Origin of the sequence: Burkholderia sp. Nafp2/4-1b (assembly GCF_003635165.1) — a bacterium.
In the GTDB taxonomy this organism is placed as follows: domain Bacteria; phylum Pseudomonadota; class Gammaproteobacteria; order Burkholderiales; family Burkholderiaceae; genus Burkholderia.
The window spans coordinates 1-57385 of the sequence record NZ_ML058606.1; the positions used below are offsets into that span (position 1 = coordinate 1).

Below are 57385 nucleotides of genomic sequence, written 5' to 3' on the forward strand. Positions count from 1 at the left end.
GCACATGCGCCTGATGAAGGGGCTGCGCGGTGCGGTCGCCGCGTGGTGGGCGCTGACGGGCCTGCTCGTGACGACGTTCGCGTTCCTCGGCGTCAACATGTTCCTGTCCGGGCTGCACAGCTACGGGCAGCTCTGAAACCCGCGCGGCGGCGCCTACCGTGTTCTACCCATGCACTTCGGCGAGCATTACCACTACAGGCTGCACGCGTGCCGCGCCAGAATGTCTGAAGGTGTATCGCCGCATTGCGCGGTGACGTAGGAGGTGCTGCCATGAGACGGGTCTATTTTCTGTTGCCGACGGCGCAATGCGCGCAGTCGATCGTCGGCGAGCTGCTGTCGCTGCGAATCGAGTGGCGACATATTCATTGCCTCGCCAATCACGATGTGATGCGCGACGGGTTGCCGGAGGCCACGCTCGTGCAACGCAGCGACCTGCTGCCGTCGCTGGCGCGCGGCACCGCGGTCGGCTTCGGGACCGGCATGCTGCTCGGGCTGCTCGTGCTGGTGTTCCCGCCCGACGGTTTGCCGATCGGCGGCGGCATCGTCGTGGCGATCACGCTGTTCGGCGCGGCCTTCGGCGCATGGGTGGCGACGATGATCGGCGTCGACGTGCCGAGCACGCGCCTGAAGCGTTTCGAGGACGGCATCGAGCACGGCGAATTGCTGATGATGATCGACGTTCCGACCGACCGCGTTCACGAGATCGAGGACGCGATCAAGCTTCACCATACGGATGCGCATCTGCAGGGCGAAGATCCGACCATCCCGGCATTTCCTTGATCGTTGATCGTTCCTCGACCCGTCGGCCGGCGTGACGCCGGCCGCCATGCGTGGCCGCACGCCATCGCTCGATGGGCAGCGGATCGTGTGCGCACCGCCTGCGTTTCAACTCGCGGCGAGGAGCCGCTTGTAGCGCGCAAGGACGCGCGGCACGTACACGCGCGTCTGCGGCAATGACGGGATGCGATAACCGGCCCGAATCACCGCGTTCTCGCCGGCGTTGTACGCAGCGAGCGTGAGCTCGACGTTTTCCTTGAACAGGTCGAGCAGGAAGCGCAGATACCGCGCGCCGGCCAGCACGTTGTCGCGCGGATCGAACATGTCGCCGGCCGAAAAGCGCCGTGCCGTGTCCGGCATCAATTGCATGAGCCCGAGCGCGCCTTTGTCCGAGACCGCCTTCGGGTTGTATCCCGATTCGACGTCGATCACCGCGCGAAGGAGTTCGGGCGGAACATTGAACGTCCGGCTTGCCTCGGCGATCACGTCCGCGAGCGACGACGCGACCGCCGATTTCTGCGCGGCATGCTTCGCTGCCGATGCGGCCGATGCAGCCGGCCCGGCGGCCGCGACGATCACTTTCAGATTGGCCGAGCCGGGCTCGTTGGTCAGCACGATGGCGCCATTGCTCGCAACCGTGCCGAAGATCTGCGCGTGCGCGGCACACGACCACGCCGAGCCGATTCCCACGCATGCGGCAACGAGCGCTGTTCCCAATCCGGATGAAGGGCGGCGGTGCATCATTCTGGCCTCCTGCATCTGATTGTCGTGGCCGGTTCATCGGCTCGGCAATGGGGCGACCTCCTACACTTCGGTGCCGTAAGACACACACATCGCGGCGCCGCTGCAAAACTGTTACACAAGTAATCGTCGGTAGTGAGCGGTAAGCGGACGAAGTTGACGATTCTTACGCGGAACAATTGGTTTCTGCTCACTGCGACCGTGGTTGCAGAATGAATCGTTTCCCGTGCGGCAGAAACGATCGGATAGTCCCGCCATCCGTAGTCCTACTAATGCGACACACCACGTCGAATCGATTCAACCCTGCAACATTCCCGCCATTTCGGCACGTTTTCACGCGCGCATGTCCGGCGCGGGCGCTCGCGCGCGGTGCTTTGGCGCGATCCTTGCTCGGAAGACGGGCGTGGCCTGTCGCTCGCGAGACTGGGCCGCCGGCCGGACAAGGCAACGAAAAAATAGTCCGGCACCGTGCAAACGAGGCGTCGAGATCCGACGGGTTGCAAGCGCGGAAAACTTGGGGGAAGTCGTGAATACAAAATATCGCGTGATGATTGCAGAGGATCACGATCTGCTGAGAAACGGGCTACGGTCGATGCTTTCCGCACAAGGCGATTACGAAGTCGTCGGCGAAGCGCGGGACGGCAAGGAAGCGTGCCACCTGGCCATGACGCTCGCGCCGGACCTGATCCTGATGGATCTGTCGATGCGCGGGATGAACGGTATCGATGCGAGTGCGATGATCAAGCGGCGGGCACCGACCATCCGGATCGTCGTGCTCACCGTGCATCAGAACGAGGAGTACGTGCGCGAGGCGCTGCGTGCGGGCGTCGACGGCTACGTGCTCAAGGACGTTTCGTTCGACGAATTGCTGCACGCGATGCGCATGGTCATGCAGGGAAAGCGGCACCTGAGCGCGGATGTGTACGGCTACATGGTCGACTCGTTCGTGACCGGCCGCGAAACGCCCGCGCCCAAGAAGGCGTGGGACATCCTGACCGCGCGCGAACGCAGCGTGCTGAAACTGATCGCGGAGGGGCGCACGAACCGACAGGTCGGTCAGTACCTGAGCCTGAGCCCGAAGACGATCGAGAAGTACCGGGCGAGCATGATGCACAAGCTCCATCTCGCGAATCTGACGGAACTGGTGCTCGTCGCGATGAACATGGGTCTGCTGACCACGCTCGCGGCGAAATGCGCGGAACCGAACGTGGGCGACGTGCCGGCCCACCCGGTCGTCGACGGCGTGCAGCCGCCCGACGCCGTCGCGCCGCTGGACGACTATCCCGCGGGCGGCGCGAAGCGCTGAGCGCGGCCGGCGTCAGAGCGGCCAGGTTGCCGACACGCGCGTGCCCGTCGTGGCGGACGACCGGATCGCGAACGTGCCGCCGTGCGACTCGATGCGGTGTTGCATGCCGATCAGCCCGAGCCCGGCCGCGCGCGCGTCGTCCGTCGCAAGCGGATGGCGCTCGTAGCCGACGCCGTTGTCGTCGATCGTCAGCAGCAGCCCGCCCGCATCGTGTTGCAGGCCCAGCACGATTCCGGTGGCCTGCGCATGTTTGACGACGTTGTGCAGCGCCTCCTGCGCGACCCGGAACATGTCCGCCTTCAGATGTTCGGGAATGTCGTCGTCGTCGACGTCGCAATTGAACTCGACCGACAGCTGGCCCGCGTCGCGCTCGATGCGGCGGCACAGCGACGCGAGCGCGGCCGGCAGGCCGAGCCTGTCGAGCATCGGCGGCTTCAGTTCGCCGCAGATCCGGCGCACTTCGCCGATCGTCTCGCGAATCCGCAGCACGGCGACGTCGAGCAGATCCGTCGCGTCGGCGATCTCGCCGCGACGAAGCCGCATCAGCGCGTCCTCATTCATCAGCTTGATGAGCGTCAACGCCTGGCCGAGCCCGTCGTGCAATTCCACGGCGAGCCGATGTCGTTCCTTCTGCTGGCCCATCAGCAGATACGTGTGGCACGCGTGCACGCCTGCATCGTTCGCCGCGGCGCCGCGGCGAACCGGCTCGGGCGTCGGCGGTTCTTCGAACAGCGTGAGCGACAGCGACGTGCCGGGCAGTGCCTGCTGGTGTATGACGAATTGCGCGGGATGACCGCTTCGCCCGCTGAGCATTGCCGTGAACGAACGATGCTGAAGCGCGGCGTGCGTGGACAGTTCGGTCGACAGCTCGGCGTGCGCGTTGTCCGGCGCCAGGTCGAGCAGATGCCGGCCCACGAGTTCGGCGGTCGTATAGCCGAACAGCGCAGCGGCGCTGCGATTGACCGATACGAAGGCGCCGTCGTCGGCGAGAATGGCGAGCGCGGCGCCCCGTGCATCGGTGACGACAGCGGTGCTGCGATCGTCGTGACGAAGCGCGCTGCGCAGCTTGCGCATCGCGTCGATCAGATCGAGCAGCCTGATCCGTGGTCCTTCGGGCTGGCGTTCAGTCATGGTGACTCCCGAGGCGCAGTTATCAGGAAAACGTAAGGTTTCGACCATTCTAGGACGTGAGCGACGCGGGCCGCAACATGGGGATTTCGCGCGTTCGTCATAGGTAAACGCCTGCCGCACGCGTCTGGGTAACGTGCCGGGCGGGCATGTCCTACCGGCCTTTGGGGGGCGTCATCCCATGACGCTCGCGAGCAAATTCATGACACTGCATTCGCGGGGCACGGAATTGTCCGCTGCCTGACTCGTGTCATGGAGGCTGGTATGAAGAGGATCGCCAGATCGACGATGGGCGCATTCGTGGTCGCGGGCGTCGCGCTCGCCGCGGCGCCCGCGTGGTGCGCATCCGATGGCGGCGCGATGGAGAATGCCGGCGGTGCGGCGACCGAAAACGCAGCGGCGAACGCAAGCGCCACGGAGAACGCAGCGCCGGATGCCATCGACAGTCTGATGGGTAAGGACATGCAGAACGGTGTCGAACATCCAGTCGGAAACGCAGCGGACAGCGCCGACGGGAATGCCGACGCGAGCGCCGCCGACAGCGCGATGGGGCACGTGATGGAGCACGCGATGGAGCCGGCCGCCGACCCTGCCGCGGAGCCCGCTGCGGGACCCGCGATGGCGCCCGCCACCGACGTCCCCGCACAGCCCGCACAGCCGGCCCAACCCGCACCGGCCGCGCCCGCCGGCAACGCGGTCGAGAGGGCCGCCACGCCTCCTGTGACCGAGGGCGCGACGCAATCCGCCGGCATGCACATGCATCATGCGGTGATGCCGGGCACAGTGCACACGATGGTCGAGTATGCGATACCGACGGTTCAGCTCGTGCGCGACGACGGCAAGACCGTCTCGCTGGCGAGGGAGGTCGACGACGGCCGGCCGGTGATCCTGACGTTCATCTACACCAGCTGCACGACCATCTGCCCGATGATCAGCCAGACGCTCGAGCAGTTGCAGGGCGAACTCGGCGCCGACCGCGACAAGATCCACATCATGTCGATCTCGATCGATCCGGAGGCGGACACGCCTGAGCGGCTCAGGACCTACGCGGCACGCTTCGGCGCCGGCCCCGAATGGCAGCACTACACCGGGACCGTCGATGCGAGCGTGGCCGCGCAGCGCGCGTTCAACGCGTATCGCGGCGACAAGATGAACCACACGCCGGTCACGTTCGTGCGGGCCGCGCCTGGCCAGCCGTGGCTGCGCATCGACGGTTTCGCGACGCCCACCGAGTTGCTCGCGGCCTATCGCGACGTCGTCGCGTCCGACTAACTAGGTGCCACGTTTCTGCGAGGGAGCGTCGAAAGTGGACAACAAGCATCGTGTGCTGATCGTCGAGGACCAGCATCTGTTGCGGGTCGGCCTGAGTCACCTGGTTTCCGAGCTGCCCGACTACTGCGTCGTCGGCGCGGCGAGCGGCGGGATCGAGGCCGGCCATCTCGCCGAGAAGATACGGCCCGACCTGATCCTGATGGATCTGTCCATGCCGGGCGGCAGCGGCTTCGAAGCGATCGCGACGATCAAGCGCAACGTGCCGCATGCGCGGATCATCGTCCTCACGGTTCATCGCAGCGAGGACGACGTGAACGACGCGTTCGCCGCCGGTGCGGACGGCTACGTGGTCAAGGACTCGCCGTTCGCCGACCTGGTGCGCGAGATGCGCTTCGTGATGCAGGGCAAGTGCGTGGTCAGCCTCGACGCGTATCGCGCCCGCGCCGGCCTGCACGGGTTGCGCGACACGAACGCGCACAAGGCGCGCTTGTGGAGTGCGCTGACCAATCGCGAGCGCACGGTGTTGCGCCTCGTCGTCGAGGGGCACACGAGCCGGCAGGTCGGCGAGTGCCTGAAGGTCAGCCCGAAAACGGTGGACAAGCACCGCGCCAATCTGATGCGCAAGCTCGGCATCGTCAACCTGACCGGCCTGGTTCACTTCGCGATCGACGTCGGCGTGCTCGCGCTGAACGACGACGACCATGTGTGAATCCCCCCCATCGACGCATGGCCCAACTGGGGGGGATTTACCCATGGGGATGGACGGCACTCCCTACTTCTGGCGCGTACCGGCGTGCACAAGAATGCAGTCAACGACATCGGCAGCGCTGACGCCGCGGGTCGATACAGGGAGGTAAGCCGTGAGCCACGAATCGTCCTCGATACCGGCCGGCGGGCCGGGCAGGCGGCAGCGTGACGAACGAAGCGGGTGCCGCGCGTGCGCGAGCCGCGGCTTCACGTTGCTCGAGCTGCTCGTCGTGATGGTCATCATCGGGTTGCTGGCAGGGCTCGTCGCGCCGCGGTATTTCGAACAGGTCGGCAAGTCGAACGTGAAGATCGCGCGCGCGCAGATCGTGTCGCTCGGCCAGGCGCTGGATCAATACCGGCTCGACGTCGGTTCTTATCCGACCACCGAGGAAGGCCTCGACGCGCTGGTGAACAAGCCGCAAAGCGCATCGCGGTGGAGCGGCCCCTATCTGCAGAAGGCCGTCCCGGTGGATCCGTGGGATCGGCCCTATCAGTATCGTTCACCGGGCGAACACGGCGACTACGACCTGTTTTCGCTCGGCAAGGACGGACGTGGCAGCGGTACCGGCGAGAACGTGACGATCTCGTCGTGGTAGAGGCGCGGTCGCCGCGCACGGCGCGAGCATGCCGCAAGGAGAGTCGACGTGAAATTCGTGCTGCGGGTATTCGATACGAGCGGCTCGGTGCAGACGCTTCGGATCGACAGCGATTCGCCGGCGAACGCCGCATCGCTCGCTCGCGCGCGCGGCCTGCGCGTCGTGTCGGTCAGCGCGGACGCCGCGCGGCAGCGACGCGGCGCGAACCGGCTCGGAATGCCGCGTGCGCGCTTCGACGTCGACATGTTCGCGCGCGAGCTGGCGGCGCTGCTCGATGCGGGTGTCGGCCTCGTCGACGCATTGCGCACGCTCGGCGGCAGCACGCGGCGCGAAGCGTCCGCCCAGGTGTATCACGACCTGCTGCGGCATCTCGAGGAAGGGCAGTCGCTGTCGATGGCGCTCGAGCACGCGAGCCCGATCTTTCCGCCGGTGCTGGTGGCGTGCGTGAAGGCGAGCGAGCAGACCGGCGGGCTGGCCGACAGCCTCACGCGTTATTCGGCCAACAGCGCGACGCTGCGCGAACTGCGCGCCCGGGTCGTGTCGGCGGCGATCTACCCGACGGTGCTGCTGTTCGTCGGCGCGGCCGTCGTGCTGTTCCTGCTCGGCTTCGTGGTGCCGCGGTTCGCGACGCTGCTCGAACACAGCGGGCGCGAACTGCCGCTGATGTCGCGGCTGCTGATGGCGTGGGGCAGCATGGTGCACGCGCACGGCGCCGGGCTCGCCGGCGGCCTGGCCGTGCTGGCGGTGGCCACGGGCGTCGCGCTGCGGCGGCCGGCCCTGCGGATCTGGCTCGCCGACCGTCTGCTGGCGCTGCCCGGCATCGGGCAACACTTCCGCGTGTTTCGCCAGTCGCAGTTCTATCGCACGACCGCGATGCTGGTCGACGGCGGCATTCCCGCCATTCGCGCGTTCGACCTCGCGCGCGGCCTGGTCGGCCGCGCGGACCAGGCCGCGCTTGCAGCCGCGCTGCAGCAGATCCGCAACGGCGCGAAGATGTCCGATGCGTTCCAGCAGGCGGGCCTTGCGAACGCCATCGGCTATCGCCTGCTGACGGTGGCCGAAAAGACCGGCGGGCTCGGGCCCGTTCTCGACCGGATCGCCGCGTTCCAGGAAGCGCAGGTGTCGCGCACGATCGACCTGATTTCGCGACTGATCGAACCCGCGATGATGATCGTGATCGGCGTGGTGATCGGCGGCATCGTCGTGTTGATGTACATGCCGATCTTCGAGATCGCGTCGAGCATTCAGTAGACCGTCCTGGAGACGCGCGTGGACACCGTCACTTCTCCCCTCGATCCCAATCCCGATCCCGACGGCGACGCGGATGCCGGCCTGCGCGACCTGCTGCGCACGCTCGGCGAACGCCACGGCTCCGGTATTCGCGCACTGGAGGCGTTGACGGCGCACACGGCGCTCGGCGCGGACGAAATACGCGAGCGGCTCGCCACGCAGTTCCGGATGAAGTCGATCGGCATACGCGAGCTGAACCGCCTGGAGCCGGATTTCGAGCGCGTGCCGTTCGTCGAGGCGATGGCGCGGCTCTGCGTGTGCCTGCGCGATCCCGACGGCGGCGCGCTGCTGTTCGCGATCGCCGATCCGCTCGATGCCCGCACGCGCGGCTGGATCGAACACCGGATGCGTGCGCACCCGGCGCTGCCGTACGAGTGGGCGCTCGCGAGCGCGGGCGACCTGAGCGCTTATCTCGCGGTGCGCGAGAAGGACATCCGCGCGATGGATTCGCTCGCGTTCGACGATCCGATCCAGTGCGCGCCCGATCCGGCGTCGCTCGCGTTGACGCTGCAGGGCATCAGCAGCGACGACAGCCCGGTGGTGCGTCTGCTCAATTCGACGATCTACGATGCGCTCAAGATGCTGGCGAGCGACATCCACCTCGAATGCAGGGCGAGCGGCCTGATGATCAAGTGCCGCGTCGACGGCGTGCTGACGGTGGTGGGGCGGGTGGAGGGCCGCGACGTCGCGGATCAGGTGCTGTCGCGCGTGAAGGTGATCTCCGAGCTCGATATCGCGGAGCGCCGCATCCCGCAGGACGGGCGCTTCAAGGCGATGTACGCGGGACGCGAAATCGATTTTCGCGTATCGATCATGCCGAATCAGTTCGGCGAGGACGCGGTGTTGCGGATTCTCGACCGCTATCAGCTTTCCCAGGCGTCGGGCGGCCTGACGCTCGAGGCGCTGGGGTTCCAGCCGGCCGACACGCGTTTCATGCGGTCGGTCGCGTCGATGCCGTACGGCATGCTGCTCGTCACAGGCCCCACCGGCAGCGGCAAGACCACGACGCTTTACGCGATCCTCACCGAGATCAACAACGGGCTCGAGAAGATCGTGACGATCGAGGATCCGGTCGAGTACCAGCTCGGCGAGATCCTGCAGATTCCGGTCAACGAAGCGAAGGGCCTGACGTTCGCGCGCGGCTTGCGCTCGATCCTGCGGCACGACCCGGACAAGATCATGGTCGGCGAAATCCGCGATCCCGAAACCGCGCAGATCGCCGTGCAGGCCGCGCTGACCGGCCATCAGGTGTTTACCACCGTGCATGCGAACAACGTGTTCGACGTGATCGGCCGGTTCACGAACATGGAAGTCGATCCGTACAGCTTCGTATCGGCGCTGAACGGCGTCATCGCGCAGCGGCTGCTGCGCCAGTGCTGCCCGGACTGTCTCGACGAGGACACGGTGGACGCGGATGCGCTCGCGCGCTCGGGCATCGATCCGGATACGGCCGGCAGCTACCTGTTTCGCCGCGGTACCGGGTGTGCGATGTGCCGCGGCAGCGGCTATCGCGGCCGGCGGGCGATCGCGGAGGCGCTGCGCATGAACGACGAACTGCGGCAACTGCTGTCCGAGCGCGCGCCGCTCGGACACATCAAGGCCGCGGCGCTGCGCTACGGGATGGCGACGTTGCGGGCGTCGGCGATCGACCTGGTGAGGCGCGGCGAAACGACGCTCGAGGAGATCAATCGTGTCACCATGGTCGAATGAACGTCTTGCCGTGGGCGTCGGTACGCACGAGATCGTCGTCGGCATGCGCCCGCGCGCGCCGTGGCGGCCGGGCCGGCGCGGGTTCGTCGCCGAGCCGCTGAGCGTCGTGATTCCCGATGACCAGTTCGGCAGCGAGACGGCGCTGGTCGATGCGCTGCGCGCCGCGCTGGCCGCGACGCCAGGTGCCGAGGCTGGCGCGAACCGGAAGGGGGCGCCGGCGCGCGGCGCGCACGTCGTGCTCGACGATTTCTGGTGTTGTCATGCCATCCTGCGCGGAGACTTCCGCGCGCTGCACGCTCGCGAGCTCGAGGAGATCGCACTCGCGCATTTCTCCGACACGTACGGCGTCGCCGCCGAGTCGCTGGTCGCGCGCTTCGACGTGCGGCATGGCGGCCGCGCGCTCTTTGCCAGCGCGCTGCCGCGCACGCTCTACGACGGCATTCTCGGCACGGGCGCAGCCGGCGACGTGCGGATCCGCTGCCTGCGCGCGGCGCTTCCGGAGACGCTCAACCGGTTCGCGGTGAAGCCGGACGGCGACGCGATGCTGCTCGTCGTCGGCGAAGCGCTGCTGCAGGCGGTCATGATCGAGCGCGGCGAGTGGGCCGCGTACGACACGCAGCGCCTCTTTCCGGGCGAGTCCGGCGATGCGTCGCGGCTGGCCGAACTCGCCGAGCAGTTGTTCGAGCGCTCGGCGCTGCGCACGGGCCTGAAGCGCGACGCGTGCAAGGTCTATCTATCCGGCGTCGACATCGATGCCGCGCCGTTCGACGCGCGTTTCGCCGCGGCCGTGTTGCCGGCCCCCACGGCGCTCGACGGTTCACCCGCGCGCCGCTTGCTGGAGTACGCATCATGATCCACGCGCTCGACATCGATTTTTGCCGGCGCCGCGCGCGCATCGGCACGCGTGGCGCGATCCTGCTCGGCGTGGCCGCGTTGCTGTGGGGCGCATGCGCGGTCCGGCTCTGGCACGCGTACGCGGAAAACGACCGCATCAGGGAGAGCCTGGCGGTCGTCCAGCGTCACGTGTTCGCGCAGCAACACGTCGTGAAGCCGCCGCCGAGCGCGGCCGCCCGGCTCGCGGAAAAGCAGAGCCAGGCCGTGCTGCGCGAACTGACCGTGCCGTGGCAGAGGCTGTTCTCGATCGTCGAGGACTATCCGGGCCATGACGTCGCGCTGATCGGCATCGACCAGAACCCGGCGCAGGGCCAGATTCGCATCACGGCCGAAGCGAAGGACCCGGACGCGATGCTCGCGTACCTGAAGTACTTGCAGACGAGCGTCGTGCTGCGCGAGGCGACGCTGAACGGTCATCTCGTCGAGGAGAACGTGGCGGGCAAGCCGGTGCGTTTCCAGATCACGGCCGTCTGGAGGAAATCATGAAAGCCGATCGTTTCGCGGACCGCTTGCTCACGCTTCGCTTCGAGTGGCGACGCGCATTCGGTCTGCCGGGGCTCGCCGGGGTGCTGATGCTCGGCGCCGCGGCCATCACGTACGCGGCGATCGCGGGCGTCGAGTCCGACACGCGCGCGATGCTGGCGCCGTCCGGTGTGGTGCGCGCCGCGCACGGCCACCGTCCCGCCGAGGTGCGCGGCACGGCGGCGGATGCGATCGCGCTCGACGCGCTGCCCGCGCTCTTTCCGGCTTTTTCGCAAAGCGCGGACGACATCGCATCGATCTTCGAGCAGGCACGCGACAGCCATTTGACACTGGGCTCTGCCGAGTACCAGATGACGACCGAGTCGGGCGGGCGCTTCGCGCGCTACCAGGTGCTGCTGCCGGTAAAGGACGAGTACGGCGCGATCCGGCATTTTCTCGCGTCGGTGCTGAACCACGTGCCGAACGCGGCGCTGCAGGAAATCCACGTCGAGCGCCCGGCAGTGGGCAGCAGCATTCTCGACGCGCGGGTGCGTTTCGAACTCGTCTATCGGAGCGCCCAGCCATGAGCTCCGCCATCACGAAGCCTGCTTCACGCACGCGGCTCGCGCTCGTGCTGGGCTGTCTGGTCGTCGCCGGTACCGGATATCGGGTGCTGGTGGCCGCGATGCAGCAGCCGGCACCGGCGGCCGCGCCCAGCATCGTTCATCGTGCCGGTGCACGGACGGCGCCCGCACCGGCAAGCACGCACGTCGCATCGGCATCGCATGCCGCGTCGGCATCGCTTGCCGCATCGGCCGCGCCCGCGTCGTCGCCGGCGGCGCACGACGCGCCGATCACACCGCGGGAACGACTCGCTGCTTTGCGTGCGCCCGTGTCGGTCGACGCGGCGCACGATCCATTCACCGCGTCATCGTGGCTGCCGCCGCCGCCCGTCGTGCCGCCGGCGCCCGAGATACGGCCGGCGCCGCCGACCGCGCCGCCGGTGCCGTTCGTCTATCTCGGCCAGCAGGATCCCAAGGCGTCGAAGCCGCAGGTGTTTCTCGGCAACGGCGATCAGTTGCTGATCGTTTCACCGGGCGACGTGATCGACAGTCAGTATCGCGTCGAGTCGGTGTCCGAGTCGAACGTGGTGCTCACCTATCTGCCGCTGAACCAGGTCCAGATGGTGCCCATTCCAGTGGAAGGAAAATAAATGGAAACGCTACGTACACGGGATGCGCGCCGCACTGGGGATGGCGGCCGGTCGACACGCGATGGTTCCGCCGCCTCGGTCGATGCACGGCCGGCATCGTTGCAGCGGTGCGCGACGAAACGCGCGCTGGCGATCGCCGCGGCGCTGCTCGCATGCGGCGGCTGTGCGCATGTGCCGAACCTTCAGGACGACCCCACCAACGCGCAGGTGAAGATCGACGCGTTGCACGAGCGTAACGACGCGATCAACCAGCTGCTCGACAACGCGGACACGTTTCGCCGGCAGAACGAGTTCGACGACGCGGCGCGCTTGGTCTACATGGCGAAGCAGCTCGATCCGACCAGCGAGCGTGCGCGCCGGATCGACGCGATGATCGACCAGGACCGCAAGCATCTTGCGATTCTGCAGGAAGCGGATCGCATGATGAAGCGCGGTTCGTACGCGCAGGCGGCCGAGCGCGTGCATCGCGTGCTGGTCGAGGATCCCGCCAACGCGATGGCGACGCGGATGCAGGCGGAGCTCGACGAAAAGCGCCGCCAGCAACACGCGGAGCGCGACGACAAGCTCGCGTCGTCGTCGATCATGCGCACGCCGGTGTCGCTGCAGTTCCGCGACGCGAACGTGCGGATGGTGTTCGAGGCGTTGTCGCGCACGTCGGGGCTGAACGTCATTTTCGATCGCGACGTGCGCGCCGACCTGAAGACGACGATCTTCGTGCAGAACGCGTCGCTGCAGGACACGGTCGACATGATCCTGTTGCAGAACCAGCTCGACAAGAAGCAGATGAACGCGAATACGCTGTTCATCTACCCGGCGACGCCGGCCAAGGAGCTCGAGTACCAGGAGCTCAAGGTGCGCACGTTCCAGTTGTCGAACGTCGACGCCAAGCAGATCCAGTCGCTGTTCAAGAGCCTGTTGAAGGTGAAGGAGGCCGTGATCGACGAGCGCGCGAACACGGTGACGATCCGCGGCACGCCGGACATGATCAAGGTCGCGGAAGAGATGATCGCCGCGCAGGACTTGCCCGAGCCGGAAGTGATGCTCGAGGTCGAGGTGCTGGAGGTATCGCATGACCGGATGTCGCAGCTCGGCATCAACTGGCCGAACTCGTTTACGGTGTCGACACCGAGCTCGGCCAGTACCTGGGGCGTGCTGCACCATCTGCCCATCAACGCGCTGAACGTCAGCAGCCTGTCGGCCACCGCGGATTTCAAGCTCACCGATACCGACGCGAACCTGCTTGCGAGCCCGCGCCTGCGCGCGCGCAACAAGGAGAAGGCGCGCATCATGATCGGCGACAAGGTGCCGGTGATTTCGAGCTCGAGCACGCCGAGCACCAGCGGCCCGTCATTCACGCAGATGATCCAGTACCTCGACGTGGGCATCAAGCTCGAGGTCGAGCCGCAGGTCTATCGCGACGGCGACGTCGGCATCAAGCTGAATCTCGAAGTCAGCAACATCACCAACACGATCTCGAGCGGCAACTCGCAGGGGCTGAGCTCGCTCGCCTATCAGATCGGTACGCGCAGCGCGTCGACCAGCCTGCGGCTTCGCGACGGCGAAACGCAGATCATGGGCGGCCTGATTTCGGACGAGGACCGCCGCAACGCGAACAAGGTGCCGGGTCTCGGGCAGTTGCCGGTGCTCGGCCGCCTGTTCTCGGATCACGGCGGCGATCACAAGAAGACCGAGATCGTGCTGCAGATCACGCCGCATATCGTCCGGCCGCAAGTGGCGGCCGATGCGGACACGCAGGAAGTGTGGTCGGGCACCGACGTCAACGTGCACGCCGACCAGTTGCGACTCGATCCGGTGACGCTGAGCGCGGAGGCGGTGCCGGCGGCGCCGGAGGCGAAGGCCGTTCCGGGCAGCGTGGGCGGCGGGACCACGGGTCGCGCGGCTGCGTCGCCGCTGGAGGCCGCGGCGAGCCGTGCGCAAGCGTCGCCGGGGAGCGGCGCGTTCGGGCGGCCGCCGGCCGCCCCGCGCACGACGCCGCCGCCCGACCCGTACGGCGGGCGGTTCGCGCGGCCTCAGCCGGTGTTGTCCGCGCCGGCCGCCGGCGCCGGCGGGGCCACCGCGGCGGAGCAGTCGGCCGCACCGGCGGGCAATGAAGTCGCGCCCGCGCCGGGCACCACCGTGACGCCGGTTGCATCGCCTGCGCCGCCCGAGCAGGCTGCAGCTGCTGCCAACGCACCGGCCACTGCACCGGCCGCCGCGCCGGCGGCCCCGCCCCCGACGCTGCAGATGCCCGCGGGCGACATTCCGAGCGAAAACCCGCTTCGCCCGGTCGGGAAGTGAGCCGTGGCCGCGCGCAACGCAGCGACTCGCGTCGGCCGCGTCGGCCTGCGCGGCTTCACGTTGATCGAAATGGTCATCACGCTCGCGCTCGTGGCGATCCTCGCGCTCGCGATCATGCCGTTCTCCGAATTGATCGTGCAGCGGCAGAAGGAGCAGGAGCTGAGTGCCGCGTTGCGCGAGATCCGCACGGCGCTCGATGCGTACAAGGACGCGAGCGATGCGGGGCAGATCGAGAAGGAGGCGGAAGCGTCCGGCTATCCGCCGTCGCTGGCCGTGCTCGTGACGGGCGTGAAGAACGTCCGCGACCCGAAGGGCGGCATGATGATGTTCCTGCGCCGCGTGCCGCGCGATCCGTTCTTCGCCGGCGATCCCGATACGCCGGCCGAGAACACCTGGGACGCGCGCGCGTACGGCACGCCGCCGGATCCGGCGGCCGACGGCCCTCCTGGCGGCGTCGAGGCCGGCAAGGACGTGTTCGACGTGACGTCGAAATCGGCGCGTATCGGCATCAACGGCATTCCGTACAAACAGTGGTGACGGTCATCATGAAACCCGCTCGCATCCGCAGGATCCGCGGCTTTACGCTGATCGAAATCGTGGTCGTGATGGCCATCATCGGACTGCTTCTGACGTTGGCCGTGCCGCGCTACATGCACAGCATCGAGCGCGGCAAGGAGCAGGTGAGAAGCCAGAACCTCGCGGTGATGCGCAATGCGATCGACCAGTATTACGGCGACAACGGGCAGTATCCCGAGACGCTCGACGAACTGGTCGCGAAGCACTATTTGCGCGCGGTGCCGGTCGATCCGGTGAACGGCGACGACAAATGGGCGACGCTTGCATCGCCGGACGAGACCAAACCGGGCGTGTACGACGTCGGGCCCGCGAGCAGCGCGCAGGGCGTGCCGCCGGGCGTCGCGGCAACGGTAACGGCTGGGGCTGCGGCTGCGGCTGGGGCGGCGAAATGAAGCGGGCCGGGCGCGGCGTCGCGCGCGCGCCGCATGGCCGCCGCCGCGGGCGCCAGCGCGGGCTCGTGCTGCTTGCGTTGCTGATTGCGTTGATGCTGATGTCGATCGCGCTGGCCGGCGCGCTGGACGTCTGGTCGCTGCAGCGGCGCCGCGAGCAGGAGCGGCAGCTGCTGTTCGTCGGCGATCAGTACCGCAGGGCGATCGTCGCGTACTACCGTGTCGGGCGCGTGTATCCGCAAACGGTCGACGACCTGCTGGTCGATACCCGCTTTGCAATACCCATGCATCATTTGCGTCGCGCGTATCCGGATCCGGTCAGCGGCAAGAACGACTGGTCGTTCCTGTGGCGGGGCGACCGCTTCTACGGCGTATCCAGCAGCTCGGACGGCGCGCCGATCAAGCGCGCGGGATTTCCGGAGCGATACAGGGACTTCGAGGGCATCGAAACCTACCGGCAATGGAAGTTTCTTTACCTCGCTCCGGGTCTGGCCGCATCGGCCGACGAAGCATCGCCGGCGGCGCCGGCGCTGTCGGCCAGCGCGCCGACGAGCCTGTCCGGTTTTCCGGGCGGCGCGCTGCCCGGACGGCGCCCGGGCGGCCTGCATTGACGCGGCGGCCATACGCAAAAAAGCGCGACGCCCGCGACGGGCATCGCGCATCAAACGGCGTGGAGCGCCGACGAATGAAACGTGATGAAGAAAGCGTGACAGGGGCGCGCGGCCCCACGGTGCCGCGGATCAGGCCTTCGCGAGCTTGATGCTGGTCGGCTCGGCCGTCAGGTAACCGACGCTTGCGCCGAAGCGGTCCTTGTAGTTCGCCCGCACCAGCGGATCGAGCGTCGGCTTGACCTTGTCATGCAGCGGCGATTCCCAGTCGCCCACGTGCTGGAAGTTGCTCATGATGTAGGTCCAGCCGTTGATCTCGTCGACCGCATGCAGGCCCGTCGATTCTGCGCCGGCCGGGCACGACAGCACGCGCGCGAGCGACTTCGTGTCGACGTTGTACGCCCACAGGAAGTTGTTCACGTGCATGCCCGAGTCTTCGCCGATGAAGAGCGTGCGCAGCTTTTCCGAGAACTTCAGGTTGTCGGGGTTCGCGATCTTGTCCGGGTTCGCGAGGTTGCCGAGCGCATCGGCCGCGGCGAGGTCCTCGCCGACGAGCGCGGCCGGCGCGCCCATGTCGACCGGCACCCATTCGCTGTCGATCGTGCCGCCCGACGTGTCGCGCTGGCCGGCCTTCAGGTTCAGCGCGTAGACGGCGCCCGCGGCGATCTTCTTGTCCACCGCGACGTCGCGCGACACAGCATTGCCCTTGACCATCGACGTTTCGATCCGCGACATCGCCGTGTAGACGATCTTGTCCTTTGCGTTCACCGTCGTGCCTTCGAGCTTCGTGAACGCCATGCTGCCGCCGATCAGCGCGGCATAGCGGTGCGTCTCGAGGAACGCGGCCGCCTTCTCCATCCCCGGCTTCACGCGCATCCAGTTGAACTTGCCGCCGAAGTGGATCTTCGTGTAGCTCGCGTCGTTCGGATCGGTGGTCACCAGGTCCATGATGTCCGACGCCTTCAGCGTGTTCGCGAGCGCTTCGATCTCGCTGCTGGTCGCGTGGCCGATCTTGATCCACGTGAGCGTCGCGCTGCCGGCGCCGGCGGACGACGTCTGCGTCCACTTCGCGACGTACAGCGTGCCGGCCGACAGGTCGGCCGCCTTGTCGGCGACGAACATGAACAGGCCGCCGTTGGTCGCGTCGTCGCCCATCATCACGGTGCGCTGGTCCGGCATCACCTGGATCAGCTCGTGCGAGATGCGGCCGAGGCAGTAGTGCTTCTTCACCGTGCCGGTGCCGTCCGGGTTCACCGTGATTTCGGGCAGGTGGCCGTAGTGGTAGGGGTTCGCCTTCGTCTCGTCGCCGAACGTGTTCTTGCTGAATGCCTTGAACTGCGCGTCGGTCGCGGCCTTCGTCGCGTCCGGCTCGTATTCCTCGCTCGACAGGTGCGTGCCCCACGGCGACAGGCTCGCGCCGCACGTAATCCACAGGCCGTGCGCCTTCGACGTGTCGACGTTGTGATACTTGACGACCTTCAGCGCGCCGTTCGACGGATCCTGGTCGAGCGTGATCACCGCGATCGGCGACGGCAACTGGCCGTATTGCGATGCGCTCGCCTGGTCGCGCGTCGTGTATTCGAACTGCACGACCGCGAACACCGTGTTGCCCTTCACGCCGGCCACGTTCGCGTTCTTCAGCGTCAGCAGCGAGCTGCCGTCCGGGCAGTCCGAATAGAACTGGCGTTCCTTGCCGGCGACCGAGCGGTCGATGATCGGCTGGTTGTTGATGTCGTAGTAGCCGCCCGCGAGCGTCGTGCCGCCGTTGCCGTCCGGCACCAGGTCGCCCGTCACGAAGAACGGCCGGTACGCGAGCTTGAAGTTGCGCGACGAGCCGTCCGAGAACGACACCGACAGCGTCGAGCCGACGGTCGTCGTGGCCATCGCGGCCGCGTTGTCGAGCGTGGGCGCGGCCATCGCCGAGAACGCCGCCGACGTGTAGGCGGCGGCCACCGGCGCCGGCGTCGACGCGGGATCGTCACCGCCGCAGCCCGTCAGCAGGGCCGGCAGCGCGAGGCCGGAAAGGGGCAGCATCGGCGCGCCGGCGAGGATCTTCAGGGCGTGGCGACGGGAAGCATTGGGCGACGCGGGCATGTGGAGTCCAGTTTCGAATGTTGGAAGAATGGCCTTCGCGAAGCAGGCGAACAGCAAGCAGCGCGAAGGCAAGTTGAAAACTGGACGGAAGTGTAGGGACGCTAGATGAAAGTTTTTTGAATTGAAAACGTAATGATGCGTGGGGCGCCCGTCAGGAGCACTGCCGGACGCCGGTCGCAAGCGTTTGCGCTCAGGTTTGCGCTCAGTCGCGCTCGGGCGTCGCCGAGATGCGGTGGATCGACAGGTCGGCGCCGTCGAATTCGGCTTCGCGATCGAGCCGCAGCCCGACGGTCGCCTTCAGCGCGCCGTAGACCAGCGTGCCGCCCGCGGTCGCGATCACGATGCCCCCGAGTGTGCCGATCAGCTGCGACATGAAGGCCACGCCGCCGAGGCCGCCGAGCGCGGGCTGCCCGAACACGCCGGCCGCGAGGCCGCCGAGCGCGCCGCACATCCCGTGCAGCGGCCACACGCCGAGCACGTCGTCGATGCGCCATTTGTTCTGCACGCAGGTGAACATCGCGACGAACACTGCGCCGGCCGCCGCACCGGTGACGAGCGCACCGATCGGATGCATCACGTCGGAGCCCGCGCATACGGCGACGAGGCCCGCGAGCGGGCCGTTGTACGTGAAGCCCGGGTCGTTGCGGCCGGCCATCCACGCGGCGAGCGTACCGCCGACCATCGCCATCAGCGAATTCACCGCGACGAGGCCGCTGATCTTGTCGAGCGTCTGCGCGCTCATCACGTTGAAGCCGAACCAGCCGACCGCGAGCACCCATGCGCCAAGCGCGAGGAACGGGATGTTCGACGGCGGATGCGCGGCGATCCGGCCGTCCTTCGCATAGCGGCCGTGGCGTGCGCCGAGCAGCAGCACGGCCGGCAGCGCGACCCAGCCGCCGAACGCGTGCACGACCACCGATCCCGCGAAATCGTGGAACGGTGCGCCGAACGCGTGCGTGAGCCAGGCCTGCACGCCGAAGCGCTCGTTCCAAGCGATGCCTTCGAAGAACGGATAGATGAAGCCGACGATGATCAGCGTCGCGACGAGCTGCGGATTGAATTTCGCGCGTTCCGCGATGCCGCCGGACACGATCGCGGGAATTGCAGCCGCGAACGTCAGCAGGAAGAAGAAGCGCACGAGCGCGTAGCCGCTGTGCTGCGACAGCGAGCCGATGTCGTCGAAGAACTCGACGCCGTACGCGATCGTATAGCCGATGAAGAAGTAAGCGAGCGTCGACACCGAGAAGTCGACCAGGATCTTCACGAGCGCGTTGACCTGGTTCTTCTTGCGGACCGTGCCGAGCTCGAGGAATGCAAAGCCCGCGTGCATCGCGAGCACCATGACGGCGCCGATCAACAGGAACAGTGTGTCGACGCCGGATTTCAGACCATCCATGCCGTGGCTTCCTTGCGCAAAAAACGGGCAAGGAATGCAAGTACCGGGCCAACTTGGGGAAAGTCTGCGTGCAATTGGTGCGGAAGGGCCGCTACGCACGACATTCCGGTGGTGCGTGCACGGTTGCGGGGCGTGCCGCGCGCGACGCGGACAGCGCGGCCGGTGCACGTACGTGGTGCGAGACGTGCGTAACTGGTGCGTACACGGCGCTGCGCGGTGCGGCGTGGTGCGCCGCGATGCACCGGCGTGGCGCGTCAGCGGTGCTTGAACAGCGCGCGGGGCCGGCGCAGCCGCAGCGCGCACGCACACCAGTAGGCTGCGACCGTCGACAGCCCGAGCGCCGCCAAGGCGAGCGCGGCGAAGCCCGCATTCGACTGGCCGTGACCATCGGGGCCGAGGATGCCTTGCGCGACGATCAGCGCGGCCGTCCAGAAGCCGATCACCGCTTGCGCGAGCAGGCGCGCGCAAGCAACGCGGCGCGGGCGCCCGGCGGCGCGCAGGCGCGTCGCGGACGGCGAGCGCAGACACAGGAACAGGGTGGCGGCGAGCGCGGCGGCCAGCGCGATGAACCAATCGATGAGGAAAGCCATGAAGAAACGGAGAGCGGACAGAGCGGATTGAGGCCTGCCCACTTTAGTGCCGGCGCGCGTGCGATTGAATCAGACAAGTCCGAAATCGAAAGGTATTTTCAATCGGCGGTCGTCATTGGCCCTGTTGCGAAGGCGGTATCATCGACGTCGGTCCAACCATTCAGGCGTGCGGCGCACGCCGGAGATTGCTGATGAAGATGAAGATTTCGCGGGCACGTCGCGTGCCCGGGTCCGTGCTGGCGGCCGCGGCCGTCGGTGCGATGCTGTTGCTCGCCGGCTGCGAAAAGTCCGGCACGCCGGCCACGCAAGCCGATACGGCCGCGAGCGCGGCCACCGCTGCCGCCAACAGCGCTGCCAAGGCACTCGACCAGGTGGCGAGCACCGTCAACCAGCAGATCGACGCCGCCAAGGCCGGCATCGCGAGCGCGGCGTCGGCCGTGCCGCCGCTGTCCGCGAGCGGCCTCGCGTCCGCTGCGCAGGCGCAGTTCGATGCGGCCGCGTCCGCGGTCGTCGCGCATGCGGCGTCCGAAGCCGGCGCGAAGATGGCCGAGGCCGGCAAGAAGCTCCAGCAGTGGAGCCAGCAAGGCGCGGCAGGTTCGAAGCCGGCCAGCGGCGAATAAACGCGCCCTTGTGCAATCCGTGAAATGTAATTATAGTGGTTACACATTGTCGCGGGCTGCGGTTCGGGCCGGCGTCGCCGAGTGAGTCAGGAATGAATACCAGCAGCCGGTTCGCGTTTGCCGTTCACGTGCTTGCCTTGCTGTCGATGCAGGAGGGCGTGCCGCTGTCGTCCGACATCATCGCGGGCAGCGTGAACACGAATCCGGCGCTGATTCGCCGTCTGCTGTCGATGCTGGCGGCCGCGGGGCTGACCACGTCGCAGCTCGGCGCGGGAGGCGGTGCGCTGCTGGCGCGCGAGCCGGGCGACATCACGCTGCTCGACGTCTATCGCGCGGTCGACGATGCGCAGCTGTTCGCGCTGCACCGCGAGGCGCCGAATCCCGCGTGTCTCGTCGGGCGCCACATCCAGGGCGTGCTGATCGACTATATCGGCGACGCGCAGCGCGCGATGGAAGCGTCGCTTGCCACACGCACGCTTGCGGACGTCACGGCAGACGTGCTCGAATCCGAGCAGCGCGACCGGTCGGCGGGAAGCGCCGGCGGGTGACGGCCGGCAACGGATGATGCAGGGCAGGAGGCCGGGCGGCGCGCACGCGCGGCGGCCGGCACGACGGAGTTTCGCTCCGTTTTTTTTCGGTCTTATATGTAATTGCTTTAGTTACTTTTTTTCTTACTGGAGAATCGATATGACGCAACGCACGTTGAACATCGCACTGTTTGGCGCCACCGGGATGATCGGCTCGCGCATCGCCGCCGAAGCCGTGCGCCGCGGCCATCGCGTGACGGCGCTGTCGCGCCATCCGGGCGCGGCCGGCGACGGCATCACCGCGAAGGCGGCCGACCTGTTCGATGCGGCCAGCATCGCGGCCGTGCTGCCGGGCCACGACGTCGTCGCGAGCGCGTACGGTCCGAAGCAGGACGATGCCGCGCAGGTCGTCGCGGCGGCGCGCGCGCTGGTGGCCGGCACACGTCAGGCCGGGCTGAAGCGGCTCGTCGTGGTGGGCGGCGCCGGTTCGCTCGAGGTCGCGCCGGGCAAGCAGCTGGTCGACACCGAAGGTTTCCCGGACGCGTACAAGGCGGTCGCGCTCGCGCACCGCGATGCGCTCGACTATCTGAAGACGGTCGGCGATCTCGACTGGACCTTCTTTGCGCCGGCCGCGCTGATCGCACCGGGCGAGCGCACCGGCACGTTCCGAACGGGCGTCGGCAAGCTGATCGCGGACGCGCAGGGCAACAGCAAGATCTCGGCGGAAGACTACGCGGTCGCGTTCGTCGATGCGCTCGAGCAGCAAAGCTTCGTGCGCGAGATCGCGACGGTCGCGTATTGAGCGACTATTGAGCGACGGCACGGCGACGCGGCGCGCAAGCGCCGCGTTCACCACGTGCGGCCCGCGGGCCACGCAGTAGCAAGCGACTTCAGGCGATTCCATCTCGACGGATGGAATCGCCTGTTTCGTGTGGCGTACCGATGATCGAGCGCGCATCGCGTGCGCGATCGGTCCGGTCGCCGATCCTTCCATTCCTGATTGGTATTTATCCCGGTCGACGCCGCGCGGCGGTTTCCATATTGTTCCCCGTCATGCATGATGCATAGAATAAATTTCTATCAACCAGGGGCGGGGTAAATGGATGCTATCGATCGCAAGCTGCTGGAGTTGTTGCAGGCCGATGCCACATTGCCGATCGCGGAACTCGCGCAGCGCGTGAACCTGTCGCAGACGCCGTGCTGGAAGCGCGTGCAGCGGCTCAAGGAAACCGGCGCGATCCGCGCGCAGGTCGCGCTGTGCGATCCGCGCAAGCTCGGCGTCGGCACGACCGTGTTCGTCGCGATCCGCACGAACCAGCACACCGAGGAGTGGGCGCAGCGTTTCACGCAGGCCGTGCGCGACATGCCGGAAGTCGTCGAGGTGTACCGGATGAGCGGCGAGACCGACTATCTGCTGCGGGTCGTGGTGACCGGCATCGACGATTACGATCGCGTGTACAAGCAGCTGATTCGTGCGGTGCCGCTGTTCGACGTGAGCTCGTCGTTCGCGATGGAGCAGATCAAGTATTCCACCGCGCTGCCGGTGCGCGACCTGTCGGAGCAGGTGTAGGGTACGAGGCGGTGATACGGCGCGATGGTGAGTGGATGCGCTTCGCTGGTGCGTTCCGATTGCTTGCGTGTTGAGCGTTGAATATTTGCGTGCCGCTGCCGCGCCGTCGGCGCTATTGCCTGCGCTCAGCGCCCGCGCGCCAGCGCACGTGCGCGTTCATCCGCCAGCGCGTCGCGGCGCACGAATTCCGCGACGAACGGGCTCGCCGGATGGTGGTGCAGCGCGTATGGCGTGTCCCATTGCGCGAGCTGGCCGTCCTTCATCACGCCGATCCGGTCGGCGATCGCGAACGCTTCTGCCTGGTTGTGCGTGACGAGGATCGCGGTGTGGCCCGTGCGCTTGAGGATGTCGCGCAGCTCGAACGCGAGCCGCTCGCGCGTATCGACGTCGAGATTCGAGAACGGCTCGTCGAGCAGCAGCAGTTCAGGCGAGGGTGCGAGCGCGCGGGCGAGCGCGACACGTTGCTGCTGGCCGCCCGACAGTTCGTGCGGATACGCGCTGCCCGAATCGGCAAGGCCGACGAGGTCGAGCAAGTCGGCGACGCGGGTGCGGCGCTCGGCTTTCGGCATCCGCCGCAAGCCGAATGCGACGTTGTCGGCCGCGCTCAGGTGCGGGAACAGCGCGTAATCCTGGAACATCATCCCGATGCGCCGCCGCTCGGGCGGTACGTCGAGCGACGGCGCCGCGACCGGCGTGCCGTCCAGCACGATGCGCCCCATGCGCACGGGCTCGAAGCCCGCGATCGCGCGCAGCACGGTAGTCTTGCCGCAGCCCGATGCGCCGAGCAGGCAGCCGATGTCGCCGCGCGGCAACGCGAGGCTCAGTCCGTCGACCACCGTGCGGCGGCCGTGCGGTGTGTCGTAGGCGACGCAGAGGTCGTCGAGTTCGAGCAGGTACACGGTGTCAGGCTCCGATCTTGTGACGGGTGCGCGCGAGCAGGATCACGGGCACGAGCCCGGCCAGCACGATTGCGAGCGCGGCGACCGCGCCTTCCTCGTAGGTGCCGCGCGCGGCTTCCGCATACAGCCAGGTCGCGAGCGTGTCGAAATTCAGCGGCCGCAGCAGCAGCGTCGCCGGCAGTTCCTTCATCGCGTCGACGAACACGAGCAGCGCGCTCGTCGTGAGCGCCGGCCGCAGCAGCGGCAGGTGCACGCGGCGCAGCGTGCCGCCGGCCGTCTCGCCGAGCGAGCGGGCGGCCTGTTCGAGCGACGGCGGAATGCGCGCGAGGCCGGCTTCGATGCTGCCGGCCGAGATCGCGAGAAAGCGCACGGTGTACGCGATCACGAGCGCGAGCGCCGAACCCATCAGCAGCAGCCCGTCACGACCAAGCGCCGCGCCGAGCAGCCGGTCGGCCGCCGCGAACGGAATCAGCAGGCCGATTGCGAGCACGGTGCCCGGCACCGCGTAGCCGAGGCTCGCGATGCGTGCGCACACGCGGGCCGGCCCGGCGCGTGCGCTGTCGCGCTGCGTACGTGCCGCCCACGCGACGACGAGCCCGCAGGCAAGTGTCGCGACGGTCGCCGCGGCGGCGATGGTCAGCGTGTTCGCGAGCCCGGTCAGCAACTGCGCGGACACGCCGCCGACGAGATGCAGCCGCTTGCCGGTCTCGACCGCGAGGTACGCGGCCGGCGCGCCGAAGCCGAGCAGCACCGGCAGCCAGCCGAGGGCCGCGGCGCTCCACGCGGCCGCGCCGCGCAGGCGCCGCGGCGCGACCGGGCGCATGCGCCGGCCGTGCGCGTAGCGCTGGCGGCGGCGCCCGTAGCGCTCGAGCACGATCATGCCGACGACGATCGCGAGCATCGCGAGCGCGATCTGCGCGGCGCCGGCCAGATCGGAGCGCGTGATCCACGTGGTGTAGACCGATACGGTCAGCGTCTGCACGCCGAGGAATTCCGACGCGCCGATGTCGTTCAGCGTTTCGAGCAGCGCAAGGCTCACGCCGACCGCGATCGCGGGCCGCGCGAGCGGCACGACGACGCGCCAGAACGTCGCGATGCGTCCCGCGCCGAGCGTGCGCGCGGCTTCGAGCAGGCTCGCCGACTGCGTGACGAACATCGCGCGCGTGCTCAGGTACACATACGGATACAGCACGAAGCCGAGCACGAAGATCGCACCGGGCAGCGAGCGCAGGTCGGGCAGGCGGAACTGGCGCGGGCTGTCGAAGCCGAGCAGCCAGCGGATCGCGCCCTGCACGGGGCCGATCGGGTGGAGCAGGTCGAGATACGCGAACGCGACGATGTAGGTGGGCACCGCGAGCGGCAGCAGCAGCGCCCAGGTCAGCATCCGGCGGCCGGGAAAATCGTACGCGGTGACGAGCCACGCGCAGCCGGTGCCGACCACCGTCACGATCGTGCCGACGCCCGCGAGCAGCAGCAGTGTATTGACGAGCGCCTGCGGCAGCACGAATTCGGCGAGATGCCGCCAGTGCGCGAGGTCGGCGCCGAATGCGGCGGCGACCAGCACCGCGAGCGGCGCCGCGACCGCCGCGGCGATCGCGACGGCCGCGCCCAGCCACAGGCTGCCCGCGCGCAAACGGAACGGCCGGCGGCGCGCGGGGACCAACGGTGCGTCAGTTGTCAAAACCGACCTTGTCGACGAGCTGGCTGGCCGCCTTGCGGTGCTTCGCGATGTCGGCCAGCGGCAGCGGGTCGACCTTCAGCGTGCCGAAGCTCGCGATCACCGGATCGAGCTTCACGTTCGCCCGCACCGGGTATTCATAGTTCGCCTGCGCATACAGCGCCTGCGCTTCCGGCGACACCAGGTACTCGAGCAGCTTCACCGCGTTGGCCTTGTGCGGCGCGTGTTTCGCGACCGTCGCGCCGCTGATGTTGACGTGCGTGCCGCCGCTTTTCGCGTTCGCGAACGTCGGGCGCACGACCTTGATCGCGTCGCCCCACTTGCGCGCATCGCTGCCGGCTTCCGCGTTCTTCATGTGGCCGACGTAGTACGCGTTCGCGAGGCCGACGTCGCAAATGCCGCCGAGAATGTCGCGCGCGACGTCGCGGTCGCCGCCCGTCGCCTTGCGCGCGAGGTTCGCCTTCACGCCGCGCAGCCACTTTTCCGTCGCGGCTTCGCCGTCGTGCGCGATCATCGCCGCGACGAGCGCCGTGTTGTACGGATGCTGGCCCGAGCGGATGCAGACCTTGCCCTTCCATTTCGGATCGGCGAGATCCTCGTAGCGGAACGCGTCGACCTTCAGGTCCTTTTCCACGTACAGCACGCGATCGCGCAGCGACAGCGCGTACCAGTCGCCTTGCGCGCCGCGCAGGTTCGCGGGAATCGCGTCGTCGAGCACCTTCGAGCGGACCGGCTGCGCGAGCCCGCCGTCGACCAGATCGAGCAGGTTGCCGATGTCGACCGTCATCAGCACGTCGGCCGGCGACTGCGCGCCTTCCGCCTTCACGCGCTCGAGCAGGCCGTCCTTCACGAACACCGTGTTGACCTTGACGCCGCTCTGCTTCGTGAACGCGTCGATCAGCGGCTGGATCAGCTTCGGCTCGCGGGTGGTGTACAGGCTCACTTCCTCGGCGGCCTGGGCCAGCGGCGCGAACGCGGCGGCGGCAACGGCGAGGGCGCCGGCGAGCGGCAGCAGGCGGGTGCGCGAATTCGACATGGAGACTCCGGTGAGGCAGGCGAACGAAGAGGTGTTCCGGGGCGTGCCTGCCGCCCGAGTGACCCGAAACATTACAAATAGAAAGATTTCGGATTCTAGATCGGAATGGGAATGATTATCAAATGAAAGCTTTCGGAACCGCGGCGGAAGGAGGCGGGGGGGGGGGGGAGGGGGGGACGAAACACGGCGTCGCAGCGCGGGCGCAAGCGCGTAGAATGCCCGCTTCAACGAATTCGACGGAGCCGCACCGACCATGAACGATCAGCGCAAGAAGAACCCTGTCCGCAACGTGAGCATCCTGATCGTCGTGGCCGTGCTGCTCGTGATCGGGACGATCCTGTATAACGCGATCTCGCAGAAGCGCGCGTACGACGAGGCCCATCCGGCCGAGGCTGCGAGCGCGAGCGCCGCGTCGCACTGACGCAGGTGTAGCCGCCCACGCAGGCGTGGGCGCCGATGCGCACGATCGCAGTGCGGCCCGGTCCGGCAGGCAGCGAGGTAGGGGAACGGCGGGAAGGGGAGAAGCCGCGGCGGGCGACGCGCGACGCGTCTCGTCTGGTCCCGTTCCGTTCCGTCGGGAGAAACGCGGGCGCCGAAGCCGGCGCCCCGCACGGAACGGTCAGTCGTGCGTCAACGTGACGCAGGCGCGAACTTCGGGCGGATTCGCCCGTAGAACACGAGCGCGAGCAGCACGAGCCATGCCGCGCCGACGTAGAGCGCGACACGCGTGTCTTCGAACCAGCCGAGCATCACGATCACGAAACCCATGAACGCGATCGTCAGCGCGGGCGCGACGGGCCACAGCGGCACCTTGAACTTCAGCGCCGCGACTTCCGCGCTCGACAGGCGACGGCGCATCGCGACCTGCGACAGCAGGATCATCAGCCACACCCACACGGTCGCGAACGTCGCGATCGCCGCGATCACCAGGAACACGTCCTTCGGCATCAGGTAGTTCAGCACCACGCCGACCAGCAGCGCGCCGGCCATCACGAGCACCGTGACCCACGGCACGCCGTGGCGCGACGTCGTCATCAGCACGCGTGGCGCCTGGCCTTGCCGCGCCATCCCGAACATCATCCGGCCCGCGCCGAAGATGTCGCTGTTGATCGCCGAGATCGCCGCGCTGATCACCACCAGGTTCAGGATCGTCGCGGCCGACTTCACGCCGAGCGCCGAGAAGATCTGCACGAACGGGCTGCCGTCGTTGCCGACGCCGGTCCACGGGCTGATCGACATCAGCACGACCATCGTCAGCACGTAGAACAGCAGGATGCGCGCGGGCACCGCGTTGATCGCGCGCGGAATCACGCGTTCCGGATCCTTCGCCTCGCCGGCGCTCATCCCGATCACCTCGATGCCGCCGTACGCGAAGATCACGACCGACAGCGACGCGATCAGCCCGCCGATCCCGTTCGGGAAGAAGCCGCCATGGTTCCACAGGTTCGCGAACGTCGGCACGTCGGCCGAATGGCCGAAGTGCATGCCGGCCAGCAGGATCGCGACGCCGCCGCCGATCATCGCGACGATCGCGCCGACCTTGATGATCGACAGCCAGAACTCGAGCTCGCCGAACACCTTCACGTGGCACAGGTTCAGCCCGCAGATGACCGCGACGACGCCGAGCACCCAGATCCATTGCGGGACGTCCGGGAACCAGAAGCCCATGTAGATACCGAACGCGGTGATGTCGGCGATCGCGACGATCACCATTTCGAGCGTGTAGGTCCAGCCGGTGACGAAGCCCGCGAACGGGCCGAGGTTCTCGGTCGCGTAATGGCCGAACGAGCCGGCGACGGGTTCGCGCACGGCCATCTCGCCGAGCGCGCGCATCACCATGTAGACGGCCGCGCCGCCCAGGATATAGGCCAGGATCACCGCCGGCCCGGCGAGCTGGATCGCGGACGCCGAGCCGTAGAACAGGCCGGTGCCGATCGCCGAGCCCAGCGCGAGGAAGCGGATGTGCCGCGCGCTCAGATGGCGCTGCAAGTTTTTCATCGAGTCTCCGATATCGTTATGCCGTTATGCGACGGACCGGGCGAGCGGGGCCGGTCCGTGGGCGCAAGTTGTCTATACAACTTAAAATGTGAACGAATGATAACAAGCCGGGCCATGGAACCGGAATTGGGTATTCCCTGAGTGGCGCAATCGGGGAAATCGGGAGTGTGCGGTCGCGCGGGGTGCGCGCGGGCCGCGTGGGGCGGGCGGAGCATGCTGCGGAGGGTGTTGCGGGAAACGGGAGCGTCGCTGGCCGGCCCGCTTGCGCGGGCGACCGGGGATGGAACAACGTCATGCGGTCATGCGGTCATGCGGTCATGCCGTCATGCGGGCAGGCGGATCACGCTCGCGTCCTTGCGGATCAGCAGCGACGACGCGAGCATCTGCTTGCACTGGTGCGCGAGCACCTTCAGGTCGTGCGTGAGGTCGGCGCCCACGGCGTCGGATTTTTCCGCGGACACGACCATTGCATCGAGGTCACGCGTGAGCTGTTTCGTCGCCTCGAGCTGATCGGCCGGCGGCGGCTCGCCGGCTTCCGCCTTCTCGAGGTTATCGAGCACGGCGGCGAGGCCGCGGTGCAGCGCGTCGTCGTGAGCGAGGTGCTCGTCCACCGCGCACGCGCTGCGGATCAGCGGCGCGGCGGCGGTGATCTGCGCACCGAGCACGTGTGTCTGCACGAGCAGATCGTTCAGTTCCGGCACGAAGCGCTGGTGCGCCTTCGGCTCGATCATCATCCGCTGGAACGCCTGGCCGAGGTTCGCGAACGCGATGTGCACGTCCTTGCGCGCGAGGCGGTAACGGTAGTCGTCGTCGAGCGTCGTGGCGGGCGCCTCGATCGCCGCGGCGACGACCGGCACGACGGCAGCACCGTCAGCGGTCGGCACGGCGGGCGGCGCCGCGCCGCGCCCGACGCGCCACACGGCTTCGAAATACTTGCGGGTCGACGTCAGCATGTCGGTGACGAGCTTGCCCATCAGCCGGTATTCCCAGTACGGGAACAGGCGGCTCGCGGCGATCGCGATCATGCAGCCGACCACGGTGTCGATCGCGCGCTCGCCGATGATCCGCATGCTGCCCGGCGCGAGCAGGTGGAACATCAGCAGCACGTACGACGACGTGAACACGACGCTCGCCGCATAGTTGAACAGCAGCAGGCTGTAGCTCATCACCATCGACCCGAACATGATCGCGATCAGCAGGTGCGTATCCTTGACCGTGTAGATCAGCGCGACGCTCGCCGCACAGCCGATCAGCGTGCCGACGATACGCGCCGCGTTGCGCTGCTTGGTCAGCGAATAGCCGGGCTTCAGGATGATGATGGTGGTCATCACGATCCAGTACGCGTTCGTGAGCGGCAGCAGGCGGCCGAGCCAGAAGCCGACCGCCACCGCGATCGTCACGCGCAGCGCATGGCGGAAGCTCGGCGAGCGCATGTTCAGGTTCGAGAAGATCAGCAGCGGCGACATCCGGCGCCGCTGCAGGAAGCGCGTGAGCGCCTTGTCGATCTTCAGTTCGGTCTGCTGCGGGTCGGCATGGCCCGACAGGTTGCGGCGCATCCGGTCGATCAGGCGCGTCGCGCTCCAGATGCGCCGGAACGTCGCGAGCACCGCCGCGTATGCTTCCGCGTTGCTGGCCGGGAAGTTCTTCTTGCGCATCAGCTCGATCTCGTACTCGATCGCGCGCAGTTCGGCCTTCACGCTGATCCGCGAATGCGGCGCGCGGTTCTCGAGCACCGCGAGGCCGATCTCCTCGAGATCGGCGGCCGCCTTGCGGATCAGGTCGCGATAGAAAATGATCAGGTCCGAGCCGCCGAACGTGTTGCGCACGAGCGGGTAGTCGGTGTGCGCGCCCACGAACAGCTCGTGCAGGTCGACGCTGTTGATGAACAGGTTGTACATCGTCGTGCGGCCGGGATCGAGCTTGCCGCGGCGCAGCTTCGGCAGGTTGCGCAGCACGATGTCGCGCGCGGTTTCCTGCGTTTCGACCGCGGTGATCTGCTTCGCGACGAGATTGCGGTAGCACTCGTCGAGATCGGCGTCGAGATCGTAGAACTGTGCGCGTGCGAGCAGGTAGTCGGCGCACGCGAACAGGCTCTCGGCGAGCGCCTGCTGCTCGATGCGGCGCGCCTGCCATTGCGACACGAGCGTCGCCCAGTACGTGTACCAGAGGCCGCCCGCGAGAATCCAGCCGGCATTGATGAACGCCTGCAGCGGCGTGAACTTCTCTTCGAGCGTCATCACCATCATGAACAGCGTCGCGAAGCTGATCTGCGGCCAGCGGTTGCCGTAGACGACGATCAGCGACAGCACGAACGTGAGCGGCACGATGGTCAGCCACAGCGCGAAGATGTTCGGCGTGGCGAGGCCGGTCGCGAGCGCGGCCAGGAAGCCGATCACGCTGCACGCGAGCATTTCGTTGTGCTTGTACTTCAGCGGGCCCGGCATGTCGACCACGCACGCGCCGAGCGCGCCGGTCGAGATCGTGAAGCCGAGATCCCGGTTGTGAAACACGATCAGGCACAGCACGGCCGGCAGCGACACGCCGACCGCGATCCGCAGGCCGCCGAAAAAGTACTGGCTGTAGAAAAACTTTCTGATTTCGACCGAATAGCGCATCGATGGGCTGAATGACAGACGAAGACGCCCGGAGCGGCGTATTGACTGGCGACGAGTCTATCGTATTTCGCGGTCCGCAAAACCTGGCCTTTCGGCCGAGGTCCGCCGCGCCGGCCCTTTTGCTATCCTTGGTGCTCCTGTTCGCGCGGCCGGGCCCGTGCGACGCTCCGACATCCGCTTCATGCTCCATCTCTTCTACTCGAACCGTCACGAAACGCTGGCCGACGCGCTGCTCGACGACCTGGCCGCATTCCCGGCCCGCAACGGCCCGTGGGCGCCGCAACAGGTCATCGTGCCGAGCGCTGCGCTGCGCCGCCGTCTCGAACTCGACATCGCCGCGCGCCACGGCGTATGCGCGAACGTCGAGTTCACGTATCTCGCGCAATGGCTGTGGGCGCAGATCGGCCGCGTGCTGACGGTGCCCGCGCGCTCGCCGTTCGCGCCCGATCGCCTCGTGTGGCGCTGCTATCGGCTCTTCGCGCAGGCGGCCGGTGCGCCGTGGCTCGCGTCGCCGCGGCTTGCCGCGTATCTGTCCGCGGCGGACGACGCGATGCGCTACGAGCTCGCGCAGCGCGTCGCGGCCGTGCTCGATCACTACCTGACCTATCGGCCCGAATGGCTGGCCGCGTGGCAGGCCGGCGAGTCGGTGCTCGCGGGCGACGCCGCGCCGCGCGGAATCAGCGATGCCGCGCGCGACGACGAGCAGTGGCAGGCCGCGTTGTGGCGCGCGCTGCTCGCGGAGCTGAGCGACAGCGGCACGCCGCCCGCACATCGCTTTCTCGTCGAGGCGCGTCATCTCGACGGCGACGCCGTCGCGCGCGCCCGCTGGCCCGAATCGGTCAGCGTGTTCGCGCTGCCGACGATGCCGCCGCTGCACGTCGCGCTGCTGCGCGAGCTGTCGCGCTGGATCGACGTGCGCATCTATGCGCTCAACCCGTGCCGCGAATTCTGGTTCGACATCGTCACCGCCGCGCATGCGGAGGCGCTCGATGCGGCCGGCCGGCTCGACTACCAGGAAGTCGGCCATCCGCTGCTCGCGGAGTGGGGCCGCCAGTCGCAGGCGCAGCTGCACATGCTGCACGAACTGACTGAAAGCGCGGCATCAGGGGACGCGTCGCGTTTCGTCGGGAATCCCGCGCCCACCTGGCTCGCGCGGGTGCAGAACGCGATCCTCGACCTGCAGCCGGAGGCCGAACTCGGCGACGCGCCGGCCGAGCGCGGGATCGAGGTGCACGTGTGCCATAGCCTCGCGCGCCAGCTCGAGGTGCTGCACGACCGCCTGCTCGCATGGTTCGATGCCGACGCGACGCTGCAGCCGTCCGACGTGCTGGTGGCGGTCGCCGATCTCGCGGCGGCCGGGCCGCTGATCGATGCGGTGTTCGGCACGGCGGGCGCCGGCGGCGCGCGCGTGCCTTACCGGATCACCGGGCTGCCGCCGTCGCAGGCGAATCCGATCGCACGCGTGCTGCTCGAATGGCTCGCGTTGCCGGAGCGGCAGGTCGGCGCGCCCGAACTGGTCGAATGGCTGCGCGTCGACGCGGTGGCGGCTCGTTACGGCATCGATGCGGCCGCGCTCGAAACGGTGCAGACCTGGCTCGCGGCCGCCGGTGCGCGGCGCGGGCTGTCGCCGACGGCGAGCGACGATGCGGCGGTGCCGGCACCGCGCCATACGTTTTCCGATGCGCTCGCGCGGCTCTTCCTCGGCTATGCGATGCCGGAAGGCGCGGCACCGGTCGGCGCATGGCTGCCGATCGAGGCGGCCACGGGCAGCGAAGCCGAACTGCTCGGCCGGCTCGCGCGCTTCACCGACGATCTCGACGGTTTCGCGCGGCGGCTCGCGGACGCGCACACGCCGCGCTCATGGAGCGAACTGTTCGCCGACACGCTCGCGCGCTTCTTCGACTCCGGTGCGGCCTATGCCGATGCGCTCGCGGGCGTGCGCGACGCGCTCGACGCGATGCTCGCCGCGATGACCGAAGGCGCCCCTGACGAGGCGTTGCCCGCGGCCGTCGTGCGCGCGGGGCTGGCAGCCGCGCTCGACGATCCGGCGCGCGGCGGGGTGCCGTGGGGCGGCGTCACGTTCTCGTCGCTGACGAGCTTGCGCGGCTTGCCGTACCGCGTCGTGTGCCTGCTCGGGATGGACGACGGCGTGCTGCCGAGCCTTGCGCGCGCGGACGAGTTCGACCTGATGGCCGTGCTGCCGAAGCTCGGCGACCGGCAGCGCCGCGACGACGAGCGCAACCTGTTTCTCGACCTGCTGCTCGCCGCGCGCGACCGGCTGCTGATCGCCTATACGGGGCGCAGCATCCGCGACAACGCACCGTTGCCGCCCGCGGCTCTCGTCGACGAACTGCTCGACCATCTCGCGCTCGTCACGGCCGGCGCTGACGCCGCACCCGACGCGGTCGATGCCGCACGGCGCGCGTTCATCGTCGAGCATCCGCTGCAGCCGTTCGCGGCCGAGTACTTCCGGCCCGGCAGCGAACTGGCGTCGTACGACGCCGAGCGCGCGACGCTTGCGTCGCTGCTGGCGGCCGAAGCCGCACGCGACGCGACACGCGAGCAACCGTTCTTCGCGCAGCCGCTGCCGGCCGAGCCGGTCGAGCCGGTTGCGTTCACCGAGTTCGAACGTTTCTGGCGCCATCCGGCCCGTGCGCTGCTGCGCGCACGGCTCGGCATCGTGCTGTCCGATGCGCAGGCCGAACTGCTCGACACCGAGCCGTTCGCGCTCGACTTCGCCGGCAGCGACGCGCTCGCCGAGCGCGTGCTGCCGCTTTTGATCGAATCGGACGAAGGGTCCGTGCACGATCATGCGCTGCGCATCGCGGATGCCAGCCCGGAATTGCCGGGCGGTGCAACAGGCGCGGTGTGGCGCGACCAGGCGCTCGGCTCGATGACGCAGCTTGCGTCGAACGTGCGCCGTGCGCTGGCCGACGGAATGGAGCGGCGGCCGTTCACGCTCGCGATCGCGCCTGCTTGGCCCGACACCGACCAGGCGCTGTTCGGCGCCGATGACGCGATGCTGTCGGGCGATGCGGTGAGTGCGCCGCTCGAGCTGCACGGCACGCTGAACCGGCTGACACCGGCCGGCCAGATCATCTATCGCTATGCGCGGCCGAGCGCGCGCGACTATCTGTCCGCGTGGCTCGCGCACCTCGTCTACTGCGCGGTGGTACCCGACGGCCCGCGCCGCACGTTGTGGTTCGGCAGCGGCGGCGCGTTCGAACTCACGCCGGTTGCAGCGCCGCTCGAGCGTCTCGCGCCGCTCGCCGCGCTGTTTCGCGCGGGGCGGCGCATGCCTCTGCGGTTCTTCCCGCGCAGCGCCTGGGCGCGCGTTTCCGACGGCGAGGCGAAGGCTGCAAGCGTCTGGATCAACGAACGCGTGGTGAGCGAGGCCGACGATCCGGCGATCGCGATTGCATGGCGCGGCGCGCATCCGTCGCTCGACGAACCGTTCGGCACGCTCGCGCGGCTCGTGTTCGAGCCGATGCTGGAACACCTGAAGGAGGTCGCATGAGCGCCGTGCCCCAGCCGCAGGCGGCGCTCGAACTCGACGTGTTCGCGTGTCCGCTCGACGGCGTCAACCAGATCGAGGCGTCGGCCGGCACCGGCAAGACGTGGAACATCTGCGCGCTCTATGTGCGGCTGCTGCTCGAGAAGGATCTCGGCGCGGACGAAATCCTCGTCGTGACCTTCACGAAAGCGGCGACCGCCGAGCTGCACGAGCGGATCCGCGGGCGGCTCGCACAGCTCGCGCATGCGCTCGACACCGGTGACGACGGGGGCGATCCGTTCGTCGCGCGGCTGCTCGAGACGACGCTCGGCGCAGCCGGCGCGCTTGATGCCGAGACGGCCGCGAAGCGGATCCGCCGCGCGCTGCGCGCATTCGACCAGGCCGCGATCCACACGATCCACGCGTTCTGCCAGCGCGCGCTGCAGGAAGCGCCGTTCGCGGCCGCGATGCCGTTCGCGTTCGACATGCAGGCCGACGATGCGGCGTTGCGCTTCGAGCTCGCCGCGGATTTCTGGCGCACGCGCGTCGAGCCGATGGCCGCACGTTGGCCCGGCTTCGCGACGTGGCTCGTCGATTCGGGCGCCGGCCCGGCCGCGCTCGACGCGCACCTCGCGCGGCGGCTGAAGAAGCCGCTTGCCGCGCTGCGCTGGGACGGTGTCGTCGAGCCGGACGAAGCGGCGGAAGCCGCCGCGGCCGAGTGCTTCGCTGAGGCGGCGCGCATGTGGGCCGACGAGCGCGATGCGATCGACGCGTTGCTGCGCATCGCGCAGCCCGCGCTCAACCAGCGCTCGCACAAGCCCGACGCGGTTGCCGATGCGCTCGCCGCGTGGTCCGCGCATTTCGCGCAGGGCGACGCGACGGCCGCGCTGCCGAAGGCGGCGCTCAAGCTCACGCGCACCGCGCTCGTGAAGGCGACGAAAAAGGGCGGTGCGACACCCGAACATGCGTTCTTCGACGTGGCCGATGCGCTCGAAGCGGCGGTGGCCGCCGCCGAGGCCGCGCAGCAGGCGCGCTGGCTCGCACTGATCGCCGACTGGCTCGACACCGCGCCCGGCGAACTTGCCGAACGCAAGCGCACGCGCCGCGTCGTGTCGTTCGACGATCTGCTCGCGAACCTGTATCACGCGCTGCATGCGCATCCGTGGCTCGCCGAGACGCTGCGCGCACGTTATCCGGCCGCGCTGATCGACGAATTCCAGGACACCGATCCGCTGCAGTTCGCGATCTTCGACCGGATCTTCGCGCCGGGCGGCCCGCTGTTTCTCGTCGGCGATCCGAAGCAGGCGATCTACAGCTTCCGCGCGGCGGATCTGCATACCTATCTCGCCGCGCGGGCCAGCGCGAGCGCGTGCTATACGCTCGCGGTCAACCAGCGCTCGACGCCGGCGATCGTCGACGCATGCAATCGCTTCTTCATGTCGAACCCGCGCGCGTTCGTGCTCGATGGCCTCGACTACTACGCGGTGCGGGCGGGCACGCGGTTGCGCGCACCGTTCTTCGACGAGACCGATCGCGGCACGGCCGGCGATTTCCGGATCTGGACGCTGCCGGGCGGCGAAGGCACGCTGCTCAAGCGCGACGCTCAGGCGCAGGCCGCGCAGGCGTGCGCGGCCGAAATTGCCCGGCTGATGCGCGGCGCACGCGACGGGCAGGCGCGGCTCGGCAACACGCCGCTGTCGCCGGGCGACATCGCAGTGCTGGTGCAGACGCACCGGCAGGGCAGCCTCGTGAAGCGCGTGCTCGCCACGTGGGGCATCGGCAGCGTCGAGCTCGCACAGGCGTCGGTGTTTTCGACCAGCGACGCGGAGCAGCTCGAACGCGTGCTTGCCGCGATCGATGCGCCGGGCGACCTGCGGCGTCTGCGTTCGGCGCTCGCGGCCGACTGGTTCGGCCTCGATGCAGGTGCGCTGTGGCGGATGGAGCAGGGCGACGGCGACGCGTCGCGCGAAGCCGTCGACGGAGCGGACGCGATGAGCTGGGTCGAGCGCTTTTCGCGCTATCGGCTGCTGTGGCGCGAACGCGGCTTCGCGGTGATGTGGCGCACGTTCACGCGCGAGTTGCGGATCGCCGAGCGGTTGATGGCCGGCGCGGACGGCGAGCGACGCGTGACCGACATCAACCATCTGGCCGAACTGACGCAGGCGCGCGCGTCCGCGCAGCCGGGCATCGCGCCGACGCTGCGCTGGCTCGCCGCGCAACGGCTCGACGGCGGTGGCGAGGAGGCGCAGCTGCGTCTCGAATCAGATCGCAACCTCGTGCAGATCGTGACCGTGCACAAGTCGAAGGGCCTCGAATACGCGGTCGTGTTCTGTCCGTTCCTGAACGACGGCGGGCTGCGCGAGCCACCCGCGTCGGGATTGCCCGACGCGCGCGAGTATCACGACGATGCCGGCGACGCCGTGCTGCATTACGGGTGCGACGACGAAGCCGCCGCGCATGCCGCACGCCAGGCGCTGCGCGAGCAGGCGGCCGAGCGTGCGCGACTCGTCTATGTGGCGCTAACGCGCGCGGTCTATCGGTGCTATCTCGTTGCCGGGCCGTACCTGTCGTCGCGTTCGACCCGCGAGGCCCGGCGCAGCGTGCTCAACTGGCTCGTGGCCGGCGCGGGCCAGTCGTTCGACGCGTGGCTCGACGAGCCGCCCGACGAAGCGGCGCTCGATGCCGCGTGGCAAGCGTTGGCCGGCGGGCCGGTGAGCGTTGCGCCGTTGCCGGTTCCGGCGCGTCGTGAGCGGCTCGCGGCCGGTCACGATGCATCGCAAGCGCTCGCGGCGCGTCACGCGACGCGCGTGCTGCGCGACACGTGGCGGATGGCGAGCTTCAGTTCGCTGACCGCATCGATGGCGCGCGAAGAGGCGGGCGTCGCGGCCGTGCCGGACGACGAGCTGCGGCCCGATCACGATGCACTGGCCAGCGTGGCGCCGGACGATGCGTTTGCCATCGCGGACACGGTCGCGGCCGAGCCGCCGGACGACGACATCCTCGTGTTTCCGCGCGGGGCGGCCGCGGGCGAGTGCCTGCACCGCCTGTTCGAACTCAGCCGCTTCACCGAGCCCGAATCGTGGCACCAGGCCGCGCTCGGCGCGCTGCATGACCGGCCGGTCGAGGCCGAGCCCGAACTCGCGGCGCGCCTGCCGGCGATGATGGCGCGGCTCGTCGGCGACGTCGTGCGTACGGAGCTCGTGCCGGGCATGCGGCTCGCGGATCTCGATCCCGCCCGGCGGCTCGACGAAATGGGTTTCCTGTTCCCGACGCCGGCGCTCGACCTGGGTGCGCTGCGCCGGCTGCTGGTCGCGCACGGCTATCCGGACGTTGCACTGGACACCGGCACGCTCGCCGGTTTCATCAAGGGTTTCATCGACATGATCGTCGAACACGATGGCCGCTTCTGGATCGTCGACTGGAAGTCGAACCATCTCGGCAATACGCCGGATGCCTACGGCCCGCGCGCGCTCGACGTCGCGATGGCCGATCACGCGTATCACCTGCAGGCGCTGCTCTATACGGTCGCGCTGCATCGCTATCTGCGCGGGCGCTTGCCCGACTACGACTACGACACGCATATCGCGGGCTATCTGTACCTGTTCGTGCGTGGCGTGCGGCCCGGCTGGCGCAGCGGCGGCGCACCAGCCGGCGTGCATGCGCGGCGGCCCGCGCGCGAACTCGTCGACGCGCTCGACCGGATGATGGAAGGGGGCCGCGCATGAACGTGTCCGACGATACGCTCGAATTCACCGGCGGCCTCGTCGCGCGCTTGCCCGAGCCGGCGGATTTCGGCATCGCGCTCGCGGAAGGCTTCGCGCGCCGCATTGGCGACCTGTCGCGCCGCGCGGGCGCGCCGGCCGCGGCGGCGCGCTGGGCCGCGCGTGCCGCGTTCGCGACGAGCCGCGCGACCGCGGGCGGTCACGTGTGTGTCGCGCTCGGCGCGCTTGCGCAGCGTTACGAGGAATCCGTCGACGCGGTGCGCGCGGCGCTTGCCGCGAGCGGTGTGGTCGCGTTCGGCACACTTGCGCGCGGCGACGAGCGGCCGCTGATCGTCGACCGGCACGACCATCTGTATCTGTCGCGCTATTTCGACTACGAGCGGCGCCTTGCCGATGCGCTGGTCACGCAGGCCGGTGTCGCCGCACCGGGCGACGCGCTGGCGCCCGACCGGTTGCGCGATAGTCTCACGCGCTACTTCGGGCCGGCGACGGGCGATGTGGACTGGCAGCGCGTCGCGGCGATCGTTGCGCTGACCGGGCGCGTGACGATCGTCAGCGGCGGCCCCGGCACCGGCAAGACGACGACCGTCGTCGGCGTGCTGGCGTGTCTGCTCGACGCGCATCCCGGGTTGCGCATCGCGCTCGCGGCACCGACCGGCAAGGCCGCGCAGCGGATGCAGGAAGCGCTGCATGCGCGCGCGGGCGACCTGCCGCCCGACCTTGCCGCGCGCCTGCCCGACACGTCCTACACGCTGCATCGGCTGCTGGGCGGCGGGGGCGCGGCCGGCTTCCGCCATCATCGCGACAATCCGTTGCCGTACGACCTGATCGTGGTCGACGAGGCGTCGATGATCGACGTCGCGCTCGCCGCGCATCTGCTCGACGCGCTCGCGCCGGGCGCACGGCTCGTGCTGCTCGGCGACAAGGATCAGCTGGCCGCGGTGGAGGCCGGCGCCGTGTTCGCCGAACTCAGCGCCCGCCCGACGTTTACCGCCGCGGCGTGCACGCGCATAGCGCAAGCGCTCGGGATCGACGAAGCGGCCTTCGTCGCCGCGTTGCCGGTGCCGGATGGTGAGGCACCGGACGCGATTGCCGCGCCGGCTTCACCGCCAGCATCGGCTCCGTTGCCTGCGACTGCCGCGCGCAAGCCGGCGGCACGGCGGAACGTGGATACGCGCCAGGCATCGCTGTTCGACGGTGAGCCTCAGGACGAACCGGTTTCCCCGGCGGATGTCGAGCCGCCGGCCGCTTCGGTGCAGTCTGCGGCACCGGTATCGGCCGATACGGATCGCATCTCCGCGGGTGCCGGTCCCGCATGGATCGAGCCCGACGAACTCGCCTGGCTCGACGCGGTCGAGCTCGCGCCATTCGATTCCGCCGATGCGGCAGAACCGGCGCTCGCATCGACCGCCACAACGCAAGCCGACGCCACCGCTGCCGCGCGTCCCGCTCCCACGCCCGCGCCGCTTGCCGACTGCGTCGTCTGGCTCGAACGCAATTACCGCTTCGGCCTCGATTCGCCGATCGGCCGCCTGTCGCTCGCGATCCGCCGCGGCGACGTGCAGGGTGCGCTCGACGCATTGCCGAGCGACGATGCCGCTGCCGCATCGTTCCACGACGACGCGGGTGACACGCTCGCCGCGTCGACGGTCGAGCGACTCGCGCGCCGATTCGGTGCGTACCTCGACGCATTGCGCACCGCGTTGTCCGAGCCGGTGCCCGATCCGTTGCCCTTGTTCGATGCGCTCAATCGCTTCCGGATCCTGTGCGCGACGCGCACCGGCGCGCGCGGCGCCGAGCACGTCAACGCGCTGGTGGCCGCGCACGTGCGACAAGCCGCGCGCGTGCCGCTCGCGGTCGGCGCACACTGGTTCACCGGGCGGCCGATCATGGTGACGCGCAACGACTACGCGCTCGGGCTGTTCAACGGCGACATCGGCATCGCGCTGCCGGATGCGCAACGTGTGCTGCGCGTGTGGTTCCGGCGTGCGGACGGCACCGCGCGCGCGGTGTCGCCGGCCGCACTGCCGCCGCACGAAACGGCGTTCGCGCTCACGGTCCATAAATCGCAGGGCTCCGAATTCGACGAGGCCGCGCTCGTGCTGCCGGCGTCGTTCGGGCGCGTGCTCACGCGCGAGCTCGTCTATACGGCCGTCACGCGTGCGCGCACCCGCGTGCAGGTGATCGGCCCGCGGCGCGTGCTGGCCCAGGCGGTCGCGACACGCACGCAACGCGATTCGGGCCTGGCGGCCCGCGTCGGCGAGGCGCTCGCGCGGCGCCGCAAGGAGGCGTCGCGATGATGATCCGCTACACGCTCGATCCGGCCGAAGTCGAATGGACCGCCGTGCGCGCGCAGGGCGCTGGCGGACAGAACGTCAACAAGGTGTCGAGCGCGATTCACCTGCGCTTCGACATCCGCGCGTCGTCGCTGCCGCCGGTCATCAAGGAGCGGCTGCTTGCGCTGTCGGATCAGCGCATCACGCGCGACGGCATCGTCGTGATCAAGTCTCAGGAATACCGCACTCAGGAGAAGAACCGCGAGGCGGCGCTCGCGCGGCTCGATGCGTTGATCGGCAGCGTCGCGTACACGCCGCGTGCACGGGTCGCGACGCGGCCGACGCGCGCATCGAAGGAGCGGCGGCTCGAACACAAGTCGCGCCGCAGCACAGTGAAGTCGGGAAGAGGGAAGGTGATCGACTGACGAAACGCTGATCCGGCCGGCGCGGCGGGGCGAACCGGTCCGCCGCGGGCTGCTACCGCATCACGGTTCCGGCGCTGTCGAGCACGAAGTCGACGCAGAATACGACGAGGCGGCTTTGCGCGCGAATTGCAACGGCCGCGGTATAGCAGTCGCGGCCCTCGGTCAACGAGAAGTGCGGGCCCATCAGCGCGACGCGTCCCGGTGCCGCGACCGCGCGCTGGAAGTACGGGCGCCGCGACCAGTTGCTGTGCGTTTCCGGGAACAGCGGCGAGAGCCGCGTGCCGCTCGCCTGGCCGTCCTCGGACGGCGCGCCGATCGACGGCAGGAACTGTTCGCCGATCTCGTCCGTGACGAACACGCGCCGCGCGGCCGGCACCGTGAATACACGCTGCGCGGCGTCGTTCAGGTTGCCGCTGGCGGAAAACGCGGCGGCGCCGGCGAGCACGAGCCGTTCGATCGCGTCGAAGCCCGGCTGCTCGGCGCTCGCCGGCGAATGCCGGTTGCCGATGAAGCGTTGCCACGCGGCGTCGAGCATGGCGGGCGCCGAGGCGCTCGCGTGCACGATCGACCCATCGGGCTGGCCGAACTGGAAGCCCTGGACGAAATCGATGTCGGCTTCCATCAGCGTCTGCAGCGCATCGTCGCTTTCGACGCCCTCGGCAAGCACCATCGCGCCGGCCTGGTGGAGCATCGATACGAGGTGATGCATGATCCGGCGATCGTCGGCCGACGAATTCGCGCGCTCGACGAGCGAGCGGTCGAGCTTGACGATGTCGGGGCGCGCGCGCCACACGCGGTCGAAGTTCGAGAAGCCGGTGCCGAAATCGTCGATCGCGATCAGGAAATCGCGATGCTGGATCATGTCGATCGTTCGCGCGAGCGCCGCTTCGTCGCGCGCCGGCTGCTCGACGACTTCCAGCACGATGCGGTTCGGCGGCAGTCCGAAATGCCGGCACAGCGCCTCGACGAATTCGCGCTGTACGAGGCCCGAATCGAGCACGCGCGGCGTCACGTTGAGGAACAGCCAGCCGTCGCCGATGCCTTGCGCGACGAAGTTCGCCGTATGCAGGCAGCGCGCGAGGCGGTCGAGCAGCAGTGCATCGGCGGCCGCGCGCGTCTTGTCGAACAGCGCGACCGGCGATACCAGCGTGCCGTTGGTGTCCACGACCCGCAGCAGCGCTTCGTAGCCGACCACGCGCTTGTGCGTGATCGACAGCACGGGTTGAAACACGCTGCGCAGCGTCGTATCGCGATACGTGGCGATCCAGCCGCTGGGCGTGGGCGTCAGGCGTTCGAGCACGGAATCGAGCGAGAGGTCGCGGGCGGGCTTCATGTCAACGGTGCCCCGTGGCGAGCGGGACGGGCGATATCGTGCCGCCACGCCGCGGCCGTCACACGCGCAGGTGGACGCGAAAGAACGTGGAGCATCGTAACCGCCTTCTGCGGATGAGTTTTCCGAGTGTAACGGCAATGGCGTGACGCGCGTATCAGGGTAACTCCAGACGCAAACGCTACACCGACCGCCGGGCGGGGCTTTCCGGGCCGGCGCCCGCAGCACGCGACGGTGCCGGTCGTGCACACGGCGGCAGCGTCGCTCAGGCGCGTGCATTGCATGCGAACAATGCGGGCGATCCGGGAAACGGCAACCTGCAACCCACAAGCGCTAATGCACCGACCTCGTGCGCGCCTCTCCCCGCGCTCAGGTCGCTTCGCCGCCGCGCGGGCCCAGCCCCGGAATCCGCTTGATCACGCCGGTCGCGAGCGCGGTGCCGACGAGCACGATCGCGCAGCCTTCGATCATCGCGATCGACACGCGTTCACCCAGGAACAGTGCACCCCACAGCAGCCCGAACACCGGGATCACGAACGTCACGGTAATCGCGCGCGCCGGCCCGACATGCGCGATCAGGTAGAAGAAGATGAAATACGCGATGCCGGTGCACGCGATGCCGAGCGCGAGCACGGCGCCCCATGCATGCGTGCTGATCGCTGCGGCCGGCCACGTCGCGATCGCGAACGGCAGCAGCAGCACGGTCGAGCCGATCATGCTGCCGGTCGCGTTGACGAGTGGATCGACGCCGGTCAGCTTGCGCTTCGTGTAGCTGGCCGCGATACCGTACAACAGCGTCGCGCCGAGCGCGGCTGCGGCGGCCAGCGCGGTCGCGCTGGCGCCGGTGCTGCCGTGAGCGTTCGCGACCTGGTCCCACACGAGCGTGAGCACGCCGGCAAAACCGATCACGAGGCCGAGTGCACGCGGCAGCGACAGCTTGTCCTTCAGCCACAGATACGCGACGAGCGCGCCCCACAGCGGCGTGGTCGCGTTGATCACCGACGTCACGCCGGCCGACAGCGTCAGTTCGGCATAGGCGAACAGGCAGAACGGCGCGCCCGAGTTCAGTGCGCCGACGACGAACAACGGCCACGCATGCCGGCGCAGCCGCGCGCCGAGCTCCGCAGGCCTGAAGCGCGTCAGCGCGAGGCCGGTCAGGAACAGCGCGCCGATACCCACGCGCAACGCCATCAGCGGCGCGACGCCGAATTCGGCGACGCCGATCCGGATGAACAGGAACGACGCGCCCCACAGGGCAGCGAGGATGGTCAGCAGAAAGGCGTTCTTGGGCGACATCGACGTGGCACGCGAGGGATGGGATGCGGTGAATCTTACACCGCGTAACCGTGCCGTCGTTTCACGCCTGGATGAAACGACAAGAAACGGGAAATCCTGGAATCCCCGCTCGCCGCCGCCGCGAACCGGCCGCGTGGCCGGTTCAGCCGTTCAGTGATGGTGCCAGCCGCCGCGTCCGCCGAAGCCGAAGTTCAGCGACACCGCGGGTCCCCAGTAACCGCCCCACGCGGGGGCATAGGCGGGCGCCGGGTAGTAGTACGCGGGAGCGGGCTCGACATACACGGGCGCGGGCTGCACCGGCGCCGCCGCATAGCCGGCCGGATAGTAGCCGTACGGGTAATAACAGCCGGCGAGTGTCGCGCACGCGAGCGCCGCGGCGACGAAGGTCCTGTTCATGATGTTTCTCCGGCGGCGCCGGCAATCGGCAGATGCTTAAGCTTAGGCCGCGCGGCGATGACACGGTGCGCAAAACGGTAACGGATCATTTCCGCATACGGTCGGATGCGCTGCGGGCGTGCCGCCGCTCGATGCAAAAAACGGCGCCTCCGCGATGCGGAAAACGCCGTCTGAAATCAAACCATGCCGCGCGTCACGCGGCAAAAACGGGTGGCCTGGCTTACTTGCCGACCTGGTTACCGATGATGCCGCCGGCTGCCGCGCCGCCCAGCGTCGACAGCGCATTGCCGCCGATCGCCGCGCCCGCTACACCCCCGACCCCGGCACCGATTGCCGTATCGCGCTGGCGTCGTGACATCGAATCGCAGGCCGACAGGCTGGCCACCGTTGCCACGAGCAGGGCGCATACCCCAAAACGCCGAATCGAGTTCATGATCGTTGTCCTTGTGGTAGTTGAACGGAGGGCGCGCGACCGGCTGGCGGCCGCGCATGACCCCAATCTACGCGCCGTGCTGCGGGGCTGCTGTAAGCACTTGTTAAGCCTCGTACGGTTTCGTAATCAATTGTTTCGCTTGCGCGGGCAGGCACGCGGCGTGCGGGCGCGCCCGCAAAAAAGCCCGCTCGAAAGCGGGCTTTTGCCGTGCGTCGCGATGCGGTCAGGGCAGACCGCCGCGTGTGCTTACTGACGGTGATAGATCTCGGCGCCGGTCTTCACGAACTCGACCGCCTTGACTTCCATCCCCTTCTTCAGCGCCTCGGTTTCAGACACGCCCTGCTGCGCCGCGAACTCGCGCACGTCCTGCGTGATCTTCATCGAGCAGAAGTGCGGGCCGCACATCGAGCAGAAGTGCGCGACCTTCGCCGAATCCTTCGGCAGCGTTTCGTCGTGGAATTCGCGCGCCTTGTCCGGGTCGAGGCCGATGTTGAACTGGTCTTCCCAGCGGAACTCGAAACGCGCCTTCGACAGCGCGTTGTCGCGCACCTGCGCGCCGGGGTGACCCTTCGCCAGGTCGGCCGCGTGCGCGGCGAGCTTGTACGTGATGATCCCTTCCTTCACGTCGTCCTTGTTCGGCAGCCCGAGGTGCTCCTTCGGCGTCACATAGCACAGCATCGCGGTGCCGAACCAGCCGATCATCGCGGCGCCGATGCCCGACGTGATGTGGTCGTAGCCCGGTGCGATGTCGGTGGTCAGCGGCCCGAGCGTGTAGAACGGCGCTTCCTTGCACCAGTCGAGCTGGAGATCCATGTTCTCCTTGATCAGTTGCATCGGCACGTGGCCGGGGCCTTCGATCATCACCTGCACGTCGTGCTTCCACGCGATCTGCGTGAGCTCGCCGAGGGTCTTCAGTTCGCCGAGCTGCGCTTCGTCGTTCGCGTCGTAGATCGAGCCCGGACGCAGGCCGTCGCCGAGCGAGAAGCTCACGTCGTACGCCTTCATGATCTCGCAGATCTCTTCGAAGTGTTCGTACAGGAAGCTTTCCTTGTGATGCGCGAGACACCACTTCGCCATGATCGAGCCGCCGCGCGACACGATGCCCGTCATCCGGTTCGCGGTGAGCGGCACGTACTGCAGGCGCACGCCCGCGTGGATCGTGAAGTAGTCGACGCCTTGCTCGGCCTGCTCTATCAGCGTGTCGCGGAAGATTTCCCAGGTGAGGTCCTCGGCCTTGCCGTTGACCTTCTCGAGCGCCTGGTAGATCGGCACCGTGCCGATCGGCACCGGGCTGTTGCGGATGATCCACTCGCGCGTTTCATGGATGTGCTTGCCGGTCGACAGGTCCATCACCGTGTCGCCGCCCCAGCGGATCGCCCACGTCATCTTGTCGACTTCCTCGCCGATCGACGACGTGACGGCCGAGTTGCCGATGTTCGCGTTGATCTTCACGAGGAAGTTGCGGCCGATGATCATCGGCTCGGATTCCGGGTGGTTGATGTTCGCGGGGATGATCGCGCGGCCGCGCGCGATTTCGTCGCGCACGAACTCGGGGGTGATCTCGGCGAGCGCATTCGCGCCGAAGGCCGCGGCGCCGAACGCCTGGCCCGGGTGCTGGCGGCCCATCATCGCGGCGAGCTTCGCGCCGTTCGGGCCGCTCGACTTCAGGCTCTCGATGTATTCGGCGCGGCGCTGGTTCTCGCGGATCGCGATGTATTCCATTTCCGGCGTGATGATGCCCTGGCGCGCGTAGTGCATCTGCGTGACGTTCTTGCCCGGCTGCGCACGGCGCGGATTGCGGTGCAGGCCCGGGAAACGCAGGTCGGCGGTGGCCGGGTCGGCCGCGCGCTCGAGGCCGTACTGGCTCGACAGGCCGTCGAGCACCTCGGTGTCGCCGCGCGCTTCGATCCAGCGCTGGCGCAGCGCGGGCAGGCCGGCGCGGATGTCGATCTTCGCGTCCGGATCGGTGTAGGGGCCCGACGTGTCGTACACGTAGATCGGCGGATTCTTTTCGCCGCCGAACCCGGTCGGGGTGTCGGCCTGCGTGATTTCACGCATCGGCACGCGGATGTCGGGCTGCGAGCCGGTTACATAAACCTTGCGCGAATTGGGCAGCGGGGCGACGGCAGCGGCGTCGACGTGGGCGTCGGCAGACAGAAACTTCGGATTGGCGTTCATGCAATCTCCTGTGTGAGCGCCGGACAGGCGCTTCGGCGCTTGCCCGGAGCCCTTGACGAATGTGGGGCTCGAGCTAAGCAGGAGACGAGGCTTGGTGAGGCGGCGGATTTCGTCAGAAGGATGGCGGTGAAATCCGTACGCTTCCCTGCGCTGGCATTATCCAGATCAGGTTCAAAGGGTATTTCTCACCCGCAATGCCGGTTGTTTGACCGAACGCATTGCAGGACCCCCGCGTTAGCAGCGCACACGATACACTGGCTTGGCGGCGCTTTCAACCGGCACGGGATCGGCCGTCCCGGTGCGGCCGCAGCATGGCGGGCGGTACGATGGCCCGTCGAAATGACAGCGCGCGTCGCCGCTCCATGGCTTCATGGCCTCATGGCTGGGCCGGCCCCGGCGAAGCGGTGCAACATGGCGCGCCTTCGCGCGACCTCAAAAAAATTTTCGCAGCGGCTGTCATTTCCCGCGACGTCGTCCGTCTATTCGGCTCCTTAAACCCATGTTTTGGAGAGATGTCATGAAAAACGTACTGATCGCCACCTGTGTCGCTGCTTTCGCCACGCTTGCAACGGGCGCGTATGCGCAGAACGACGCGATGTCGCAAAACGGCGCGTCGATGTCGAAGGACGCGATGGGCCACGACGCGATGGCGAAGGACGGCGCGATGAAGAAGGGCGCCATGAAGAAACATGCGATGAAGAAGGACGCGATGAAGAAGGACGAGATGTCGCACGACGAGATGGGCAAGCCGTCGGGCGACAAGATGGCGCCGTCGAACTGACGGAGCCGGGCAGGGCGTGCGGCCGGCGCGTGTGCTCGACGACGGCCGCCCGCGTCTCGTTTTGTTTCGACTCGTCTCGTCGACGCGTTCCGGGAGTCCTCATCATGCAAACCGTTCCCGCCACCGGGCGCGCAGCCGTCATGCCGCCCGCCCGCAAGATTCATCCGCTGTGGGTGCGCGTGAGCCACTGGCTCAACGCACTCGCGGCCATCCTGATGGCGCTCTCAGGTTGGCGCATCTACGATGCGTCGCCGATCTATCCGCCGTTCGTGTTTCCGCACGGCATCACGCTCGGCGGCTGGCTCGGCGGCGCGCTGCAATGGCATTTCGCGGCGATGTGGCTGCTCGTCGGCAACGGGCTGTTCTACCTGACGATGTCGATCGCGACCGGACGCCTCGCCCGCAAGATGCTGCCCGTCACGCCGGCGTCCGTGTGGCGCGACGTGCGCGCCGCGCTGCGCGGCCAGCTCGCGCACGACGATCTGAGCGTCTACAACGCGGTGCAGCGTGCCGCGTACCTGGTCGCGATCGTCGATCTGATCGTGCTGGTGCTGTCCGGGCTGACGATCTGGAAGTCGGTGCAGTTTCCGCTGCTGCGCGAACTGTTCGGCGGTTACGACAACGCGCGCGTCGTGCATTTCTGGGCGATGTCGCTGCTCGTCGGGTTCTTCGTCGTGCACGTCGCGATGGCGCTGCTGGTGCCGCGCTCGCTGCTCGCGATGCTGCGCGGGCGCTGACCCGTCAACTCCGGGTGAAGGAAATCATCATGTCGGAATCCGAATACAAGCGCGCTGATTCGCGCTGGGCGCTCGACCGCAAGTCGCTCGAGCTCGACGTGCGCCGCGAGCTGGAGATGCCGTCGCGGCGGCTGTTCAACCGCCGCATCCTGACGCTCGGCGGCCTGACGATGCTGACCGGCTGCACGCTGAAGGACGACGTGTCGGTCAACACGTTCCTCGAGAAAGTGTCGCGCATGAACGATCGCGTGCAGGCGTGGCTCTTCAGCGGCGAGCGGCTCGCGCCGACCTACACCGAGGCCGACATCACGCGGCCGTTCCCGTTCAACGCGTACTACGGCATCGACGACGTGCCGCACGTCGACGCATCGGCGTACCGGCTCGTGCTGTCGGGCCGCGTGACGGGCAAGCGCGTGTGGACGCTCGACGAGTTGTATGCGCTGCCGCACGCGGAGCAGATCACGCGGCACATCTGCGTGGAAGGATGGAGCGCGATCGGGCGCTGGGGCGGCACGCCGTTCGGCGCGTTCCTGGCACGCGCCGGCGCCGATACGCACGCGAAATTCGTCGGCTTCAAATGCGCGGACGATTACTACGAAAGCATCGACATGCCGACCGCACTGCATCCGCAGACGCTGCTCGCATTCGACTACGACGGCCGGCGCCTGCCGCCGGAATTCGGTTTTCCGATGAAGCTGCGGATGCCGACCAAGCTCGGCTACAAGAACCCGAAGCACATCATGGAAATCTTCGTGACCGATACCTACCCGGGCGGCTACTGGGTCGACCAGGGCTACAACTGGTTCGGCGGGTCGTAAGCGGCGGGGCGCGCCCGCAAGCGCCCGCCGCGGGGGCCCGCTGCGTTACGCGGAGTCGCGCACCTGCAGCTCGACGCGCAGGCCGACCGCCGCGGCCATGTTCACGAGCGCGTCGAGCGCGAACAGGTTGATCTTGCCGCGCAACAGATCGGACACGCGCGGCTGCGTGACACCCAGCTGCTTCGCGGCCTGCGCCTGGCTGAGTTCCAGCTGCGCGATGCGCTGCTTGAGCGCGATCATCAGCTCGGAGCGCAGCTTCATGTTGTCGGCCTCGGCCGGCTGGCCCTCGATTGCGTCCCAGACGCTCGCATGGCGTTCGTTGCTCATCGTTTCCTCTCCAACGTCAGTGCCCGATAGCGCCGGGCGGCCAGGTCGATATCGGCCTGGCAGGTGCGCGCCGATTGCTTGCGAAAGCAGTGCAGCACGTAGATCGCGTCGGCGAAAGTCGCGACGTAGACGATCCGGAAGGCGCCGCTCGTATCGCGCAGGCGAATTTCCCGCACGCCGGGGCCGACGGTGCGCATCGGCTTCCAATCGTCGGGCGCCAGGCCGCGCTGCACCTGGTCGATCTGGTGGCCGGCTTCGCGGCGCGCCGACACCGGAAAACCGCGAAGCGCGTCGAGTGCGTTGCCGACGAAGACAACCGGCTTCGGCGGAAGAATGGTGGAATTATACAAAATTTTGTATAGATGGTGTGCGTTCGAATGGGCGGAGCATGGGCGGCCGGACGGACCGCCGATCGTCACCATAAGCGCGCAACGGCCTGCGTGGGGCGGAACTGGCCGTCAGGCCGATGCATCGATCGCGATGGGCGGGAACGGATGCCTGGTGGTCTTCGCGGCCCCGCGCGGCACGCATCTGGCACCGGATTCCGTTCGGACGGATCCCGGCAAATGTCGCGCCGAAACATCAATCGATATCCTTTCAGACCGGTCTGACGATGCTTTCGAATCCGTGATGCCATAATGCCGAGCGTGCGCAGCCGAAGCGGCTCGCGCACGTTTTTTTGAGCCTCCGCCGCCGCTTGCCGGTTCTTCTTCGTCGCCGTTCGCACTGCCATGTCGTTCCGCACGTTCGTTTCCGCCTTCCCGATCCCGTCGGGATCGTTTGCCGGCCTCGCCGGCGTCTTTCAGCGGAGCACGCGACACGTCGTCGTGCGGGCAGGCTGAACGATGACACCGCTCGACCGCCTCCTCGATCTCTTCGCCCGCCTGCCGTTCCGCATCCGCCTGCCGCAAAGCCGCGGCGGCCGCGTCGCGCTGGCGCTGGTCTTCATCTATTTCGTCTGGGGTTCGACCTACAGCGGCCTGCATTTCGCGCTGCAGTCGTTCCCGCCGCTGTTGCTGTCGGGGCTGCGCAACCTGCTCGGCGGGATCGGCCTGTTCATCTTCGCGCTGCGGCGCAAGCCCGAATGGCCGACGCTGCTGGAGATCCGCAACTCGGCGATCGTCGGCACGATGCTCGTCGCGCTGTCGTCGGGCACGATCGCGCTCGGGATGCGCACGGTCAGCAGCGGCTCGGCCGCGGTGATGGTCGCCACGGTGCCGCTGTTCGCGACCGTGATCGCGGCGGTCGCCGGGCGCCCGGTGACAAAGGGCGAGTGGGCGGCCGTCGCGCTCGGGATGGTCGGCATCGTCGTGCTGAATTCGGGCGGCGCGGCTGCCGCGAACTCGGCGCTCGGCACGATCTGCGTGCTCGCCGGCGCGCTGTTCTGGGCGGGCGGCGCGCATCTCGCAACGCGGCTCAAGCTGCCGTCGGACCTGTTCCTGTCGACGTCGCTGCAGATCGGCCTCGGCGGGTTGATGTCCACGCTTGCCGCATGGCTGCTCGGCGAGCGCGTCGAGCAGGTCGCGGCCGTCCCGGTGCTCGCGTTCCTGTACCTGATGGTGTTCTGCACGATGGCCGCGTACGTCGCGTACGGCTACCTGATCCGCCATACGAGCCCGATCATCGCGAGCAGCTGCATGTACGTGAACCCGATCGTCGCGGTCGCGCTCGGCGCGCTGATGCTCGGCGAGCCGGTCACGCAGGCAACCGTGGTCGCGACGGTCGCGATTCTCGGCAGCGTCGGGCTGTCGTTCCTGTTCGATCCGGCGCGCCGGCCCGCGGCGCGCGCGGCGGCGGACGCTTCGCCGGCCGTTGCGACAGCAGCGGCCGTGACGGCTGAGTCGGCGGACTCGGCCGAGTCGGCAGCAGGTGCGGCGCCCGCGCCGGAGCAGCCCGCGACGCCGGAGCCGGCGCCGATCCTCACGCCGTCCGCTGTCACGCTCGGGGTGCCGGCGCCGGCCGCCGTGGTCGATCCGGGCGCGGTCATGGATCCCGCACCGGCCTTCACGGTGCCGCCGCCGGCAGGCGAAGCGGCCGCCGCACGCGCGGACGCGTGACGCCCGCCGCGCGGCCCGCCGCGTTCAGCCGTGCCGTGCGCCGCGGTGGTGGAACCAGCCGCCGAGCGCGGTAAACAGCAGCCCGGCCGCGCACATGCCGGTCCAGCCGAATCCATGCCACGCGGCGACGCCGACCGACGAGCCGAGCGCGCCGCCGATGAAGTAGCACACCATGTACACGGTGTTCACGCGGCTGCGTGCGTCCGGCTTCAGTGCGTAGATGCGCGACTGGTTCGAGATCTGCGCGGCCTGCACGCCGACATCCAGCACGATCACGCCGATCACCAGCCCGACGAGGCTCGTCCCCGACAGCGCAAAGATCACGAACGACGCCGCGAGCAGTGCGATCGCGAGCGAGATGATCGCGCGCGGGCCGCGCTTGTCCGCGAAACGGCCGGCATACGGCGCGGCGAGCGCACCGGCCGCCCCGACGATCCCGAACAGCCCCGCGGCCTGCGGGCCGAGATGGAACGGCGCGCCGGCGAGCAGCAGCGTGAGCACGGGCCAGAACGCGCTGAACGCGGCGAACAGCGCGGCGCCGGTCAAGGACGCGTCGCGCAGCCCGCGCAACTCGACCGCGAGGTGCCACATCGACCCGAGCAGCTTGCCGTACGACAGCGTCGAGGTCGGCGAGCTGCGCGGCAGTCGCAGCACGATCACCGCGGCCAGCGCGACCAGCGCCACGACCGACGCGCCGAACACTGCCCGCCAGCCGAAATATTCGGCGACGAAGCCGGCCGCCGTGCGTGCCAGCAGGATCCCGAGGAGCAGGCCGCTCATCACGGTGCCGACCGCGTGCCCGCGTTCGGCCGGCGGCGCGATTTCGGCCGCGAACGGCACCGCCTGCTGCGCGATCGTCGCGAGGATGCCGATCGCGAGGCTCGCGGCGGCGAGCACCGCCAGCGACGGCGCGGTCGCGGCCACGATCAGTGCGACCGACAGGCCGGCGATCTGCATCAGGATCAGCCCGCGGCGATCGAAACGGTCGCCGAGCGGCGCGAGCAGGAACATCCCGGCCGCATAGCCGAGCTGCGTCGCGGTCGGCACCGCGCCGATCCACGACGCGCCGTCGGGAAACGCCGAGCGGAAGCTGTCGAGCAGCGGCTGGTTGTAGTAGATGTTCGCGACCGACACGCCCGCGATCGTCGCGAGCAGCAACAGCAGGCTGCGCGAGTAGTGGGGCGAGGCGGCGTCGGTCGGATGGTCGGTGGAGGCGGCGGACATGGCGGCAACGGAACGGAGTTGGGCGGCGCGGGGGCGTGCGGCGCAACTGCGATTGCGCGGGCGGCCGGCGCGTCGATCGAGGCTGCCGATCATACCGGAGCACCGGAAATCGTGCCGGCGCTCACGGCATGACGCACCGCGAGCGTCCGCTATCGACCGCGATCAGCCACAACGCGCCCCCGACCACCCCAGCCGCCCACCATGCGCGAGCGATGCGCATGGTCAGTCGACCAGCTCCCCGCTCGGTTCATAGAACGGATACGGCCCGTCGCCTTCATCGACATACACATGATGGGACATCATCCCCGTGTCCGGCGCATGGGCGTGCACCGCGAACGCCGGCGGCTCGAGCCGGAACGCCGACGGCGCGTCCGTGCGCAGGTCGAACGCCACCTGATGCGCGGGCGCCGGCACGGCCGACGCGAGCGTGCCGCCGAAGCGAGTGAACATCGTCCGGTGCACGTGGCCGCACAGCACGCGCTCGACGTTCGGATAGCCGCGCAGCAGCGCATCGAGTTTCGCGGCGGCGGCGGGCGCGAGGCGCAGCGCGTCCATGTGTCCGATCCCGGACACAAACGGCGGGTGATGCAGCGCGACGATTACCGGCCGGTCGCGTGCGGCATCGAGCTGCGCGGCGAGCCACGCGAGCCGGGCGTCACACAGGTCGCCGCCGCTCGTGCCGGGCACCTGCGAATCGAGCGCGAGCACGCGCACGGCGCCGACGTCGAGCGCGTACTGCACGAATTCGCCGTCCTGCAATTCGGGGCGATCGGCGAACGCGCGGCGCAGCCCGGCACGGTCGTCGTGGTTGCCGACCATCAGGTAATACGGAATCTCGAGCGGTGCGAGCAGTTCGCGCAGGTGACGGTATTCGTCGTCGTGGCCGAAGTCGGTCAGGTCGCCGGTGATGAGCACCGCATCGGGGCGCGGCACCAGCGCGTTCAGCTTCGCGATGCAGCGCGCGAGCGCGGCGGCCGTGTCGACGCGCCGGTACGCGAGCTGGCCCGGGCGCTTGATGTGGAGATCGCTGATTTGAGCAAGCAGCATCGTCGTTCCTCGGAATGTCTGGTTATCGTGGAGCGGTGTTACGCGGCGAGTGCGATCAGGCCTTCCGCCGCGATCGCGAGGCCGACTGCCGTGCCGCGTGCGAGCTCGATGCGGCCCGGCACGTCGATCACGAGCGCGTCGGGTGCCGCATGCTCGATCGTGAGCCGCGTGCGCTCGCCGAGGAACGCGCACGCGCCGATCGCGCCGCGCAGCGGCGCACGCGCGGGATCGGCGAGCTGCGCGTCCTCCGGGCGGAAGAACCACTCGTCGGCGGCGTGCGGCGTGACGATTGAGCCGCCGGTCGTCACGAGCGCGCCGTCGCGCCATTGTCCCGCAAGCCGGTTCAGCGTGCCGATGAACTGCGCGACCGTGCGGTTCGCCGGCCGGTAGTAGATGTCGCGCGGCGTGCCGATCTGCTCGATGCGGCCCGCGCCCATCACGACGATCCGGTCGCCGAGCTCCATCGCCTCGGCCTGGTCGTGCGTGACGTACACGGTCGTCACGCCGAGCTCGCGCAGCAGCGCGTTCATGTCGCGGCGCAGCACGTCGCGCAGCTTTGCATCGAGCGCGGTCAGCGGCTCGTCGAGCAGCAGCACGCGCGGGCGCACCGTCAGCGCGCGCGCCAGCGCGACCCGCTGGCGCTGGCCGCCCGACAGCTGATCGACCGGTTTGTCCGCATGCGCGTCGAGCCGCATCATCGCGAGCAGTTCGTCGACGCGCTCGCGCAGCGCGCGCGGCTCGGTCTTGCGGATCTTCAGCCCGTAGCCGACGTTGCCGCGCACCGTCAGGTTCGGAAACAGCGCGTAGTTCTGGAACACCATGCCGACCTGGCGGCGCTCGATCGGCAGCGCGGTCACGTCGTCGGCGCCGAACGCGATCGTGCCGCCGGCATCCGGCGTGTCGAGGCCCGCGATCAGGCGCAGCGTCGTCGTCTTGCCGCAGCCCGACGGGCCGAGCAGCACGAGCGTCTCGCCCGCGCCGATCGACAGGTCGAGCGGTTCGAGCACGCGGGTGCCGCGGAACGTCTTCGCGCAGCGGGTCAGGGTGATGGGAGTGGAGTCGAGTTTCATGAGAGCGGTGGAGTCAGCGCGCGCGGCGCTTCAGCGCGCGCGTGCCGGATGGATCGACGCCGAGCCACTGCATTGCGACGAGCAGCGGCAGCGTCATCAGCAGGAACACGATCGTGTACGCGCTGCCGACTTCGAGACGCAGCGACGCATAGGTATCGGCGAGCCCGACGGGCAGCGTCTTGGTATCGGGCGTGTGCAGCATCCACGTCAGGTTGAATTCGCCGATCGACAGCGTGAGCACTGCGAGTGCCCCCGCGACGATGCCGGGGCGCAGGTTCGGCAGCACGATCGTCACGAAGCGCGTGACGAACGACGCGCCGAGGCTCGCCGCGCCTTCCTCGATCGTGCGCAGGTCGGCGCCGGACGCGACCGCCGCGACCGCGCGCACCATGAACGGCAGCGTGAACACGACGTGGCCGACGACGATGAACCACAGGCTCATCCGGAACGCGGTGAAGCCGCCGTACACGACCAGCAGCGCGAGCGCCGACGCGAGGCCAGGCAGCGCGACCGGCAGCACGAGCGCTTCCTCGATCGCGCGCGCGACGCGGCTCTTGCTGCGCGCGAGCGCGTAGCCGGCCGGCACGCCGACCGCGAGCACGATCGCGAGCGTCGCGAACGCGACGCCGAGCGAAAGCGCGACCGAGCCCTGGTATTGCTGCCACACCTGTTCGATCCAGCGCAGCGTGAGTCCGCTCGACAATCCGCGGAAATAGTTGACCGTGAGGCCGGCGAGCACCGACATCACGACGGGCACGATCATGAACGCGCACAGCAGCAGCGTGACGCTCCATTGCAGCGCGGTGATCGCGCGTGCGCCCGACACACGCGGCGCGCGTCGGGCGGCGCCGTTCGCGTGCGACGGAGCAGGCGTCGGCGACGGCGCGGACGAACCGGAAAGCGATTGCATGCAGGATTCCTCAGGCCGCGGCGGCGGCGGTGTGGCCGGTGAACCGGCGCGCGAGCGCGAGCACGGCCCACGTGACGATGCCGAGCACGATCGACAGGCCGGCCGCCGTCGCGATGTTCGCGTTCAGCGTGAACTCGGTGTAGATCGTCATCGGCAGCACGTTCAGGTCGGTGGCGAGCGTGAACGCCGTGCCGAACGCGCCCATCGCGGTCGCGAAGCAGATCGCGCCGGCCGCGATCAGGCCGGGCGTGAGCGCCGGCAGCACGATGTCGACGAAGATGCGCCACGGCGACGCGCCGAGCGAGCGCGCGGCTTCCTCGAGCGATGCGTCGAGCTTCGACGCGGCCGCGATCACGGTGACGATCACGCGTGGGATCGAGAAGTACAGGTAGCCGACGAACAGCCCGGCCACCGAATACGCGAACACCCATTTGTCGCCGGTCAGCTTCGCGGACAGCATGCCGATCAGCCCCTGGCGCCCGGCGAGCATGATCACCATGAAGCCGACCACGACGCCGGGGAACGCGAGCGGGAAGGTGAGCAGCGCGAGCAGCACGCGCTTGCCCGCGAACTCGCGGCGCGCGAGCAGCAGGCCGGAGATCGTCGACAGCGCGAGCGTCGCGAGCGTGACGCCGGCCGACAGCGCAACCGTTTCGCCGAGGCTCTTCATGTAGCGCGCGTTGCCGAGCAGCGCCGCGTACTGCGCGAAGAACGCGCCGTCGGCGGACACCCGCACGAGGGCGGCCATCGGCAACAGCCAGAAGGCGGCAAACACCGCGAGCGCCGGCGCGACGAGCGCGACGCGCCAGCGCAGCGGGAAAGTCAGGTCGAGCATGGCTTGGGTCCGGCGCTTACTGCATGATCTGCAGGTATTGCAGCCCGAACGCTTGCTGGCCGGCCGCCATCTTGCCGAAGTCGACCGGTTTCGCGCGTGCGTATTCGCTCGCCGGCAGGAACTTCGCGGCGATGTCGGCGCCGAGCGTCTGCGCGCGCACCGGACGCAGGTATGCGTTCGCCCACAGCTTCTGGCCTTCGTCGGACAGCACGAAGTCGAGCACCTTCCTGCCGTTCGCGTCGTGCGGCGCACCCTTCACGAGGCTCATCACGTACGGCACCGCGATCGTGCCTTCCTTCGGAATCACGAACTCGACGTTCGCGTGATCCTTGTATTTCGCGCGATACGCGTCGAAGTCGTAGTCGAGCAGGATCGGAATCTCGCCGGACAGCACGCGCGCATATGCGGTCTGCTTCGGCACGATCGGCGCGTTCTCCTTCAGCTTGTGGAACCAGTCGAGGCCCGGCTTGAAGTTGTCGAGGCTGCCGCCGAGCGCCTGGTTGACGGCGACCGCGCCTGCATAGCCGACGAACGCGCTCGACGGATCGAGGTAGCCCACCATGCCCTTGTATTCCGGCTTCAGCAGATCGGCCCACGAGCGCGGCACCGGCTTGCCGTCGAGTGCGTCCTTGTTCACGAAGAAGCCGAGCGTGCCCGAGTGGATCGCGAACCAGTAGCCTTGCGGATCCTTCAGGTTCGCGGGAATGTCGTTCCAGTGCGCGGGCTTGTACGGCGCGATCACGCCCTTGTCCTTTGCCTGGAAGGCCGACGACACGCCGAGATACACGACGTCGGCGACCGGGCTCTTCTGCTCGGCGATCAGCTGTGCGATCGCCTGGCCCGAGTTCTTGTTGTCGAACGGCACGCGAATGCCGGTCTTCTGCTTGATTGCCGCGATTTGCGCGGCCCAGTCGGCCCATTCGGGCGGGCAGTTGTAGCAGATCGCGGTGTCGTCGGCATGGGCCGCGGGAGCGAACGCGACGAGCGCGGCGCAGGCAAT

51 protein-coding genes, 1 pseudogene and 1 riboswitch (1 of these 53 cut by a window edge) are annotated in these 57385 nt (G+C 68.5%); of the genes and pseudogenes, 29 read left to right on the forward strand and 23 right to left on the reverse strand.

Going from position 1 to position 57385, the window contains the following annotated elements:
• Both C7H84_RS15935 and C7H84_RS15940 read left to right on the forward strand, forming a co-directional pair.
• A pseudogene (locus C7H84_RS15935) lies at window positions 1–136 on the forward strand (c-type cytochrome biogenesis protein CcsB); the annotation flags it as partial.
• A gap of 134 nt (window positions 137–270) precedes the next feature.
• Window positions 271–780, forward strand: coding sequence for a DUF1269 domain-containing protein (locus tag C7H84_RS15940; protein ID WP_121859688.1), 510 nt, complete (start codon window positions 271–273; stop codon window positions 778–780).
• Window positions 781–885: 105 nt separating this feature from the next.
• Here the strand turns inward: C7H84_RS15940 and C7H84_RS15945 are convergent, their stop codons facing one another.
• Window positions 886–1518 carry a lytic transglycosylase domain-containing protein gene (locus C7H84_RS15945; protein ID WP_121859966.1) on the reverse strand — a complete coding sequence of 211 codons (633 nt, stop codon included), beginning with the start codon at window positions 1516–1518 and terminating at the stop codon, window positions 886–888.
• Between the two features lie 526 nt (window positions 1519–2044).
• Here C7H84_RS15945 and C7H84_RS15950 point away from each other — a divergent pair.
• Window positions 2045–2824, forward strand: coding sequence for a response regulator transcription factor (locus C7H84_RS15950; protein ID WP_121859967.1), 780 nt, complete (start codon window positions 2045–2047; stop codon window positions 2822–2824).
• A 12-nt stretch (window positions 2825–2836) separates the two neighbouring features.
• Here the strand turns inward: C7H84_RS15950 and C7H84_RS15955 are convergent, their stop codons facing one another.
• Window positions 2837–3955, reverse strand: coding sequence for a histidine kinase (locus C7H84_RS15955; protein WP_121859689.1), 1119 nt, complete (start codon window positions 3953–3955; stop codon window positions 2837–2839).
• A 615-nt stretch (window positions 3956–4570) separates the two neighbouring features.
• Between C7H84_RS15955 and C7H84_RS15960 the strand changes: the two genes are divergently transcribed.
• The 13 genes from C7H84_RS15960 (at window position 4571) to C7H84_RS16020 (ending at window position 16010) form a co-directional block, all read left to right on the forward strand.
• Entirely contained in the window at window positions 4571–5224 is a 654-nt protein-coding gene (locus C7H84_RS15960) for an SCO family protein (RefSeq protein ID WP_121859968.1), read from the forward strand.
• Between the two features lie 34 nt (window positions 5225–5258).
• The gene (locus C7H84_RS15965) at window positions 5259–5933 is read left to right on the forward strand and encodes a response regulator transcription factor (protein ID WP_121859690.1); all 675 of its coding nucleotides are present in this window, start codon (window positions 5259–5261) and stop codon (window positions 5931–5933) included.
• Between the two features lie 172 nt (window positions 5934–6105).
• On the forward strand, window positions 6106–6567 hold the full coding sequence (gene gspG / locus C7H84_RS15970) for a type II secretion system major pseudopilin GspG (RefSeq protein ID WP_121859969.1): 462 nt from the start codon (window positions 6106–6108) through the stop codon (window positions 6565–6567).
• A gap of 48 nt (window positions 6568–6615) precedes the next feature.
• The gene (locus tag C7H84_RS15975) at window positions 6616–7818 is read left to right on the forward strand and encodes a type II secretion system F family protein (RefSeq protein ID WP_121859691.1); all 1203 of its coding nucleotides are present in this window, start codon (window positions 6616–6618) and stop codon (window positions 7816–7818) included.
• Between the two features lie 81 nt (window positions 7819–7899).
• Complete coding sequence (locus tag C7H84_RS15980) at window positions 7900–9567, forward strand: GspE/PulE family protein (protein ID WP_121859970.1); 1668 nt, start codon at window positions 7900–7902, stop codon at window positions 9565–9567.
• On the forward strand, window positions 9548–10420 hold the full coding sequence (locus C7H84_RS15985) for a hypothetical protein (protein WP_121859692.1): 873 nt from the start codon (window positions 9548–9550) through the stop codon (window positions 10418–10420). The genes C7H84_RS15980 and C7H84_RS15985 overlap by 20 nt, the downstream gene beginning before the upstream one ends.
• The gene (locus C7H84_RS15990) at window positions 10417–10947 is read left to right on the forward strand and encodes a hypothetical protein (RefSeq protein WP_121859693.1); all 531 of its coding nucleotides are present in this window, start codon (window positions 10417–10419) and stop codon (window positions 10945–10947) included. Before C7H84_RS15985 ends, C7H84_RS15990 begins: the two co-directional genes overlap by 4 nt.
• Complete coding sequence (locus tag C7H84_RS15995; RefSeq protein WP_121859694.1) at window positions 10944–11510, forward strand: hypothetical protein; 567 nt, start codon at window positions 10944–10946, stop codon at window positions 11508–11510. Before C7H84_RS15990 ends, C7H84_RS15995 begins: the two co-directional genes overlap by 4 nt.
• Window positions 11507–12136, forward strand: coding sequence for a hypothetical protein (locus C7H84_RS16000; protein WP_121859695.1), 630 nt, complete (start codon window positions 11507–11509; stop codon window positions 12134–12136). Before C7H84_RS15995 ends, C7H84_RS16000 begins: the two co-directional genes overlap by 4 nt.
• Window positions 12137–14434 carry a type IV pilus secretin PilQ gene (locus C7H84_RS16005; RefSeq protein WP_121859696.1) on the forward strand — a complete coding sequence of 766 codons (2298 nt, stop codon included), beginning with the start codon at window positions 12137–12139 and terminating at the stop codon, window positions 14432–14434.
• A gap of 3 nt (window positions 14435–14437) precedes the next feature.
• Window positions 14438–14971 carry a type II secretion system protein gene (locus tag C7H84_RS16010; protein WP_121859697.1) on the forward strand — a complete coding sequence of 178 codons (534 nt, stop codon included), beginning with the start codon at window positions 14438–14440 and terminating at the stop codon, window positions 14969–14971.
• A gap of 8 nt (window positions 14972–14979) precedes the next feature.
• On the forward strand, window positions 14980–15402 hold the full coding sequence (locus C7H84_RS16015) for a prepilin-type N-terminal cleavage/methylation domain-containing protein (protein WP_121859971.1): 423 nt from the start codon (window positions 14980–14982) through the stop codon (window positions 15400–15402).
• On the forward strand, window positions 15399–16010 hold the full coding sequence (locus tag C7H84_RS16020; RefSeq protein ID WP_121859698.1) for a type II secretion system protein: 612 nt from the start codon (window positions 15399–15401) through the stop codon (window positions 16008–16010). The genes C7H84_RS16015 and C7H84_RS16020 overlap by 4 nt, the downstream gene beginning before the upstream one ends.
• A 129-nt stretch (window positions 16011–16139) precedes the next feature.
• Here the strand turns inward: C7H84_RS16020 and C7H84_RS16025 are convergent, their stop codons facing one another.
• The 3 genes from C7H84_RS16025 to C7H84_RS16035 all read right to left on the reverse strand — a co-directional run bounded on the left by C7H84_RS16025 (window position 16140) and on the right by C7H84_RS16035 (window position 20087).
• On the reverse strand, window positions 16140–18101 hold the full coding sequence (locus C7H84_RS16025; RefSeq protein WP_121859699.1) for an alkaline phosphatase PhoX: 1962 nt from the start codon (window positions 18099–18101) through the stop codon (window positions 16140–16142).
• A gap of 202 nt (window positions 18102–18303) precedes the next feature.
• A complete protein-coding gene (locus C7H84_RS16030) occupies window positions 18304–19497 on the reverse strand; it encodes an ammonium transporter (protein WP_121859700.1) in 1194 nt (397 codons plus the stop codon).
• A 254-nt stretch (window positions 19498–19751) separates the two neighbouring features.
• The gene (locus C7H84_RS16035) at window positions 19752–20087 is read right to left on the reverse strand and encodes a hypothetical protein (RefSeq protein ID WP_121859701.1); all 336 of its coding nucleotides are present in this window, start codon (window positions 20085–20087) and stop codon (window positions 19752–19754) included.
• A gap of 191 nt (window positions 20088–20278) precedes the next feature.
• On the opposite strand from C7H84_RS16035, the gene C7H84_RS16040 reads away from it, so the two are divergent.
• From C7H84_RS16040 to C7H84_RS16055, 4 genes are all read left to right on the forward strand, one after another.
• Window positions 20279–20707, forward strand: a complete 429-nt coding sequence (locus C7H84_RS16040) for a hypothetical protein (RefSeq protein ID WP_121859702.1) — start codon at window positions 20279–20281, stop codon at window positions 20705–20707.
• A 92-nt stretch (window positions 20708–20799) separates the two neighbouring features.
• On the forward strand, window positions 20800–21255 hold the full coding sequence (locus tag C7H84_RS16045; protein WP_121859703.1) for an Rrf2 family transcriptional regulator: 456 nt from the start codon (window positions 20800–20802) through the stop codon (window positions 21253–21255).
• A 139-nt stretch (window positions 21256–21394) separates the two neighbouring features.
• Window positions 21395–22036: an NAD(P)H-binding protein gene (locus tag C7H84_RS16050; protein ID WP_121859704.1), complete on the forward strand. Its 642-nt coding sequence runs from the start codon at window positions 21395–21397 to the stop codon at window positions 22034–22036.
• Between the two features lie 297 nt (window positions 22037–22333).
• Complete coding sequence (locus tag C7H84_RS16055; protein ID WP_121859705.1) at window positions 22334–22804, forward strand: Lrp/AsnC family transcriptional regulator; 471 nt, start codon at window positions 22334–22336, stop codon at window positions 22802–22804.
• Window positions 22805–22929: 125 nt separating this feature from the next.
• On the opposite strand, the gene C7H84_RS16060 is transcribed toward C7H84_RS16055, so the two are convergent.
• The 3 genes from C7H84_RS16060 to C7H84_RS16070 are packed head-to-tail and all read right to left on the reverse strand — an operon-like array spanning window position 22930 to window position 26417.
• Complete coding sequence (locus C7H84_RS16060) at window positions 22930–23703, reverse strand: ABC transporter ATP-binding protein (RefSeq protein WP_121859706.1); 774 nt, start codon at window positions 23701–23703, stop codon at window positions 22930–22932.
• A gap of 4 nt (window positions 23704–23707) precedes the next feature.
• Window positions 23708–25336, reverse strand: coding sequence for an iron ABC transporter permease (locus C7H84_RS16065; protein WP_240462039.1), 1629 nt, complete (start codon window positions 25334–25336; stop codon window positions 23708–23710).
• A gap of 37 nt (window positions 25337–25373) precedes the next feature.
• On the reverse strand, window positions 25374–26417 hold the full coding sequence (locus C7H84_RS16070; RefSeq protein ID WP_121859708.1) for a Fe(3+) ABC transporter substrate-binding protein: 1044 nt from the start codon (window positions 26415–26417) through the stop codon (window positions 25374–25376).
• Between the two features lie 253 nt (window positions 26418–26670).
• Between C7H84_RS16070 and C7H84_RS16075 the strand changes: the two genes are divergently transcribed.
• Window positions 26671–26838: a hypothetical protein gene (locus tag C7H84_RS16075; RefSeq protein WP_014897547.1), complete on the forward strand. Its 168-nt coding sequence runs from the start codon at window positions 26671–26673 to the stop codon at window positions 26836–26838.
• A 209-nt stretch (window positions 26839–27047) separates the two neighbouring features.
• On the opposite strand, the gene C7H84_RS16080 is transcribed toward C7H84_RS16075, so the two are convergent.
• Together C7H84_RS16080 and C7H84_RS16085 are read right to left on the reverse strand one after the other, a co-directional pair.
• Complete coding sequence (locus C7H84_RS16080) at window positions 27048–28415, reverse strand: amino acid permease (protein ID WP_121859709.1); 1368 nt, start codon at window positions 28413–28415, stop codon at window positions 27048–27050.
• Between the two features lie 323 nt (window positions 28416–28738).
• Window positions 28739–31030, reverse strand: a complete 2292-nt coding sequence (locus tag C7H84_RS16085; protein WP_121859710.1) for an FUSC family membrane protein — start codon at window positions 31028–31030, stop codon at window positions 28739–28741.
• Between the two features lie 181 nt (window positions 31031–31211).
• Between C7H84_RS16085 and recC the strand changes: the two genes are divergently transcribed.
• From recC to arfB, 4 genes are read left to right on the forward strand one after another with little or no spacing between them, the layout of a single operon-like run.
• Complete coding sequence (gene recC, locus C7H84_RS16090) at window positions 31212–34547, forward strand: exodeoxyribonuclease V subunit gamma (protein WP_121859711.1); 3336 nt, start codon at window positions 31212–31214, stop codon at window positions 34545–34547.
• Window positions 34544–38248: an exodeoxyribonuclease V subunit beta gene (gene recB / locus C7H84_RS16095; protein WP_121859712.1), complete on the forward strand. Its 3705-nt coding sequence runs from the start codon at window positions 34544–34546 to the stop codon at window positions 38246–38248. Before recC ends, recB begins: the two co-directional genes overlap by 4 nt.
• Entirely contained in the window at window positions 38245–40545 is a 2301-nt protein-coding gene (locus C7H84_RS16100; RefSeq protein WP_121859713.1) for an AAA family ATPase, read from the forward strand. Before recB ends, C7H84_RS16100 begins: the two co-directional genes overlap by 4 nt.
• Window positions 40542–40946, forward strand: coding sequence for an alternative ribosome rescue aminoacyl-tRNA hydrolase ArfB (gene arfB, locus C7H84_RS16105; protein WP_121859714.1), 405 nt, complete (start codon window positions 40542–40544; stop codon window positions 40944–40946). The genes C7H84_RS16100 and arfB overlap by 4 nt, the downstream gene beginning before the upstream one ends.
• Before the next feature lie 52 nt (window positions 40947–40998).
• On the opposite strand, the gene C7H84_RS16110 is transcribed toward arfB, so the two are convergent.
• The 5 genes from C7H84_RS16110 to thiC all read right to left on the reverse strand — a co-directional run bounded on the left by C7H84_RS16110 (window position 40999) and on the right by thiC (window position 46579).
• Window positions 40999–42279: an EAL domain-containing protein gene (locus tag C7H84_RS16110; protein ID WP_121859715.1), complete on the reverse strand. Its 1281-nt coding sequence runs from the start codon at window positions 42277–42279 to the stop codon at window positions 40999–41001.
• Between the two features lie 366 nt (window positions 42280–42645).
• Entirely contained in the window at window positions 42646–43572 is a 927-nt protein-coding gene (locus tag C7H84_RS16120) for a DMT family transporter (protein ID WP_121859716.1), read from the reverse strand.
• Between the two features lie 150 nt (window positions 43573–43722).
• Window positions 43723–43968 carry a hypothetical protein gene (locus C7H84_RS16125; protein ID WP_121859717.1) on the reverse strand — a complete coding sequence of 82 codons (246 nt, stop codon included), beginning with the start codon at window positions 43966–43968 and terminating at the stop codon, window positions 43723–43725.
• Between the two features lie 220 nt (window positions 43969–44188).
• Window positions 44189–44401 carry a glycine zipper 2TM domain-containing protein gene (locus tag C7H84_RS16130; RefSeq protein ID WP_011545020.1) on the reverse strand — a complete coding sequence of 71 codons (213 nt, stop codon included), beginning with the start codon at window positions 44399–44401 and terminating at the stop codon, window positions 44189–44191.
• 246 nt (window positions 44402–44647) lie between these two features.
• Window positions 44648–46579, reverse strand: coding sequence for a phosphomethylpyrimidine synthase ThiC (gene thiC / locus C7H84_RS16135; protein ID WP_006759244.1), 1932 nt, complete (start codon window positions 46577–46579; stop codon window positions 44648–44650).
• 124 nt (window positions 46580–46703) lie between these two features.
• Window positions 46704–46820: riboswitch (TPP riboswitch) on the reverse strand.
• Window positions 46821–47096: 276 nt separating this feature from the next.
• Here thiC and C7H84_RS16140 point away from each other — a divergent pair.
• The 3 genes from C7H84_RS16140 (at window position 47097) to C7H84_RS16150 (ending at window position 48915) form a co-directional block, all read left to right on the forward strand.
• Complete coding sequence (locus C7H84_RS16140) at window positions 47097–47360, forward strand: pentapeptide MXKDX repeat protein (protein ID WP_121859718.1); 264 nt, start codon at window positions 47097–47099, stop codon at window positions 47358–47360.
• Window positions 47361–47464: 104 nt separating this feature from the next.
• Complete coding sequence (locus C7H84_RS16145) at window positions 47465–48097, forward strand: cytochrome b/b6 domain-containing protein (protein ID WP_121859719.1); 633 nt, start codon at window positions 47465–47467, stop codon at window positions 48095–48097.
• A gap of 29 nt (window positions 48098–48126) precedes the next feature.
• Window positions 48127–48915: a molybdopterin-dependent oxidoreductase gene (locus C7H84_RS16150; RefSeq protein WP_121859720.1), complete on the forward strand. Its 789-nt coding sequence runs from the start codon at window positions 48127–48129 to the stop codon at window positions 48913–48915.
• A 45-nt stretch (window positions 48916–48960) separates the two neighbouring features.
• On the opposite strand, the gene C7H84_RS16155 is transcribed toward C7H84_RS16150, so the two are convergent.
• Complete coding sequence (locus tag C7H84_RS16155; RefSeq protein WP_121859721.1) at window positions 48961–49242, reverse strand: XRE family transcriptional regulator; 282 nt, start codon at window positions 49240–49242, stop codon at window positions 48961–48963.
• A complete protein-coding gene (locus tag C7H84_RS16160) occupies window positions 49239–49592 on the reverse strand; it encodes a type II toxin-antitoxin system RelE/ParE family toxin (RefSeq protein ID WP_121859972.1) in 354 nt (117 codons plus the stop codon). Before C7H84_RS16160 ends, C7H84_RS16155 begins: the two co-directional genes overlap by 4 nt.
• A 495-nt stretch (window positions 49593–50087) precedes the next feature.
• On the opposite strand from C7H84_RS16160, the gene C7H84_RS16165 reads away from it, so the two are divergent.
• On the forward strand, window positions 50088–51299 hold the full coding sequence (locus tag C7H84_RS16165; protein ID WP_121859722.1) for an EamA family transporter: 1212 nt from the start codon (window positions 50088–50090) through the stop codon (window positions 51297–51299).
• A 24-nt stretch (window positions 51300–51323) separates the two neighbouring features.
• Here C7H84_RS16165 and C7H84_RS16170 read toward each other — a convergent pair whose 3' ends face one another.
• The 6 genes from C7H84_RS16170 to C7H84_RS16195 all read right to left on the reverse strand — a co-directional run.
• A complete protein-coding gene (locus C7H84_RS16170) occupies window positions 51324–52523 on the reverse strand; it encodes an MFS transporter (RefSeq protein WP_121859723.1) in 1200 nt (399 codons plus the stop codon).
• Between the two features lie 222 nt (window positions 52524–52745).
• On the reverse strand, window positions 52746–53570 hold the full coding sequence (locus tag C7H84_RS16175) for a phosphodiesterase (RefSeq protein WP_121859724.1): 825 nt from the start codon (window positions 53568–53570) through the stop codon (window positions 52746–52748).
• Between the two features lie 38 nt (window positions 53571–53608).
• On the reverse strand, window positions 53609–54640 hold the full coding sequence (locus C7H84_RS16180) for an ABC transporter ATP-binding protein (RefSeq protein WP_121859725.1): 1032 nt from the start codon (window positions 54638–54640) through the stop codon (window positions 53609–53611).
• Between the two features lie 13 nt (window positions 54641–54653).
• Entirely contained in the window at window positions 54654–55550 is an 897-nt protein-coding gene (locus tag C7H84_RS16185) for an ABC transporter permease (RefSeq protein ID WP_121859726.1), read from the reverse strand.
• 10 nt (window positions 55551–55560) lie between these two features.
• Window positions 55561–56385: an ABC transporter permease gene (locus C7H84_RS16190; RefSeq protein WP_121859727.1), complete on the reverse strand. Its 825-nt coding sequence runs from the start codon at window positions 56383–56385 to the stop codon at window positions 55561–55563.
• Between the two features lie 16 nt (window positions 56386–56401).
• Window positions 56402–57385, reverse strand: partial view of an ABC transporter substrate-binding protein gene (locus tag C7H84_RS16195; protein ID WP_121859728.1) — the 3' portion only. The gene runs 45 nt beyond the window's last position; only the last 984 of its 1029 coding nucleotides appear in the window; the start codon falls outside the window, past its right edge; its stop codon occupies window positions 56402–56404.

Excerpts from the sequence above, each read along its gene's own strand:
- C7H84_RS15990 (WP_121859693.1), top strand. The coding sequence starts at position 10,417 with ATGATCCACGCGCTCGACATCGATTTTTGCCGGCGCCGCGCGCGCATC.
- C7H84_RS16005 (WP_121859696.1), top strand. The coding sequence starts at position 12,137 with ATGGAAACGCTACGTACACGGGATGCGCGCCGCACTGGGGATGGCGGC.
- C7H84_RS16075 (WP_014897547.1), top strand. The coding sequence starts at position 26,671 with ATGAACGATCAGCGCAAGAAGAACCCTGTCCGCAACGTGAGCATCCTG.
- C7H84_RS15955 (WP_121859689.1), bottom strand. The coding sequence starts at position 3,955 with ATGACTGAACGCCAGCCCGAAGGACCACGGATCAGGCTGCTCGATCTG.
- C7H84_RS16045 (WP_121859703.1), top strand. The coding sequence starts at position 20,800 with ATGAATACCAGCAGCCGGTTCGCGTTTGCCGTTCACGTGCTTGCCTTG.
- C7H84_RS16110 (WP_121859715.1), bottom strand. The coding sequence starts at position 42,279 with ATGAAGCCCGCCCGCGACCTCTCGCTCGATTCCGTGCTCGAACGCCTG.
- C7H84_RS16030 (WP_121859700.1), bottom strand. The coding sequence starts at position 19,497 with ATGGATGGTCTGAAATCCGGCGTCGACACACTGTTCCTGTTGATCGGC.
- C7H84_RS16080 (WP_121859709.1), bottom strand. The coding sequence starts at position 28,415 with ATGAAAAACTTGCAGCGCCATCTGAGCGCGCGGCACATCCGCTTCCTC.
- C7H84_RS16130 (WP_011545020.1), bottom strand. The coding sequence starts at position 44,401 with ATGAACTCGATTCGGCGTTTTGGGGTATGCGCCCTGCTCGTGGCAACG.
- C7H84_RS16175 (WP_121859724.1), bottom strand. The coding sequence starts at position 53,570 with ATGCTGCTTGCTCAAATCAGCGATCTCCACATCAAGCGCCCGGGCCAG.
- C7H84_RS16150 (WP_121859720.1), top strand. The coding sequence starts at position 48,127 with ATGTCGGAATCCGAATACAAGCGCGCTGATTCGCGCTGGGCGCTCGAC.
- C7H84_RS16170 (WP_121859723.1), bottom strand. The coding sequence starts at position 52,523 with ATGTCCGCCGCCTCCACCGACCATCCGACCGACGCCGCCTCGCCCCAC.
- C7H84_RS16145 (WP_121859719.1), top strand. The coding sequence starts at position 47,465 with ATGCAAACCGTTCCCGCCACCGGGCGCGCAGCCGTCATGCCGCCCGCC.
- C7H84_RS16025 (WP_121859699.1), bottom strand. The coding sequence starts at position 18,101 with ATGCCCGCGTCGCCCAATGCTTCCCGTCGCCACGCCCTGAAGATCCTC.
- C7H84_RS16070 (WP_121859708.1), bottom strand. The coding sequence starts at position 26,417 with ATGTCGAATTCGCGCACCCGCCTGCTGCCGCTCGCCGGCGCCCTCGCC.
- C7H84_RS16180 (WP_121859725.1), bottom strand. The coding sequence starts at position 54,640 with ATGAAACTCGACTCCACTCCCATCACCCTGACCCGCTGCGCGAAGACG.
- C7H84_RS16165 (WP_121859722.1), top strand. The coding sequence starts at position 50,088 with ATGACACCGCTCGACCGCCTCCTCGATCTCTTCGCCCGCCTGCCGTTC.
- C7H84_RS16120 (WP_121859716.1), bottom strand. The coding sequence starts at position 43,572 with ATGTCGCCCAAGAACGCCTTTCTGCTGACCATCCTCGCTGCCCTGTGG.
- C7H84_RS15995 (WP_121859694.1), top strand. The coding sequence starts at position 10,944 with ATGAAAGCCGATCGTTTCGCGGACCGCTTGCTCACGCTTCGCTTCGAG.
- C7H84_RS16125 (WP_121859717.1), bottom strand. The coding sequence starts at position 43,968 with ATGAACAGGACCTTCGTCGCCGCGGCGCTCGCGTGCGCGACACTCGCC.
- C7H84_RS15960 (WP_121859968.1), top strand. The coding sequence starts at position 4,571 with ATGGCGCCCGCCACCGACGTCCCCGCACAGCCCGCACAGCCGGCCCAA.
- C7H84_RS16140 (WP_121859718.1), top strand. The coding sequence starts at position 47,097 with ATGAAAAACGTACTGATCGCCACCTGTGTCGCTGCTTTCGCCACGCTT.
- C7H84_RS16050 (WP_121859704.1), top strand. The coding sequence starts at position 21,395 with ATGACGCAACGCACGTTGAACATCGCACTGTTTGGCGCCACCGGGATG.
- C7H84_RS16155 (WP_121859721.1), bottom strand. The coding sequence starts at position 49,242 with ATGAGCAACGAACGCCATGCGAGCGTCTGGGACGCAATCGAGGGCCAG.
- C7H84_RS16055 (WP_121859705.1), top strand. The coding sequence starts at position 22,334 with ATGGATGCTATCGATCGCAAGCTGCTGGAGTTGTTGCAGGCCGATGCC.
- C7H84_RS16100 (WP_121859713.1), top strand. The coding sequence starts at position 38,245 with ATGAACGTGTCCGACGATACGCTCGAATTCACCGGCGGCCTCGTCGCG.
- C7H84_RS16040 (WP_121859702.1), top strand. The coding sequence starts at position 20,279 with ATGAAGATGAAGATTTCGCGGGCACGTCGCGTGCCCGGGTCCGTGCTG.
- C7H84_RS16035 (WP_121859701.1), bottom strand. The coding sequence starts at position 20,087 with ATGGCTTTCCTCATCGATTGGTTCATCGCGCTGGCCGCCGCGCTCGCC.
- C7H84_RS16000 (WP_121859695.1), top strand. The coding sequence starts at position 11,507 with ATGAGCTCCGCCATCACGAAGCCTGCTTCACGCACGCGGCTCGCGCTC.
- C7H84_RS16185 (WP_121859726.1), bottom strand. The coding sequence starts at position 55,550 with ATGCAATCGCTTTCCGGTTCGTCCGCGCCGTCGCCGACGCCTGCTCCG.
- arfB (WP_121859714.1), top strand. The coding sequence starts at position 40,542 with ATGATGATCCGCTACACGCTCGATCCGGCCGAAGTCGAATGGACCGCC.
- C7H84_RS16020 (WP_121859698.1), top strand. The coding sequence starts at position 15,399 with ATGAAGCGGGCCGGGCGCGGCGTCGCGCGCGCGCCGCATGGCCGCCGC.
- C7H84_RS16190 (WP_121859727.1), bottom strand. The coding sequence starts at position 56,385 with ATGCTCGACCTGACTTTCCCGCTGCGCTGGCGCGTCGCGCTCGTCGCG.
- recC (WP_121859711.1), top strand. The coding sequence starts at position 31,212 with ATGCTCCATCTCTTCTACTCGAACCGTCACGAAACGCTGGCCGACGCG.
- C7H84_RS16085 (WP_121859710.1), bottom strand. The coding sequence starts at position 31,030 with ATGCGCTATTCGGTCGAAATCAGAAAGTTTTTCTACAGCCAGTACTTT.
- C7H84_RS15940 (WP_121859688.1), top strand. The coding sequence starts at position 271 with ATGAGACGGGTCTATTTTCTGTTGCCGACGGCGCAATGCGCGCAGTCG.
- C7H84_RS15945 (WP_121859966.1), bottom strand. The coding sequence starts at position 1,518 with ATGCACCGCCGCCCTTCATCCGGATTGGGAACAGCGCTCGTTGCCGCA.
- recB (WP_121859712.1), top strand. The coding sequence starts at position 34,544 with ATGAGCGCCGTGCCCCAGCCGCAGGCGGCGCTCGAACTCGACGTGTTC.
- thiC (WP_006759244.1), bottom strand. The coding sequence starts at position 46,579 with ATGAACGCCAATCCGAAGTTTCTGTCTGCCGACGCCCACGTCGACGCC.
- C7H84_RS16015 (WP_121859971.1), top strand. The coding sequence starts at position 14,980 with ATGAAACCCGCTCGCATCCGCAGGATCCGCGGCTTTACGCTGATCGAA.